Genomic DNA, 56,727 nt, shown 5'->3' on the forward strand with positions numbered 1-56,727 from the left:
CTCCGTGATGGAGACGGGGTATCAACTAATCTGGCGTTGATTTTTGGCACGCTGTTGAGTTCTCAAGGAACGGACGCTTCCTTCGTACTCACCCTCTCGGGCTTTCCTCCGGGCGCTTCCCTTCGGTTTTTCGTGTTTCCAGCTTAGCAGATCCGTTTTCCGTTTCCGCCACCCGCTGGAGCGGGCTGCCGGGCCGTTCTCCGCTTTCGCGTTTCCCTTTCCGGCGGTTCCGACTCTATCAGATCCTTTCGGGCCTGATTCCCAGTCAGAGGGGGTTGTCTTTCCGGCTGTTGGGCCGTTCCGACGAGTGAGACTTTAGCGGATTCCTCGGCTCCGACGCTAATCGGGGCCGCGTCACTCGAACGCGGATTCCTCATTTCGCAAAAGCGCACGGAAAGCGGCGCGACGCATCGTCGCTCGCTCGGAGTGGTTCTTGCGGAATGGCTGTCCGGGGACCGACCGGAGTCGGCGCTCACGTCGGACAACCCGGAGAACACTACGGACGGGGCAAAGCCATGTCAACCTCGGGCCTCTGCCGTAGCCTCGGGGCATGACAACGCATGCGTTCACCGCTCAGTGGTGGGCCGCCTGACGGCGGCCGGCGCACACGCATGCACTCAACGGCCGCCGCCTCGGCGGCCGTTCGCGTATCTCCCTCCGGGAGGGGTCGGCCGCCGGTGGCGGGGCCTCGGACAGGAGACGGAGGAGAACGGGATGACGCGGATCTTCAGTGGGGTCAAGCCGACGGGGCATCTGACGCTGGGGAACTACCTCGGGGCCGTACGCCGGTGGGTCGAGGTGGATCAGCACCGGGCGGACGCGCTGTTCAGCGTGGTGGATCTGCACGCCCTGACCGTCGAGCACGATCCGGCGCGGGTGCGGCGGCTGAGCCGGCAGGCGGCGACGCTGCTGCTGGCGGCCGGGCTGGACCCGGGACGCTGCACCCTCTTCGTACAGAGTCATGTGGACGAGCACGCGCGGCTCTCGTATCTGATGGAGTGCACGGCCACGGACGGGGAGCTGCGGCGCATGATCCAGTACAAGGAGAAGGCGGCGCGGGCGCGGGCGGGCGGGGAGAGCGTGCGGGTCTCGCTGCTGACGTACCCGGCGCTGATGGCGGCGGACATCCTGGCGTACGAGACGGACGAGGTGCCGGTCGGGGACGACCAGGCACAGCACGTCGAGCTCACGCGGGACCTGGCGGTGCGGTTCAACCAGCGGTACGGGCACACGTTCACCGTGCCGAGGGCGACGCGGCCGGAGGTGGCGGCGCGGGTGATGGATCTTCAGGACCCCACCGGAAAGATGGGGAAGTCGCACGAGAACGGGGCCGGGATCGTCTATCTGCTCGACGAGCCGGAGGTGGTGCGGCGGAAGGTCATGCGGGCGGTGACCGACAGCGGGCGGGAGGTCGTCTACGACCGGGAGGCGAGCCCGGGGGTGGCGAATCTGCTCGATGTGCTCGCGGCGTGCGGAGGTGGGAACCCGGAGGCGTTGGCCGGTGTATATCAGTCGTACGGCGCACTCAAAGGGGATGTGGCCGAGGCGGTGGTGGAGCGCCTGCGGCCCTTGCGGGAGCGGCATGCCGAGCTGGCGGCCGACCCCGGGTATGTGGACAAGGTGCTGAGGGAGGGGGCTGAGCGGGCGCGGGGGATCGCGCGGCCTGTGGTGGACAGGGCCTACCGGGCCGTGGGGCTGTTGCCGCCGGGGTGATGCGGTGGCGCCGCCGGCCCGTCGGCCCCGTGGTGGGCGGGGCCGACGGTGGCGTCGGGGCGGCGGGGTCAGTTGCCGGAGGCGAGCTCGCGGCTGCGGTCGCGGGCGGCCTCGATGGCGGCGATGAGGGCGGCTCGGACGCCGTGGTTCTCGAGTTCCCGGATGGCGCTGATGGTGGTGCCGGCCGGGGAGGTCACGGCTTCGCGGAGCTTGACGGGGTGCTCGCCGCTGTCGCGGAGCATCACGGCGGCGCCGATGGCGGCCTGGACGATCAGGTCGTGGGCCTGGGCGCGGGGCAGGCCGAGGAGGATGCCGGCGTCGGTCATCGCTTCGACGAGGAAGTAGAAGTAGGCCGGGCCGGAGCCGGAGAGGGCGGTGGCGGCGTCCTGCTGGGACTCGGGGACGCGGAGGGTCTTGCCGACGCCGCCGAAGATCTCTTCGGCGTGGGCTAGGTGGCCGCCGGTGGCGTGGCTGCCGGCCGAGATGACGGACATGCCCTCGTCGACCAGGACGGGGGTGTTGGGCATGACGCGGACGACGGGGGTGTCGGCGGTGAGGCGTTCTTCGATGAAGGCGGTGGTGATGCCGGCCGCCGCGCTGATGACGAGGCGGTCGGAGGAGACGTGGGGGGCCAGCTCGTCGAGGAGCTTGCCCATGTCCTGGGGCTTGACGGCCAGGATGAGGGTGTCGGCGCGCTTGGCGGCCTCGGCGTTGCTGACGGTGTCGATGCCGTACCGGGCGCGGAGTTCCTCGGCGCGGTCGGTGCGGCGCGCGGTGGCCAGGAGGTGGGCGGTGGGCCAGCCGGCCCGGATCATGCCGCTGAGCAGGGCTTCACCGATCTTGCCGGTACCGAGGACTGCGACTGTCTGGGTCATGGCTGCTGTTCACCTCGCCGGTGGGGGTACGTGTCGCCATCCTCGCACCGGTGGCGGGGCCCGGGCGGGAGTGTCCGATGGGCGGTACGTGTGGGGTCGAGTTCGGCGACGATCTCGTCGTCCTCGACGGTGCCGGTGGGGGTGAAGCCGAGCGACTCGTAGAGCGTGCGGGCGGGCGTGTTGGAGGGGTGGTACGAGAGGCGGACGGCGCGGCAGTCCTCCTTGTCCGTGAGCCAGGCCGCGAGGGTACGGACGGCGGCGCGGCCGATTCCCGTGCCCTGCTGGGCGGCGTCGATGAGCATGCCGCCGATCCAGTGGGTGCCGTCGTCCTCGCGGGCCCACATGACGTGGCCGGTCACGTCGTCGTCGGCGAGGACGGCGAGTGAGTGCCAGACGTCCTCGCGCTGGGAGAGGAGGAGATAGCGGGCGGCGAGTGCGGGGACGTAGGTCCGCTGGTCGTCGCGGGGCGCTATGTCGGCGACGGCGCGCCAGTTGTCGTCGTCCACTTCGCGGAGGGTGATGCGGCGGCCGGTGGTGTCGTGCAGTCCTTTGTCGATCATGAGTCGAGGTTAGGCGGTGCGGCGGCGGAGGGTGGCCGCGCCGAGGGTGAGGACGAGCAGGGCACAGGCGGCGACGACGAGGACGTCGCGGAGGAAGGCGGCGGTCATGTCGGTGTGCCGGAGGACCTCGTTCATTCCGTCGACGGCGTACGACATGGGAAGCACGTCGGAGACGGCTTCGAGGGCGGGCTGCATGGTGTCGCGCGGGGTGAACAGGCCGCAGAGCAGCAACTGGGGGAAGATCACGGCCGGCATGAACTGGACGGCCTGGAATTCGGAGGCGGCGAACGCGGAGACGAACAGGCCGAGGGCGGTGCCGAGCAGCGCGTCGAGGAGGGCGACGAGGAGCAGCAGCCAGGGCGAGCCGGTGACGTCGAGACCGAGGACCCACAGGGCCGCCGCGGTGGCGAGGGCGGACTGGACGACGGCGAGGGCTCCGAAGGCGAGGGCGTAGCCGGCGATCAGGTCGGACTTGCCGAGCGGCATGGCGAGGAGCCGCTCCAGGGTGCCGGAGGTGCGTTCGCGCAGGGTGGCGATCGAGGTCACCAGAAACATGGTGATCAGCGGGAAGATCCCGAGCAGTGAGGCGCCGATGGAGTCGAAGGTGCCCGGGCTGCCGTCGAACACGTACCGGAGGAGGGTGATCATCAGGATCGGGACGAGCAGCATCAGGGCGATGGTGCGCGGGTCGTGACGCAGTTGGCGGAGGACACGGGCGGCGGTGGCGAGGGTGCGGGAGCCGTTCATCGCTGGGCCTCCTGGAGGGCGTTGGCCGCGTCGACGAGGTGCAGGAAGGCGTCTTCGACGGTGGCCGTGTCGTTGCGGCGGCGCAGGGCCTCGGGGGTGTCGTCGGCCAGGATCTCGCCGTCGCGCATGAGGAGGAGGCGGTGGCAGCGTTCGGCCTCGTCCATGACGTGTGAGGACACGAGGATCGTGGCGCGGTGGTCGGTGGCGATGCGGTGGAAGAGGTTCCACAGGTCGCGGCGGAGGACGGGGTCGAGGCCGACGGTCGGTTCGTCGAGGACGAGCAGTTCGGGGGTGCCGAGCAGGGCGACGGCGAGGGAGACGCGGCTGCGCTGGCCGCCGGAGAGGTTTCCGGCGAGGGCGTCGGCGTGTGAGCTGAGGTCGACGTCGGTGATGGCGCGTGTGACGGCCTCGGCGCGGGCCTCCCGCTGTGCGCGGCCGGGGAGGAGGACGGAGGCGAAGTAGTCGAGGTTCTGCCGGACGGTGAGGTCGTCGTACACGGAGGGGGCCTGGGTGACGTAGCCGATGCGGGCGCGGAGGGAGGGGTCGCCGGCGGGGCGGCCCAGGACGTGAAGGGTGCCGGTGGCGTTGGCCTGGGTGCCGACGATGGTCCGCATCAGCGTCGACTTGCCGCAGCCGGAGGGGCCGAGGAGGCCGGTGACCTGCCCTCGCGGGACGGTGAAGTCGAGGCCGCGGAGGACGGTACGACGGCCCCGCACGACGGTGAGGCCATGGGCTTCGACGGCATGGCCGGTAAAATTCATCACGTGATGAATAGTGCGCCTGGCGGGAGGGCGCGTCAAGGTGTGGTGGGGCGATACGGGAACGGGTGTTGGGGGGATGGGGGCGGTCTGTGGGTGGGGTGGGCGGCTGTTGGGCACCGGCGGTTGTGGGTGAGGGGCTGCCCGGGCCCTCGGGCCCAGGAGCCGGGAGGCCTCCGGTCGGCGGGCCGGTGCTGTGGGTGACGGCACCAGGCCGGGGCGCCCGGGTGCCTGACAGGCGGGTGGCCCGGCGAGGGAGGGCGGGAACCGGAGAGCCGAACGGGCCGTGGACGGGGCCGGGTGCCTGACAGGCGGGTGTTGCGGCGAGGGCAGGCGGGGTCCCGAGGGCCGGGCAGGCCGGGTGGCCCGCACACGGGAAGGCGGCGGCCGGAGGAGTGGGGGCGCCGGCTGGGGCGGCGCTGAGGGGGGTGGGGGCTGGTCAGCGGGGGCGCTTGGCGCGGGCGGCCGGGTTGCCGGTGCGGGTGGAGCGGCGCTTCTCGTACTGGGCGCGGGCCGTCTCGTACTCGGAGCGCAGCAGCTTCTCGCCGGGCGCCTCGGTGAGGGAGCGGAGGAAGTACGCGAGGAGGGAGCCGATGAAGCCGATCGCCTTGAGGCTGCGCAGGGCGTCCTCGCGTGAGGGGTCGGCGGGGCGGCGGGTGAAGCCCTGCCACGTCCGGCTGAAGGCGATGGCGGTGCACACCGCGAACATGACGACGACCAGGGTGTTGACGAAGCCGCCGACCTCGGCGATGGCCAGACCCTGGTAGGCGAAGCGGAGGACGAACGCTCCCGCGACGGCGGCGGCGAGCGAGCCCGCCGCGACTCCGGCGCGCCGCAGCCCGTAACCGCCGTCGTGGCCGACCCAGGTCGTGCCGAAGAAGCGGATGGGCTCGGGCTGCGGCCCGGCCGGAGTGCTGGTGCCCGCGCTGCCGCTGGTGCTGCTGCTCTGCTCGCTCACGGGGTCGATTATCCCCGGGCGGGCGGTCCGGCGGTCAGGAGCAGCGCACGGCGACGTAACCGTCGCTGCCGGTGTTCACGTAGGCGTCGGAGACGTACTGGCCGTTGGCGATGTTGTCCCACAGGTTGGTCGTGCCGTAGGGACCGGTGACCGTGGTGCCGGGCTTCTGGCAGTTGATCGGGACGCGGACGCCCTCGGCCAGGACCTTCACGATGCTGTAGTTGGTGCCCGGGCCGCTGCGGACGTTGATCCGGTAGCCGGGCGCCACCGGGTAGCGCTTCACCGTGTAGGCCGTGCCCTCGACCGTGGTTCCGGCCGCTGCTTCCGTGACGTCTTCCATGGCCATGTGGCCCTCCCCCGTCGATGCGCGTACCCCGTGCACGCGCGCCGCGCGCAGGCTAACAAGCCCTGACGGCATCGCACGCATCATCGACTAGGCTCCGTGCGTCGCGCTGGACGCGGGACGCGCGCGGACGAAGACACACGGGGGTGGCGATGCCGCCGTTGCGCAGCACCGGACCGGTTCCGGAAGCGGAGCATCCGGAGTACGCAGGACGGTACCGGCTCGAGGAGTGCCTGGGCTCGGGCGGCATGGGTGTCGTCCATCTGGCCAGGTCCGGCTCCGGGCTGCGCCTCGCGGTGAAGGTGGTGCATGCCGAGCATGCGGCGGACCCCGAGTTCAGGGCGCGGTTCCGGCAGGAGGTCCAGGCTGCGAGGCGGGTGAGCGGGGCGTTCACCGCGCCGGTCGTGGACGCGGACCCGGAGGCCGGGCGGCCGTGGATGGCCACGCTGTTCATCGAGGGGCCGACCCTGTCGGAGCGGGTGAAGCGGAACGGCCCGCTGGGCTCCCTGGAGCTGCGGAGGGTGGGCGCCGGGCTCGCGGAGGCGCTGCGCGACATCCACCGGGCGGGCGTGGTGCACCGGGATCTGAAGCCCAGCAATGTGCTGCTGGCCGCCGACGGGCCGAAGGTCATCGACTTCGGGATCTCCCGGCCGGCCGACAGTGATCTGCGGACGGAGACGGGGAAGCTGATCGGGACCCCGCCGTTCATGGCGCCCGAGCAGTTCCAGCGGCCCCGGGACGTGGGGCCCGCCGCGGACGTGTTCGCGATGGGCGCCGTGCTGGTCCACGCGGCGACCGGGCGCGGCCCGTTCGACTCCAACTCCCCGTACATCGTGGCGTACCAGGTCGTCCACAACGAGCCCGACCTCGCCGGGGTGCCGGAGGACCTGGTGCCGCTGCTGAGGCGGTGCCTGGCCAAGGACCCGGCGGAGCGGCCGACGGCGGACGAACTGATGGGCGAGTTGCGGGCCGGTGAGCCGGAGGGTTCGGCCGCCGCGTTCATCCCGGCCCAGCGGCGGACGGAGCAGTCACTGCCGGCGCCTCCCGCCCCGGGCGCGGAGGCGGGCGCGGCCGGGAGGCGTGACCGTCGGCTCCGCCTGGCCGCCGGGCTCGCCCTCCTCGCGGCGCTGATCGCGGGCGGGGTCGTCGCGGTGCGCGGCCTCGCGGACGAGGCGCCCCCCGCCACCGCCCACGCCGGGCCCGCCCAGCCGTTCCGGCCCTGGTCCGCCACCCTGGGCGCCGGGGGCGAGAACCTCACGCCCCTGTGCACGGCCACCACCGCCCCCGACGCCCTGTACTGCACCGCCCCCGGCGTCAAGGCGGCCCGCCTCGGCCCCCGCGACGGCGGCACGGCCTGGCTGGTCCCGACCGGCGGAACGGCGACCGGCAAAGCCAAGAACACCGGAGCCGAAGCCGGGGCCGCACCCGTGCTGTGCGGTGGGCTGGTCCATGTGGTGACGCCCGGCCGGGCCCGGCTGGAGGCGCTCGACCCGGCCACCGGCAAGACCCGGTGGGGCAAGGACGTCTCCGCGTACGCGAACGTCCTGCACGCGGGCGACTCCGTGCTGCTCGTGGCGGCGGACGGCACCGTGCGCGCCCTGGACGGGGCGACCGGCGACGAGCGGTGGAGCGAGCGGATGGCGCCCGGCGCGCAGTGGGTGACCGGTCCCGACGGGGTGGCCTACGCGGCGGCCGCCACGGCGGACGCGGCGGCCACTGTGGTGCGGGCGGTCGACCCGGTGGACGGGCGGGTGCTGTGGACCGAACGGATGGGCGGCGCCCTCAGCCCCGTACAGGCGTCCGAGGACGCGCTGCTGCTGCTGTCGACCGACGCGGACCTCTACACCGACGCGGTCGTGCGGCTCGGTACCGCCGACCGCGACGCGCGGCGGGTGCCGCTCACCGTCCCCGTCGACCAGGCGCAGGCCGTGATGGCGGGGGACGTGGTGTACGTCGTCGGGGCGGGCGGTTCGCTGGCCGCCGTGGACACCGCGCGCGACGGCGCCCAGCGGGCGCAGCGCTGGCGGCTGGAGACGGGGGTGACGCGGGCGTCCCGCCCGGTCGTGGCGGACGGGCACGTCTATCTGACGGCGGCCGACGGGCGGCTGCTGGCCGTGGACGCCGGGCGCGGCGTGCTGCTGGGGGTGACGAAGCCCCGGATGGACGGCGGGCGGTACACGTTCGCGCCGCTGCTGCCGGCGCCCGCCGTCGCGAACGGCACGGTGTTCGCGACGGCGCCGGACGGGTCGGTCTTCGCCGTGGCGGCGAAGGATCCGGCCCGCTGGTGATCAGCCGAGCTTGGTGACGTCCCGGACGGCGCCCTTGTCGGCGCTCGTGGCCATCGCCGCGTACGCCCGCAGGGCGGCCGAGACCTTGCGCTCGCGGTTCTTCGGCGCGTACGCGCCGGCGAGGGCCTCGCGGCGGACGGCCAGCACGTCGTCCGAGACCAGCAGCTCGATGGAGCGGTTGGGGATGTCGATCCGGATGCGGTCGCCGTCCTCGACCAGCGCGATCGTGCCGCCGCTCGCCGCCTCGGGAGAGGCGTGGCCGATGGACAGGCCCGACGTGCCGCCCGAGAAACGGCCGTCCGTGATCAGGGCGCAGGTCTTGCCGAGGCCCCGGCCCTTGAGGAAGGACGTCGGGTAGAGCATCTCCTGCATGCCGGGGCCGCCCTTGGGGCCCTCGTAGCGGATGACGACGACGTCCCCGTCGGTGACCTGCTTGTTGAGGATCTTCTCGACGGCCTCCTCCTGCGACTCGCAGACGACCGCCGGGCCCTCGAAGGTCCAGATCGACTCGTCGACACCGGCGGTCTTCACGACACAGCCGTCGACGGCGAGGTTGCCCCTCAGCACGGCGAGGCCGCCGTCCTTGGAGTAGGCATGCTCGGCGGAGCGGATGCAGCCCTCGGCGGCGTCCGTGTCCAGCGCCTCCCAGCGCTCGGACTGCGAGAACGCCTCGGCGGAGCGGACGCAGCCGGGCGCCGCGTGCCACAGCTCGACGGCCTCGGCGGACGGCGAGCCACCGCGCACGTCCCAGGTCTTGAGCCAGTCGGCGAGGGTGGGGCTGTGCACGCTGTGCACGTCCTCGTTGAGCAGTCCGGCCCGGTGCAGCTCGCCGAGCAGGGCGGGGATGCCTCCGGCGCGGTGCACGTCCTCCATGTAGTACGTACGCGTCTTGGCGACGTTGGGCGCGACCTTGGCCAGGCACGGCACCCGGCGCGAGACGGCGTCGATCTCCTCCAGGCCGAAGGGGACGCCCGCCTCCTGGGCGGCGGCCAGCAGGTGCAGGATCGTGTTGGTGGAGCCGCCCATGGCGATGTCGAGCGCCATGGCGTTCTCGAAGGCCGCGAAGGTGGCGATGTTGCGCGGCAGGACGGACTCGTCGCCCTGGGCGTAGTAGCGGTCGGTCAGCTCGACGACCGTACGGGCGGCGTTCTCGTACAGGGCGCGGCGGGCCGTGTGCGTGGCGAGCGTGGAGCCGTTGCCGGGCAGGGAGAGGCCGATGGCCTCGGTCAGGCAGTTCATCGAGTTGGCGGTGAACATGCCGGAACACGAGCCGCAGGTCGGGCAGGCGTTCTCCTCGATACGGAGGATGTCCTCGTCCGAGATCTTGTCGTTCACGGCGTCGGAGATCGCGTCGACCAGGTCGAGGGTGCGGACCGTGCCGTCGACCAGGGTGGCGCGGCCGGACTCCATCGGGCCGCCGGAGACGAAGACCGTGGGGATGTTGAGCCGCAGCGCGGCGTTCAGCATGCCCGGGGTGATCTTGTCGCAGTTGGAGATGCAGATCAGGGCGTCGGCGCAGTGGGCCTCGACCATGTACTCCACGCTGTCGGCGATCAGGTCGCGGGAGGGCAGGCTGTAGAGCATGCCGCCGTGGCCCATCGCGATGCCGTCGTCGACGGCGATGGTGTTGAACTCGCGCGGGATGCCGCCCGCCTCCTTGATCGCCTCGCTGACGATCCGGCCGACCGGCTGGAGGTGGGTGTGGCCCGGGACGAACTCGGTGAAGGAGTTGGCGACGGCGATGATCGGCTTGCGGCCGATGTCCGCGCCCGGTACACCGGAGGCCCGCATAAGGGCGCGGGCGCCCGCCATGTTGCGGCCGTGGGTGACAGTGCGGGACCTCAGCTCGGGCATGATCCGTCGCTCCTTAACAGAGAGGTGTCTGTTTCGAGCGTACGCTTCGGCTCCAAGATCTGGACATGCTGTCCGGATTGCGGGACAGCGGGCTCAGTCCTCGGTCACGCCGCGTGCGGTACGGGGCGCGGTCACGCCGGTACATGTCCCAACGCACCCGCCCGTACGCGGTCACGCCTCGGTCAGGTACCGCTGGAGGGTCGGGGCGACCATGGCCACGATGTCCTCCGGGCGTGCCGACGCCATCGGCTCCACCTGGATGACGTAGCGCAGGATCGCGATGCCGATCATGTGCGAGGCCGCCAGTTCGGCGCGGAACTTCGGGTCCGGTACGTCGAGGTCGTCGGCCACCCGCTCCAGCACGCGCCGCAGCACGAACCCGCGCAGCACCTTCGCCGCCGCCTCGTGGGTGAGCGCGGAGCGGATGACGGCCAGCAGCGGGGTGCGCGTGACCGGGTTCTCCCACACACCGATGAAGGAGCGGGCCAGCCGCTCGCCGATGCCCTCGGGGCCGTGCCCGAGCACCGCCGGAAGGATCAGGTCGGGCTCGAAGGACAGCTCGATGGCGGCGGCGAAGACCTCGTCCTTCGTACCGAAGTAGTGGTGGACCAGTGCCGGGTCCACGCCCGCCGCCTTCGCGATGCCGCGCACGGACGTCTTGTCGTAGCCGCGCTCGGCGAACTCGGCGCGGGCGGCCTGGAGGATGCGGGTCCGCGCGTCCGGGCCCTCCGCCTCGACCTTGGGCGGCCGGCCGCGTCCTCTGCGTACTCCGGTCACCGGACGCGGGCCGAGGAGGCCAGGTGCAGGCGGGTGAAGGCGAGCGCCTCCGCCAGGTCGGCCTCGCGTTCGGCGGCCGACATGGCGCGCCGCGTGTTGACCTCGATGACGACGTGGCCGTCGAAGCCGGTGGCCGCCAGGTGCTCCAGCAGTTCGGCGCACGGCTGGGTGCCGCGCCCGGGCACCAGGTGCTCGTCCTTGGCGGAGCCGCGCCCGTCGGCGAGGTGGACGTGGCCCAGCCGGTCTCCCATGCGGCCGGCCATGTCCAGGGCGTCGACGCGGGCGGTCGCGGTGTGCGAGAGGTCGATCGTGTAGTGGCGGTAGTCGTCCTTGCTGACGTCCCACTCGGGCGCGTACGCGAGCATCTCGCGGTCGCGGTAGCGCCACGGGTACATGTTCTCGACGGCGAACCGTACGTCCGTCTCGTCGGCCATCCGCCAGATGCCGTCGATGAAGTCCCGGGCGTACTGGCGCTGCCAGCGGAACGGGGGGTGGACGACCACGGTCGACGCGCCGAGCTTCTCCGCCGCCGCCCGGGCCCGCTGGAGCTTCACCCACGGGTCGGTCGACCAGACCCGCTGGGTGATCAGCAGGCAGGGGGCGTGCACCGCGAGGACGGGGACCTGGTGGTAGTCGGAGAGGCGGCGCAGCGCCTCGATGTCCTGGCTGACGGGGTCGGTCCACACCATGACCTCGACGCCGTCGTAGCCCAGGCGGGCCGCGATCTCGAAGGCCGTCGCCGTCGACTCGGGATAGACCGAGGCCGTCGACAGGGCGACCTTCGCATCCGGGATGCGCACCACTGATTCCGACGTTTCAGCCACGAGGGACAGACTACGGGCACCCGCTAGGCGGCCGGGAGGTGGTCCAGCCGACGCAGGATGACTCCCTCGCGCAGCGCCCATGGGCAGATCTCCAGTTCCTCGACCCCGTACAGGTCCATCGCGCCCTCCGCGACCAGCGCTCCGGCCAGCAGTTGCGGCGCCCGGCCCTCGGACACTCCGGGCAGGGCGCAGCGCTGTTCGGCGGTCATGGCGGCGAGCTTGGGGACCCACTCCTCCAGTGATGTACGACTCAGAATCCGCTCCACGTACAGACCCTCGCCCGAGCCGGGCGCGCCGGCTATCCGGGCGAGCTGTTTGAACGTCTTGGAGGTGGCGACGACGTGGTCGGGCCTGCCGAAGCGGGCGAACTCGCCGACCTTGCGGGCGATCTCGGCCCGGACGTGGCGGCGCAGCGCCTTCACGTCGGCGGGGTCCGGCGGGTCGCCGGGCAGCCAGCCGGCGGTGAGCCGCCCGGCGCCGAGCGGCAGGGACACGGCCGCGTCGGGCTCCTCGTCCATCCCGTACGCGATCTCCAGCGAGCCGCCGCCGATGTCGAGGAGCAGCAGCTTTCCGGAGGACCAGCCGTACCAGCGGCGGGCGGCGAGGAAGGTGAGGCGGGCCTCCTCCTCGCCGGTGAGGACCTGGAGGTCGACGCCGGTCTCGTCCCGGACGCGCTTCAGTACGGCGTCGGCGTTGGCCGCGTCGCGGATGGCGGAGGTGGCGAAGGGCAGGACCTCCTCGCAGCCCTTGTCCTCGGCGGTGCGCACCGCGTCGTGGGTGATGCTGACGAGCCGCTCGACGCCGTGCTCGCCTATGGCGCCGTCCGCGTCGAGCAGCTCGGCGAGCCGCAGCTCCGCCTTGTGGGAGTGGGCGGGCAGCGGCCGGGCGCCGGGGTGGGCGTCCATCACCAGCAGGTGCACTGTGTTCGAACCGACGTCGAGGACTCCGAGTCTCATGCCCCGAACGCTACTGCGCCTGGCGCATACGCTTGGTGTGTGCCAAAGACGAAGAAGGCGAAGCCCGCCAAGAAGCACGATAAGTCCTCCGTACTGCCCGTAACGGGCGTTTCCGACGAAAAGGGACTGGACTTTCCCCGTGCGTGGGTGGAGTTCCCCGACCCGGCCGACGAGGAGCAGGTTTTCCGCTGCGACCTGACGTGGCTGACGTCACGCTGGACCTGCGTCTTCGGCAGCGGCTGCCAGGGCATCCAGGCGGGACGCGCGGACGACGGCTGCTGCACGCTGGGCGCGCACTTCTCGGACGAGGACGACGAGCAGCGCGTCGCGTCGCACGTGGAGCGGCTGACGCCGGAGCTGTGGCAGTTCCACGACGAGGGCACCTCGGCGGGCGGCTGGGTGCAGCTCGACGAGGACGGCGAGCGCCAGACCCGCCGCTGGGAGGGCTCCTGCATCTTCCAGAACCGCCCCGGGTTCGCGGGCGGGGCGGGCTGCGCGCTGCACATCCTGGCGCTGCGCGAGGGCCGCGAGCCGCTGGAGACGAAGCCGGACGTCTGCTGGCAGCTCCCGGTGCGGCGCACGTACGACTGGATCGACCGGCCCGACGACACACGGGTGCTCCAGATCTCGATCGGTGAGTACGACCGGCGCGGCTGGGGCCCGGGCGGCCACGACCTGCACTGGTGGTGCACGTCGGCGACCTCGGCGCACGGCGCGGGGGAGCCGGTGTACGTGACGTACCGCCCGGAGCTGACGGAGCTGATGGGCAAGGAGGCGTACGACGTGCTGGTGGAGCTGTGCGAGGCCCGCCTGGCGTCGCAGCTCCCGCTGGTGGCGCCGCACCCGGCGGACCCGGTGGGCTGACGTCCCGGGTGGGTCCGCGGCCGCGGTGGCCCGTGCCCGTGTGTTCCGGGTGTTCCTGGTGGGCCCGGCGGGGCCGGTGCGTCCTGAGCGGTGACGTTCGTCAGCCGGCCGGGGCGTCCGGCGACGGGGGCGCCGTGGGCGCGGGCGTGTCCGAGGGCGTCGGGTCCGGCGAGGGGGGCGGGGTCGACGGCGGCGTGGACGCCGGCGGCGTGGGCGTCGGGGTCGGCGTCGGGTCCTGGGACGGCGGCGGGGTGGTGGCCGGCGGGGCCGAGGGCCCGCCGTGGCCCGGGCGGGACGGGGGGCGCGGCGTGCCGTGGCCGTCGATCTCCACCACGGCGCCCGCCGGGTCGACGCCGACGCGGGCGGTCCAGGGGCCGACCGGTTCGCGGGCGCGGTCGACGGAGACGTACACCGTGACCGACCGGCCGGGGGCGAGGGTGCCGGAGGCGCGGCTGGCGTACAGCCATGGGGCGTCCGTCCACAGGGACCAGGTCACCGGCGCGCCGCCCGAGGCCGTGAGCGTGAGCATCGTGGTGTCGCCGGCCGCCGGCTGGGCCGTGACCGTGACCCGGCCCGGGGTGGGGCGTCCGGGGGCGGACGGCGGCGGGGGCGTGCCGGCGCTGAGGACCTCGACGGAGACGTGCGAGGAGCCGGGGGCGGCGGAGCGTCTGGTGTCGTTGCGGGCGCTGCCCGCGTTCTCGTAGTGGTCGGGCCGGTCCTCGGTGCCGTTCGCCCGGTCGTCGGCCCCGGCCGCGCTGACCGGGGAGCCGTCGTGTCCCTCGCCCGTCAGCGGAGCCCCCCGGTACGCCGCCCACAGGGCGAGCACCGGGGCCGCGACCACGGTGGCCACGACGGTCGTCGTCAGGGCCCGGGCCCGCATCCGTTCGCGGCGGGCCGCGTGGTCCCTGGGGTCCAGGGGAAAGCCGTCGCGCCCGAACCGGGGCCCGCCGGCCCGCGCACGCGGGACGTGCAGCATCGCGATGTACGCCGCCGCCCTCGGCGCCTCGACGAGCGGAAGCTGCGCGGGCGTGACGGACGAGCCGGGCCACGGGCCGCCCGCCTCGGCGCGCTCGGCGGCCCGGCGGCAGCGCGGGCAGTCGTCGACGTGCCGGACGAGCTCGCGGCGCAGGGCCGCGGAGAGCAGCACCCGGTTGTCCCCGGTGAGCCGGGCGACGGCCGGACAGGTGCCGGTCTCGACGACGGCGAGCGCGGCGCGGGTGCGCTCCACCTCGCAGGCGGCGGCGGACAGCAGCTCGCGGGCGGCGAGGGGCTCCATGCCGAGGACCGCGGCGACCTGGGGCGCGCCGAGCTGGTGCCGTACGGCCAGCTCCAGCGCCTCGCGCTGCTCGGGCGTGGTGCCGGCGGCCTCGGGCCAGGCCAGCAGGGACAGCTCGCGGCGGCGGCGCTCGGCGAGCTCGGGCGGAACGTGCGGGACGCCCTCCGCCGCGTCGGAGGCGGGCGGGGCGGGCAGGCGCCCGGCGTGCGCCCCCTGGCCGTGCCGCTGCCCGTGCCGGCGGCGGCGCTGCTCGCCGAGCTCCCGGAGGCAGGCCCAGCGGGCGAGGGCGTACAGCCAGGCGCGCCGCTCGGGGTCGGCGGCGGGACACCGCCCGAACTGCCGCTCGGAGATGGCCAGTACGTCACCCAGCACCGTGGTGGCCACGTCGTGGTCGCACAGCACGGACAGGCAGTATGTGAACAGCCCGTCCAGATACGGCTCGTAGCGCGCCGGTGGGCGCTGGGCCAGGGTGCGGGGCCCGGTCCGGGGCGCGCGGCGCCGCGCCCGGTGTGCGCCGGTGGTGTGCGTGGGGGGCTCCAGCCTGCTGCTCGTCACCCGGCGACCGTAGGCAGTGGAAGGCACACCCTTCGCACCCCTTCCGCACTTTTAATCCTTACGGGTGAACGTATCCCTCAAAAGGGGACAGGAAGCGCAGAATCCGCGCCGGTCACCCACCGGCGCCCCTGCGGTCCCGGTCGCCACGGAGGCCCCGCGCGGGAGGCGTTGTCAGTGCGGCCCGCTACGGTCGTGCGCATGGCTGCCCGTACGAAATCCGCCAAGGACAGGCCCTCCTACCGCTGCACCGAGTGCGGCTGGACGACCGCCAAATGGCTCGGCCGCTGCCCCGAGTGCCAGGCGTGGGGGACGGTGGAGGAGTACGGCGCGCCCGCCGTCCGTACCACCGCCGCGGGGCGCGTCTCCACCGCCGCGCTGCCGATCGGTCAGGTCGACGGCCGGCAGGCCACCGCCAGGACGACCGGCGTGGACGAGCTGGACCGCGTGCTGGGCGGCGGCCTTGTACCGGGCGCGGTGGTCCTCCTCGCGGGCGAGCCCGGCGTCGGCAAGTCCACCCTCCTGCTCGACGTCGCCTCGAAGGCGGCGTCCGACGACCACCGCACGCTCTACGTCACGGGTGAGGAGTCCGCGAGCCAGGTCCGGCTGCGCGCCGACCGGATCGGCGCGCTCAACGACCACCTGTACCTGGCGGCCGAGACCGACCTGTCCGCCGTTCTGGGCCACCTGGACGCCGTCAAGCCCTCGCTCCTCGTCCTCGACTCCGTGCAGACCGTCGCCTCCCCCGAGATCGACGGCGCGCCCGGCGGCATGGCCCAGGTCCGCGAGGTCGCCGGCGCGCTGATCCGCGCCTCCAAGGAGCGGGGCATGTCCACGCTGCTGGTGGGCCACGTCACCAAGGACGGCGCCATCGCCGGGCCGAGGCTGCTGGAGCACCTGGTGGACGTCGTCCTCCACTTCGAGGGCGACCGGCACGCGCGGCTGCGCCTGGTGCGGGGCGTGAAGAACCGGTACGGGGCCACGGACGAGGTGGGCTGCTTCGAGCTGCACGACGAGGGCATCACGGGCCTGGCCGACCCGTCGGGCCTCTTCCTCACCCGGCGCGCCGAGCCGGTGCCGGGTACGTGCCTGACGGTCACCCTGGAGGGGCGGCGCCCGCTGGTGGCCGAGGTCCAGGCGCTCACCGTCGACTCGCAGATCCCGTCTCCTCGCCGCACCACGTCCGGCCTGGAGACCTCCCGGGTCTCGATGATGCTGGCGGTGCTGGAGCAGCGCGGCCGGATCACCGCGCTCGGCAAGCGGGACATCTACTCGGCCACGGTCGGCGGGGTGAGGCTCTCCGAACCGGCCGCCGACCTCGCCGTGGCGCTGGCCCTGGCGTCGGCGGCGAGCGACACCCCGCTGCCGAAGAACCTGGTCGCCATCGGTGAGGTCGGCCTCGCGGGCGAGGTCCGGCGCGTCACGGGCGTCCAGCGCCGTCTCGCCGAGGCGCACCGGCTGGGCTTCACCCACGCGCTGGTCCCGGCCGATGCGGGGAAGGTCCCGCCCGGCATGACGGTCACGGAGGTCGCCGACATGGGCGACGCGCTGCGCGTTCTGCCCCGCGCCCGCCGCCGCGCACCGGCCCCGCGCGACGAGGCCCCCACGGGCTGACGCCCGGCCCCTGCCGGGCGGGTCCGGATCGGGGCGGGTGCCGTGCGGCGCGGGGTGCCATGCGGCGCGGCGGGGGTGACCGGGTGGTCGGTTGCGGCCGGTGGGTCCGGGTCGGGGCGGGTGCCGTGCGGCGCGGTCACCGGTGGGTCGGCTGATGCCGGTGGGCAAGGGTCGGGGCCCCTCCGGGCTCGCCTCCTCGCCGTTGGCGGGGTGCCGAGCCGGTCTCGGCGCCGTATCTCGCCGCCAATCGGCTGCGGGGGCGACCCTGCACGGCCCCTCCTCGCCGTCTCCTCACACCCACCGGCCCGCAGTCGGCGTACGACCGGGGCCCCGCCGTCCCCACACACCTACCGGCCCGCGGACGGCGTACGGCCGGGGGCTCGCCGTCTCCCCACACCCACCGGCCCGCGGTCGGCGTACAACAGGAGGACCGCCGTCCCCACACATCCCCCGGCCCGCGGACGGCGTACGGCCGGGGTGGGGCCGTGCAGGGTCGCCCCCGCAGAGGTTGGCGGCAACGGAAGGGCTCCCTTGTGTGAGAGCCAAGGCCGCCGGCCTCGAGGAGGCGAGCCCGGAGGGGCCACGCCCCCCACCCACCGGCACCGGCCGCACCACCGACCGGCCGGCGGGCAAGGCGCCCCAGAGGAAGGGCGGGGCGGCAGAGGGCCGGCCCAGTGGCTCCCGTACGCGTGACCCGGCGAGCCCGGAGGGGCCACGCCCCACCACCCACCGGCACCGGCCGCACCACCGGCCGGCCGGCCGGGCAAGGCGGGGGGCCACGGTCCGGCACCGCCCGGCGGCAGCCGTCCGCGGGCGGCCGTGGGGCGTGGACCGGCCGGGAGGCCCGACGGGCGCGGGCGGGGTCGCTAGACTTTGCCCAGGTCTCGCCCATCCGTACGAGCCGGAGGAGTGCAGTGGCAGCCAAGGACGGGGCAGCAGCTCCCGGAAAGTCCGGCGCGGGCTCCGGCAACGAGGCGCTCATGCGCGCCTCGCTCAGCGCCGTCGCGCCGGGTACGTCGCTGCGCGACGGACTGGAGCGCATCCTCCGGGGAAACACCGGTGGTCTCATCGTCCTCGGCATGGACAAGACCGTCGAGTCGATGTGCACCGGCGGGTTCGTGCTGGACGTGGAGTTCACCGCGACCCGGCTGCGTGAGCTGTGCAAGCTCGACGGCGCGCTGATCCTCGACAAGGACATCACCAAGATCCTCCGGGCCGGCGTCCAGCTCGTGCCGGACGCGTCGATCCCCACCGAGGAGACCGGCACGCGGCACCGCACGGCGGACCGGGTGAGCAAGCAGTGCGGTTTCCCCGTGGTGTCCGTGTCGCAGTCGATGCGGCTGATCGCCCTGTACGTGGACGGTGAGCGCCGGGTGCTGGAGGAGTCGGCGGCCATCCTGTCGCGCGCGAACCAGGCCCTCGCCACCCTGGAGCGGTACAAGCTCCGCCTGGACGAGGTCGCCGGCACGCTCTCCGCGCTGGAGATCGAGGACCTGGTCACCGTCCGGGACGTCACCGCCGTCGCCCAGCGTCTGGAGATGGTGCGCCGGATCGCCACCGAGATCGCGGAGTACGTCGTCGAGCTCGGCACCGACGGGCGGCTGCTCGCGCTCCAGCTCGACGAGCTGATCGCGGGCGTCGAGCCCGAGCGGGAGCTGGTGGTCCGCGACTACGTCCCGGAGCCCACGGCCAAGCGGTCCCGTACGGTTCCCGAGGCGCTCACCGAGCTGGACGCGCTCAGCCACGCCGAGCTGCTGGAGCTGCCGATCGTGGCCCGCGCCCTGGGCTACACCGGGTCGCCGGAGGCCCTCGACTCGGCGGTCTCGCCGCGCGGCTACCGCCTGCTGGCCAAGGTGCCGCGGCTGCCCGGTGCCATCATCGAGCGGCTCGTGGAGCACTTCGGCGGCCTGCAGAAGCTGCTCGCCGCGAGCGTGGACGACCTCCAGACCGTCGACGGGGTCGGCGAGGCGCGGGCCCGCAGCGTGCGCGAGGGCCTGTCGCGGCTCGCCGAGTCGTCGATCCTCGAGCGGTACGTCTGACCCGCCGGCCCCTGCCGGCCGGTCAGTCCTTGGTGAGCGTGAACGACGCGGGCATCACCTTCGCGCCCGGGACCGTGGCCTCGACCAGGTAGGTGCCCGGCCCGGCGGTCGCCCCGGCCGGCGTCGCGCAGCGCGGCGCGCTCGGGCGGCGGTCCCACTCCACGGCGTGGGTGACGCTGCCGCCGGCCGGGACGCGCAGCAGCAGGGGGCCGGAGCCGCGCGGGCAGTCCTTCGAGGACCAGACCTGGTCGGCCTCGTTGTTCTTGATGCTCAGCACGGCCGTCGTGGGGCCGAGGTCGGCCTTGCAGGTGGTGGCGGAGGTGTTGCGGGCGACGAGCTGGAAGCGGGGCTTCTCGCCGGGCGCGTAACTGACCTTGACGCTGCGCAGCGTCAACTGCAGGGAGCCCGGGGCGCAGTTGGGCAGGGGCGAGTTCGCCGGGACCTGCTGGCCGGAGCCCGCTCCCGTACCGGAACCGCCGCCGGAGCCGGAGCCGTTACCGGTGCCCGGGCCGCTGTCGCCGCCCGGTCCGCCTCCCGTGCCCCCGGTGCCGGAGTCCGCGCCGCCCGGTGACGTGGTGTCGCCGTTCTTGCCGCCGTCGTCCCCCTCGCCGGGCTCCGACTCGTCGCGTCCGCCCGGCTGTTCGCTGATCGCCGGTCCCGGCCGGGTGGGGCCCGGCGTGATGGAGGTCGCGGGAGCGGCGCCGTTGGAGTCGTCGCCGCCCTTGTCCCCGTCGCCGTCACCGGAGCTGACGAACCATACGATCAGCAGCGCGAGCAGCGCGATCAGGCTCGCCGCGACTGCCCTCCGACGCCAGTAGATGGAGGAGGGAAGCGGCCCGACCGGATTGCGCAGAGATCCCACGGCCCAAACTGTACGAGAGATCGGCACCAACTCCCGCCCCACCCGCCGCCTGTGCACCAAGTTTTGCCGATGATCACACTCGAACGCCCGGGCTCCGGTCGGGCGGGCCCCTGGCGCCAGGTACCGTCCGTAACCATGAGCCAGGACCTCTATCGCGACATCACCGACCTCGCCCACGACTCCCCGGGCTGGTTGCAGCTCGTCGCCGAGCTGTGGACGGAGGCCGGCCTGCTGCTGTTCGGCGTGCTGTTCGTCGCCGGCTGGTGGCGGGCCCGCCCCGCCGACTCCCGCGCCATGGCGCTCGCCGTTCTGGCGCCGCTGGGCACCGCGTTCGGGTACGTGGTCAGCGAGCTGCTGAAGTCGGTGGTGGACGAGGAGCGCCCGTGCCGTGCGGTGGCCGGGGCCGCCGCCTCGATCGTCGAGTGCCCGCCGCACGGCGACTGGTCCTTCCCGAGCAACCACTCCGCCATCGCCGGTGCCGCCGCCGTGGCCCTCGCCCTGGCGTGGCGCGGGATCGTCTGGCTGACGGTGCCGATGGCGGTGCTCATGGCGTTCTCGCGGGTGTTCGTCGGGGTGCACTACCCGCACGATGTGGCGGCGGGCCTGGTGCTGGGCGCGCTGGCCGCCGTGCTGTTCGTCAAGCTGCTGACCGGGCCGACCCGGTCGCTGGCCGACACGATGCGGATGAGCAGGTCGGCCCTGGCCACCTGGCTGGCCGGGCCGGGGCCCGCCGTTCCCGACCACGCCGTGTCCCGGCGGCGCCGGGAGCCGATGCACCGCCGCGTGTGAGGAACGTGCCAGGATCGGACGTGCCATGACTGCGATCCCCTCCACTCCCGGAACCAGGCCCGCCGCCGTCGAGCTGCACGCGCCCGTGCTCGCCTGGTTCGAGCAGAACGCCCGCGACCTCCCCTGGCGCCGCCCCGAGGCGGGCGCCTGGGGGGTGATGGTCAGCGAGTTCATGCTCCAGCAGACCCCGGTCAGCCGGGTGCTCCCGGTGTACGAACAGTGGCTGGCCCGCTGGCCCCGCCCCGCCGACCTGGCCGCCGAGGCCCCCGGTGAGGCCGTGCGCGCCTGGGGCCGGCTGGGCTACCCGCGCCGGGCGCTGCGGCTGCACGGCGCGGCGGTGGCGATAACGGAACGGCACGGCGGCGACGTACCGAGCGATCACGCGCAGTTGCTCGCCCTGCCCGGCATCGGCGATTACACGGCGGCGGCGGTGGCGTCGTTCGCGTACGGGCAGCGCCACGCCGTGCTGGACACCAATGTGCGGCGGGTGTTCGCCCGCTCGGTGACGGGTGTGCAGTACCCGCCGAACGCCACCACCGCCGCCGAGCGGAAGCTGGCGCGGGAACTGCTGCCGAAGGAGGAGGGCACGGCGGCCCGCTGGGCGGCGGCCTCCATGGAGCTGGGCGCCCTGGTGTGCACCGCCCGGAACGAGGACTGCGCCCGGTGCCCGATCGCCGCGCGGTGCGCGTGGCGTCTGGCGGGCAAGCCGGCCCATGACGGCCCGGCGCGGCGCGGCCAGACGTACGCGGGCACGGACCGCCAGGTGCGCGGCCGGCTGCTCGCCGTGCTGCGCGAGGCGCCGGGCCCGGTGGAGCAGGCCGCGCTGGACGCGGTCTGGCACGACCCGGTGCAGCGTGCCCGCGCCCTGGACGGCCTGGTCGCGGACGGCCTGGTCGAGCCCCTGGACGGCGGTCGCTACCGGCTTCCGGCCGGGTGAGCCGTGCGGAGCCGGGGCCGCCTCCGGCTTCGTAACACCATCGCTGTTACACAACCGATGGCCAGCCGTGCGTCCTCCGACGGGCTGTGCGGACAGCCCCGTGACACGAGCTCCGTAGCGTCTCCGGACGTAAGCAGCACACGGGGTTTCACGGGGATCGGAGGCGGTTCGGGATGTCGCACGGCGAGGTGCTCGAATTCGAGGAGTACGTACGCACACGGCAGGACGCCCTGCTGCGCAGCGCCCGACGTCTCGTTCCCGACCCGGTGGACGCGCAGGACCTGCTCCAGACGGCGCTGGCCCGCACGTACGGCCGCTGGGACGGCATAGCCGACAAGGGTCTCGCCGACGCGTACCTGCGCCGGGTGATGATCAATACGCGTACCGAGTGGTGGCGCGCCCGCAAGCTGGAGGAGGTGCCCACCGAGCAGCTCCCCGACGCGTCCGTCGACGACGCCACCGAGCAGCACGCCGACCGGGCCCTGCTGATGGACATCCTGAAGGTGCTGGCGCCCAAGCAGCGCAGCGTCGTGGTGCTGCGGCACTGGGAGCAGATGAGCACCGAGGAGACGGCCGCCGCGCTCGGCATGTCGACCGGTACGGTGAAGTCCACGCTCCACCGGGCGCTCGCCCGCCTCCGCCAGGAGCTGGAGAGCCGGGACATCGACGCCCGCGCCCTGGAGCGTGACGGCCGTGCGCAGCGCGCGGCCGGACGTGGCCACGAACGGGGGCGGGAGCGGTGCGCGGCCTGAGCGCCAGAGACCACACGAGCGGCACCGGCAGGGTCCGGGCGGCGGGCACCACGGCGATGGCGGTGGCCGCCGCCATCGGCCTGCTCACGGCCGGTTGCTCCACCGGTGGCACGGGGACGCGCGACGAGGGTGCCGCCCGGGCCGACCAAGGCACGCCGTCGAGCGCGCCGGCCCCCGCGTCGTCGGCGTCGTCGCCGGTGAAGAAGGTGGACGCGGTCCGGCTGATCATGAACGACCCGAAGGTCAGCGAGCGGGTCAAGGACGACCTGAAGCCGTGCGTGGCCGACGCCTACCCGGTCGACACCTCGTACGGGACCCTCACCGACTCCGGTACCCCGGACGTCGTGGTGAACGTTCTGACGTGCGGTGACGCGGTGGGCGTCGGGACGTACGTGTACCGTCTCGGCGACGCGAAGGACGACGCCAAGGGCACGGCGTACGCGAACGTGTTCGCGCTGGAGGAGCCCGCCGTCTACTCGACGATCGACCGCGGCGACCTGGTCGTCACCAAGCAGGTGTACGCGGAGGACGACCCGGTGTCGTACCCCTCCGGCGAGGACGTGATCACCTACCGGTGGGCGGGCAACAAGTTCACGGAGCACGACCGGGTGCACAACGAGTACAGCAAGACGGTGGGGGACGGCGGCATCGACGGCGCTGAGCCGACCGCGCCCGGCAAGGGCTGACGCAGCGGCCGGGGTGGCCCGGCGGCGCCCCGGCGGCGCCCCGGGCGGTGAACGAGCAGGAACCGAGAGAGCACGGAGAGAACACGTCGATGGCCGAGACCCATGTCCTGTTCGTGGAGGACGACGACGTCATCCGTGAGGCCACGCAGCTCGCCCTGGAGCGGGACGGCTTCGCGGTGACGGCCATGCCGGACGGGCTGTCCGGCCTGGAGTCCTTCCGGCAGCGGCAGCCGGACATCGCGCTGCTGGACGTCATGCTGCCCGGCATGGACGGCGTGAGCCTGTGCCGGCGCATCCGCGACGAGTCGACCGTGCCGGTGATCATGCTGTCGGCCCGCGCCGACTCGATCGACGTGGTGCTGGGCCTGGAGGCCGGTGCCGACGACTACGTCACCAAGCCCTTCGACGGCGCGGTGCTGGTCGCCCGCATCCGCGCGGTGCTGCGCCGGTTCGGTCACGCGGGCGGGTCCGCGGGCGGTCCCGGTGGCGCGGACGCGGACCGGGCGGGTCAGGCGCAGGGCGGTGTGCTGGTCTTCGGTGACCTGGAGGTCGACACCGACGGCATGGAGGTCCGCAAGGGCGGTGCCCCGGTGGCGCTGACCCCGACGGAGATGCGGCTGCTGCTGGAGTTCTCGTCGGCGCCGGGCACGGTCCTGTCGCGTGACAAGCTGCTGGAGCGCGTGTGGGACTACGGCTGGGGCGGCGACACGCGGGTCGTGGACGTCCATGTGCAGCGGCTGCGCACCAAGATCGGCCAGGACCGGATCGAGACGGTCCGCGGTTTCGGCTACAAGCTCAAGGGATGAAGCCGCCGGCACTGCGCACGGGTGTGCGGTGGAAGATCTCGATCGCCATCGCCGCCGTGGGCGCGCTGGTCGCGGTCGCGCTCAGCCTTGTCGTCCACAACGCCGCCCGGGTCTCGATGCTGGGGAACGCGCGGGACGTGCAGATGGAGCGGCTGCTGTTCGCGCAGCGGATGTACGAGTCGGCGAAGCCGAAGGGCGACCCCAAGTTCGGGGCGAAGCTCAACGACCCGAACCTGCCCCCGCAGCTCGACGAGCTGATGCGGGAGCGGCGGCGCGGGACGTACGTGCAGGAGCACGAGGAGGGCCCGCCGGACGTGTGGGCCGCCGTGCCGCTGGGCAACGGGGACGTGCTGTCGCTGCACAGCCAGTTCGCCAGCCGCAGCACGACGATCATGAAGGACCTGGACGAGGCGCTGATCGTCGGTTCGGTGTCGGTGGTCTTCGGTGGCTGCGCGCTGGGCGTGCTGATCGGCGGCCAGCTCTCGCGGCGGCTGCGAAAGGCCGCCACCGCGGCCGGGAAGGTCGCCCAGGGCAACACGGAGGTACGGGTCCGGGACGCGATCGGCGGTGTCGTACGCGACGAGACCGACGAGCTGGCGCGGGCGGTGGACGCCCTGACGGACGCGCTCAACGAGCGGATCGAGGCCGAGCGGCGGGTCACCGCGGACATCGCGCACGAGCTGCGTACGCCGGTGACCGGGCTGCTCACGGCCGCCGAGCTGCTGCCGCCGGGGCGGCCGACCGAGCTGGTGCGGGACCGGGCGCAGGCGATGCGCACGCTGGTCGAGGACGTGCTGGAGGTGGCCCGGCTGGACAGTGCCTCCGAGCGGGCCGAGCTCCAGGAGATCGCGCTCGGGGAGTTCGTCGAGCGGCGGGTCACCGCGCTGTACCCGGACGCCGAGGTGCGGGTGGTGCACGAGTCGTGGGTGAACACCGATCCGCGCCGGCTGGAGCGGATTCTGGGCAACCTGCTGGCGAACGCCAACAAGCACGGCGGGGGGCCGATCGAGGTCACGGTCGAGGGCCGGGTGCTGCGGGTGCGCGACCATGGGCCGGGGTTCCCGGAGGCGCTGCTGCGGGAGGGTCCGAGCCGGTTCCGTACCGGCGCCAGTGACCGCGCCGGGCACGGTCACGGGCTGGGCCTGACGATCGCGGCGGGCCAGGCCCGGGTGCTGGGCGCGCGGCTCACCTTCCGCAACGCGGCGCCCACGGGCACGGCGACCGGCAACGGCGGTGCGATCGCGGTGCTGTGGCTCCCGGAGCACGCGCCCACGACGACGGGCAGTTTCCCGATACTGCACCTGCCGGACACGCCCTGACGGCAGGGCCCGCGTGCCGTCGGGGCGCGTCCGGACGAGCGGTCAGGCCGCCGTGTCGGCGAGCCGCTCCTGCTGCTGGCCGGCCTTGGAGGGCGCGTCCTCGGGGCCCGCGCCCTTGAGCGGGACCTCCTTGACGAAGAACGCCGCCACGAAGCCGAGGACCGCGACTGCCGCGCCCACCAGGAAGGCGAGGTGGGTGCCGGACGACACGGCGAACTGGTACGCCTCGCGGACGTGTTCCGGCAGCCGCGCCAGGCTCGCCGCGTCGAGCTGCGCGGACGTCTGCGTGGCCGCGCCGCCGCCCCGGGCGGCCATCTCGTCCTGGACGCGGCCGGTGAACAGCGCGCCCATGATGGCCACGCCGAAGGATGCGCCGAGGGTGCGGAACAGGGTGGTCGCGGAGGAGGCGACGCCCATGTCCTTCATCTCGACGCTGTTCTGCGCGACGAGCATGGTGATCTGCATCAGGAAGCCCATGCCGGCGCCGAGGACGGCCATGTAGACGCCCGAGGTGAGGCGGGAGGTGCCGGTGTCCATCTGGGCGAGCAGGAAGAGGCCGGCGACCATCAGCGCGCCACCGGCGATCGGGAAGATCTTGTACTTGCCGGTGCTGGTGGTGACGCGTCCCGCGACGAGCGAGACGGCCATCATCGCGAGCAGCATCGGCAGGAGCAGCAGGCCGGAGTTGGTGGCGGACGCGCCCTGCACGGACTGCTGGTACAGCGGCAGGAAGAGCGTGGCGCCGAACATCACGAAGCCGGCGAGGAAGCCGATCACCGACATGAGGGTGAAGTTGCGGCTGCGGAAGATGTGCAGCGGCATGATCGGCTCGGGGGCGCGGGTCTCGACGTACAGGAAGCCGGCGAGCGCGACGGCGCCGAGGGCGATCAGCTCCATGATGACGGCGGAGTCCCAGGCGTACTCCGTACCGCCCCAGGTGGTGACCAGCACGATGGCGGTGATGCCGACGGTCAGCAGGGCCGCGCCGAGGTAGTCGATGCGGGGCCGGTGGTCGCGATGCCGCTTCGGGAGGTGGAGTACGGCGGTGACCATGGCGAGGGCGACCGCGCCGAGCGGCAGATTGATGTAGAAGGACCAGCGCCAGCCCCAGTGGTCGGTGATGGTGCCGCCGACCAGCGGTCCGCCGATCATGGCGAGGGCCATGACGCCGGCCATCATGCCCTGGTACTTGCCCCGCTCACGCGGCGGTATCAGGTCGCCGATGATCGCCATGACGCCGACCATCAGGCCGCCCGCGCCCAGGCCCTGGACCGCGCGGAAGCCGATGAGCTGGCCCATGTCCTGGGCCATGCCGCTGAGCGCCGAGCCGATCAGGAAGATCACGATCGAGGTGAGGAAGGTGCCCTTGCGGCCGTAGAGGTCACCGAGCTTGCCCCAGATGGGGGTGGAGGCGGCGGTGGCCAGGGTGTACGCGGTGACCACCCAGGACAGGTGGGCGAGGCCGCCCAGCTCTCCGACGATCGTCGGCATCGCCGTACCGATGATCATGTTGTCGAGCATGGCCAGCAGCATGGCGATCATGAGCGCCAGGAGGACCACGCGGACGCTGCGCGGCGGTCTTTCCTGGTCGGTCGCTGGTGTGCGCAGGGCCTCGGACATGATTCCCACTCCCGTTACTTACTTGCCGCCCGGCTAGTTACTACACTGGTGACGGTAGACCCGTCACTAGCCGGGCGTCAAGTAAGTTTGTGGGAGCGGACCATGGCCAGAGGCAACACCCGTCAGCGCATCCAGGACGTGGCCCTCGAACTCTTCGCCGAGCAGGGCTACGAGAAGACCTCGCTGCGCGAGATCGCCGAGCGCCTGGAGGTCACCAAGGCGGCGCTGTACTACCACTTCAAGACCAAGGAAGACATCGTCATCAGCCTGTTCAGGGATCTGACGCGGCCGATCGACGACCTGATCGCCTGGGCCGAGGAACAGCCGCGCACCCTGGAGACCAAGCGGGAGATCCTGCGCCGCTACCACGCGGCGCTCATCGGCGCGGCCCCGCTGTTCCGCTTCATGCAGGAGAACCAGGCGACCGTACGCGACCTGAGCATCGGCGAGACGTTCAAGGAGCGCATGGTCACGCTCACCGGGCTGGTCCAGGAGCCGGACTTCGCCATGGCCGACCGGGTGCGCTGCATCAGCGCCCTGTTCACCATGCACGCCGGGATGTTCTTCATGCAGCACGTCGACGGCGACCCCGAGGAGAAGCGCGCGGCCGTCCTCGAAGTCGCCGTCGATCTGGTGACCCGGGCCCACGGCGGGCCCGCACAGGGCTGAGCGTCAGATGACGACGCCCTCGGCGCGCAGGAACTTCGCCGGGTTGAGCGCGGAGCCGTAGTTCGGGGTCGTACGGATCTCGAAGTGCAGGTGGGGACCGGAGGAGTTGCCGGTGTTGCCGGAGCGGGCGATGGTCTCGCCGGTCTTCACGGTCTCGCCGATGGCGACGTTGACCTTCGACAGGTGGGCGTACTGCGAGTAACGGCCGTTGGCGTGCTTGATCACGACGGCGTTGCCGTACGCGGGGCCGTCGCCGCCGCCGTTCGGGCCGGCCTTGACGACGACACCGGAGTGGGCGGCCTTGACCGGGGTGCCGACCGGCACGGCGAAGTCCTGGCCGGAGTGCTTGTGGGACCACATGGCGCCGCCCTGGTTGAAGCTGGCGGTCAGGGTGTAGCCGTTGACCGGCTTGACCCAGGACGCGGCCTTCTTCGCGGCGGCCTTCTTGGCGAGGGCGGCCTTCTTCGCGGCGTTGGCGGCGGCGGCCTTCTTCGCGGCCACGGCCTTGGCGGCGGCGGCCTTCGCGGCAGCGGCCTTCTTCGCGGCGGCGACCTGGGCGGCCTTGGCCTGGGCGGCCTGGGCGTCGGCCTGGGCGGCGACGGCGGCGGCCGGGCCGAGGGCGGGGGCCGTCTTGCTGTCGGCGGCGACGGCGGCACCGCCTCCGAACACCATCGACGCTCCCATGCCGGCGGCGGCGAGGGCGACGACGGCGTTACGGGCGGGGTGCTGAGCGCGCTTCGACATGCGGGAAAGTCCTCCGGACAAGAGCGGACCCGACGCGATGACCGCGCCGGGTGGTCGGGCTCATCCTTGGTAACCCGCCCACCCATCCCGCCTCAAACCGCCCATCTACGACATCTGGTCGTAGGCCGTCCGGTGTGACCTGGACGCTTGACGCGCCGCCTCACCGCAGGGCAACAGCCCGAAATGTCCGAAGAAAACAAGGTTTATCCCTCTTGGGGCCCCGACTGCCTGGCCCTTTCCGCCTCGGTCACCGCCCCCTCGGCCACCGCGCCCGCTCCGGCCCCCCGCCCGCGCCCGCCGGGCCACCCCTCCTACCCGGCCGAACGCACTATTCCACGTAGTACCGCCCAAAACGCCTGTGCGCCTTGTCACGGCCACCGGCCCGGAAGTCCACCGGAATCGTGACGGGGGCCACGCGACCCGGGCTAGTCTCGACGCGTCGACGATCACGCCGTGGCTCCGGGGGGACGCACGTGGATCCAGCACTCATCGGCACCCGCCTCGCGTCGAGCGCGATCGCGCCCCTGATCAGGAAGCTCCTGGTCCAGGACGGCCCCGGCGCCGGGCTGGCCGAGCAGCGCGTCCGCCTGACCCGGCTCGTCTCCTTCCGGGGCGAGAAGCGGACGCTCACCGAACGGGACGTCCGCAGGCTGGCCGCACGGCTCGTCGCCGATGCGCTCGCCACCCCCGGCGAGCCGCCCTTCCCGCACGACGAGGCCGAAGCCGTCACCGACGCCCTCGCCCGCACCCTGCTCGCGCTCGGCGACCTGGACATGGACGACGTCCAGGCGGTCCGCCTCGGCCACCGCGAGCTCGCGGGCAGGCTGCGCGGCGCCGCCCCCGCCCCCGCGGGGCTCTCGACCGACGCGTCGCTCTTCCTGGACTCGATCACCGAGTGGGCCTGCCTGCACGTCCTGCACTTCTTCACCCAGCGCTCCACCTTCGTCGCCCGCACCCTCGTGGAGCAGGCCCACACCCAGGCGGAGCTGATCGCCAAGGTCGACGCCCTCATCGCCCGTACGCCCCGGCCCTTCGCCCGGGACGCGGCGTTCGAGCTCCGCTACCGCGCGTACGTCGCGAAGAAGCACGGCAGCCTGACCATCTACGGCATCGACCTGCACACCACCCCGGACGCCTGGCCACTGGACGCGGCGTACCTCTCCCTGGAGGCGAGCACCCCGGACACGCGGCCGGCGCCCCGGCCGGGCTTCTCCTGCACGGTGACGGTGTGCGACGAGGAGGCCGCACCCGCCCCGCGCCGCCCCGCCGACCAGGCGCTGGCCCAGCACGACCGGGTCCTGCTGCGCGGGGTCGCCGGTTCCGGCAAGACCACCCTGGTCCAGTGGCTGGCGGTCTCGGCCTCGAAGGGCGACCCGGACGCGCGCATGGCCTACCTGCGGGACCGCGTGCCCTTCGTCCTGCCCCTGCGCACCCTCACCCGGCACGGCGAGCGGCTGCCCGCCCCCGACCGCTTCCTGCCGGCCGTCGGCTGCCCCCTCGCCCCGCCCGACGGCTGGGCCGACCGCGTGCTGTCGGCCGGGCGCGGGCTGATCCTCGTCGACGGCATCGACGAGGTGCCCGAACCGGAGCGCGACCGCACCCGCCGCTGGCTGCGCGACCTGCTCGCCGCGTACGGCACCGGCAACCGGTGGCTCGTCACCTCCCGCCCGTCCGCCGTACGCGACGACTGGCTGGCCCCGGACGGCTTCACCGAGCTGGCGCTGACCCCGATGAGCCGCACGGAAGCGACCGCGTTCGTCCGCCGCTGGCACGCGGCCGCCGGCCCGGACGCCACGTCGTACGAGCAGCCCCTGCTCGACGCCCTGCGCACCAAGCAGGACCTCGCCCGCCTCGCCACCAACCCCCTGATGTGCGGCCTGATCTGCGCCCTGCACCGCGACCGGCGCGGCTTCCTCCCGCGCGGCCGCAAGGGCCTGTACGACGCCGCGCTCGACATGCTGCTCGCCCGCCGCGACCGCGAGCGCGACATGGGCGACCCGACCGGCGTCGACCTCGGCGAGGCCCCGCAGATCCGGCTGATCCAGCGGCTCGCCTACTGGCTCACGATCAACGGCCGCACCGAGATGGACCGGTCCCGCGCCCGGACGATCGTGCTCGACGCGATCCCGGCCATCCCGGACGCGGCCGCCGCCGGCGAACCGGAGGCCGTCTTCCAGCACCTGCTCCAGCGCAGCGGCCTGCTGCGGGAGCCCGGCCCCGACGCCGTGGACTTCGTCCACCGGACCTTCCAGGACTACCTCGCCGCCAAGGCCATCGTCGACGACTGGCACATCGGGGTCCTGACCGACCACGCGGGCGACGACCAGTGGGAGGACGTCATCCGCATGGCGGTCGCCCACGCCCGCCCGCGCGAATGCGCCGAGATCCTCACCGAGCTGCTGGCCGCCGCCGACCGCGCCACCGACCGCCGCACCCGGCTCCGGATCCTCTTCGTCGCGGCGGCCGCCCTCGAACACGCCACGGAACTGGCCCCCGGCCTCCAGCGCACCCTGCTGGACCGCACGGCGGAGGTCGTCCCGCCCCGCAGCCCGGAGGAGGCCCGCGAACTGGCCTCGGTCGGCCCCCTCGTCCTGGACCTGCTCCCGGGCCCGGAGGACCTCGACGACGAACAGGCCCGGATGGTGGTCATCACCGCCACCCACATCGCGTCGGACGCCGCCCTGCCCTACCTGGCCCGGTTCGCCGGCCACCCGTACCTGCCGGTGCGGTCGCAGCTCATCTGGGCGTGGTCCCGGTTCGACACCGCCGCCTACGCCGAGGAGATCGTCTCCCGGGTCGACCCGGACGGGCTCGACTTCACGATCGCCTCCGACGACCAGGCCGACGCCCTGCTGCGCCTCGGCCTGCGGATGCCCCGGCTCGACGTACGGGAGGGCGTCTCCGCCACCCGACTGGCCGCCGTGCTGCGGCACGTCTCCCCCGAGGGGCTCCGGGTGGCCAGGCCCAGGGCGCACCCGGACCTGGACTGCCTGGCCTCACTCGACCGGCTGCGGACGCTGCGCGTGTACGTCTCCGAGGACACCGCGTGGAGCCTCGCCTGCCTGCCGCCGAAGGCCCCGCTCGAGCACCTGGAGATGCCGGCGCCGCCCCGGGAGGGGCTGGGCGGGCTGCGCCGCTACCCCGGGCTCCGGTTCGCCGCCTATCTGGGCCGGCTGTCCGCGGACGACTGGCAGGACGTGGCCGAGCTGCCGAGCCTGGCGTACCTGGCCTGCGCGTCCGCCTCCCTGGCGTCCTGCCCCGCGTCCCTCGCGCTTCCGGGCGTCACGGGGATCGGCCTCGTGATCGCCGACGGCGACCGGGCGCTCCACCGACTGGCCGGCGTGTTCCCCCACCTGCGCAACCTCAGCCTGATCAGCCCCGGACCGGGCCCGGCGGGCTCGGTCGACCTCTCCCCCCTCGCCGGCGCGCGCTCGCTGCGGCGGATCGAGACGCGACGGCTTCAGGTCACCGGCGCCGACCGCCTCCCCGCCGAGGTGTACGTCGAGGTGCACCCGCCCGCCTGACACGCCTCCTTCCCAGCCCGGGCACGCTCCGCCATCCTCCTCCTCATGAGCAGACATGTGACGCGCGTCACCACCCTCGTCTTAGTGCTCGCCGGACTCCTCACGGCGAGCACCCTCACCGCCGGGGCGGGACCTTCCGACACCGGGCTCAAGGGGGCCATCGACACGATCCTCACCGACCCACGGCTGGACGGCGGCGCGGCGGGGGTCGTCGTCGCGGACGCCCGGACCGGCGACACCCTGTACCAGCGCGACGGGGGCGACCGGCTCATGCCCGCCTCCAACACGAAGATCGCCACCTCGGTCGCCGCCATGGCGCTGCTCGGCCCGGAGTACCGGTTCCGTACGGAGGTCCTTGCGACCGCCCGCCCCAGGGGCGGCGTCCTCCTCGGCGACCTGTACCTGCGCGGCACGGGCGACCCGACCACTCTCGCCAGGGACTACGAGGCGCTGGCCGCCCAGGTCGCCGCCGCCGGCGTCCGGCGGGTGACCGGCCGGCTGGTCGCCGACGACACCCGCTTCGACGCGAACCGGCTGGGACGCTCCTGGGCCGCCGACGACGAGTCGTCGTACTACTCGGCGCAGACCTCCCCGCTCACGGTCGCCCCCGACACCGACTACGACTCCGGCACGGTCGTCGTCGAGGCGGCCCCGGCGGCCGGGGCGGGCGCGCGGCCGCGGGTGACCGTGACGCCGGCGACCGACTACGTACGCGTCGACAACCGCGCCGTCACCGTCCCCGCCGGCCGCCCGGACACGCTCACGATCGCGCGCGAGCACGGCACGAACACCCTCACCGTGACCGGCGAGATCCCCCTCCAGGGCGCCCCGGCCAAGGAGTGGATCACCGTCTGGGAGCCGACCGGGTACGCGGCGGCCGTCTTCGCCGACGCCCTCGCCGCCCGGGGCGTACGGGTGGGCGGGCCGCCCCGGCTCGGGGTGGCCACTCCCCCGGCCGCGAGGATCCTCGCCACGCACAGCTCCATGCCGCTCAAGGACCTCGTGCGCCCGTTCATGAAGCTGTCGAACAACATGCACGCCGAGGCCCTCACCAAGACGATCGGGTACGAGACGGCCGGCCGCGGCACCTGGGGCGCGGGGCTCGCCGCCGTCGACGCGTACCTGCGGAAGGAGGGCGTCCGGACGTCCACCGTCCGGCAGGTCGACGGCTCGGGCCTCTCCCGGATGAACCTGTTCCCGGCCACCGAGCTCACGCGCCTGCTCCTCGCCGTCCAGGACGCCCCCTGGTTCGCCGACTGGTACGCGTCCCTGCCCGTCGCCTGCGCCCCCGACCGGGCCACGGGCGGCACGCTCCGCACCCGGATGTGCGGCACGGCCGCCGCCCTCAACACCCGGGCCAAAACGGGGACGCTGACCGGCGCCTCCGCCCTCTCCGGGTACGTCACGGACGCCGGTGGCCGCCTGCTGGTCTACAGCGTCGTGCTCAACAACCACCTGGCCCCGTCCGTGAAGAGCGTCGAGGACGCCATCGTGGTGACCCTGGCGGCGTCCGACACCGCCCAGGGCACGATCGCCCCCGTCCGCCCGGACCGCGCGCGGTCCGCCGGGGCCCCCGGCGGGCTGGAGTGCTCCTGGGCGAAGCCGGTGCGCTGCTAGGGAGCGGAAAAAGGGTCTGCCCCGGGCGTTCTCGCCCGGGGCAGACCCTTCAGTCAGCGGCGGTTGCCGCTCACGCGTCCTTCGAGAGGTTCGGACCGGCGCCGCCGGCGGCCTGCTCGATCGGGGGGACGTCCGGCAGGGCGGACTTCTCCTCGCCGCGGAAGGTGAACTTCTTCTCCTCACCCTCGCCCTCGGTGTCCACGACCACGATGTGACCGGGGCGCAGCTCGCCGAAGAGGATCTTCTCCGACAGCACGTCCTCGATCTCGCGCTGGATCGTCCGGCGCAGCGGCCGGGCGCCCATCACGGGGTCGTAGCCGTGCTTGGCCAGGAGCTCCTTGGCGGTACCGCTGAGCTCGATGCCCATGTCGCGGTCCTTCAGGCGCTCGTCCACCTTGGCGATCATCAGGTCGACGATCTGGATGATGTCTTCCTGGCTGAGCTGGTGGAAGACGACCGTGTCGTCGACGCGGTTGAGGAACTCGGGCCGGAAGTGCTGCTTCAGCTCTTCGTTGACCTTCGCCTTCATCCGGTCGTAACCGGTCTTGACGTCGCCCTGGGCCGCGAAGCCGAGGTTGAAGCCCTTCGAGATGTCCCGGGTCCCGAGGTTGGTCGTCATGATGATGACCGTGTTCTTGAAGTCCACGACCCGGCCCTGGGAGTCGGTCAGGCGACCGTCCTCCAGGATCTGGAGAAGGGAATTGAAGATATCGGGGTGGGCCTTCTCGACCTCGTCGAAGAGGACGACGGAGAACGGCTTGCGGCGCACCTTCTCGGTGAGCTGGCCGCCCTCTTCGTAACCCACGTATCCGGGCGGGGAACCGAAGAGGCGCGAAACCGTGTGCTTCTCGCTGAACTCCGACATGTCGAGCGAGATCATCGCGTCCTCGTCGCCGAAGAGGAATTCGGCGAGCGTCTTGGACAGCTCAGTCTTACCGACACCGGACGGGCCGGCGAAGATGAACGAGCCACCCGGGCGCTTCGGGTCCTTCAGGCCGGCGCGCGTACGGCGGATCGCCTGCGACAGGGCCTTGATGGCGTCCTTCTGACCGATGACGCGCTTGTGGAGCTCGTCCTCCATGCGGAGCAGACGCGAGGACTCCTCCTCGGTCAGCTTGAAGACCGGGATGCCGGTGGCGGTCGCGAGGACCTCGGCGATCAGCTCGCCGTCGACCTCGGCGACGACGTCCATGTCGCCGGCCTTCCACTCCTTCTCCCGCTTGGCCTTCGCCGCCAGGAGCTGCTTCTCCTTGTCGCGGAGAGAGGCGGCCTTCTCGAAGTCCTGGGAGTCGATCGCGGACTCCTTGTCCCGGCGGACGGCCGCGATCTTCTCGTCGAACTCGCGGAGGTCCGGCGGCGCGGTCATCCGGCGGATGCGCATCCGGGAGCCGGCCTCGTCGATCAGGTCGATCGCCTTGTCCGGCAGGAAGCGGTCCGAGATGTACCGGTCGGCCAGGGTGGCGGCCTGGACCAGCGCCTCGTCCGTGATGGAGACCCGGTGGTGGGCCTCGTAGCGGTCGCGCAGGCCCTTGAGGATCTCGATGGTGTGCGGCAGCGACGGCTCCGCGACCTGGATGGGCTGGAAGCGGCGCTCGAGGGCCGCGTCCTTCTCCAGGTACTTGCGGTACTCGTCCAGCGTGGTGGCACCGATGGTCTGGAGCTCACCGCGGGCCAGCATCGGCTTGAGGATGCTGGCGGCGTCGATCGCGCCCTCGGCGGCACCCGCACCCACCAGGGTGTGGAGCTCGTCGATGAACAGGATGATGTCGCCGCGGGTGCGGATCTCCTTGAGGACCTTCTTCAGGCGCTCCTCGAAGTCACCGCGGTACCGGGAGCCGGCGACCAGCGCGCCCAGGTCGAGGGTGTAGAGGTGCTTGTCCTTGAGGGTCTCGGGCACCTCGCCCTTGACGATGGCCTGCGCCAGGCCCTCGACGACGGCGGTCTTGCCGACGCCGGGCTCGCCGATGAGGACCGGGTTGTTCTTGGTCCGGCGGGACAGCACCTGCATGACCCGCTCGATCTCCTTCTCGCGCCCGATGACCGGGTCGAGCTTGGACTCACGAGCGGCCTGGGTGAGGTTCCGGCCGAACTGGTCGAGGACCAGGGACGTCGAGGGGGTGCCCTCGGCAGGGCCACCGGCGGTGGCGGCTTCCTTGCCCTGGTAGCCGGAGAGCAGCTGGATGACCTGCTGCCGCACCCGGTTGAGATCGGCGCCCAGCTTCACGAGGACCTGGGCGGCGACGCCCTCGCCCTCGCGGATCAGGCCGAGCAGGATGTGCTCGGTGCCGATGTAGTTGTGGCCGAGCTGAAGGGCCTCGCGGAGCGACAGCTCCAGGACCTTCTTGGCACGGGGCGTGAAGGGGATGTGCCCGGACGGGGCCTGCTGGCCCTGGCCGATGATCTCCTCCACCTGCTGGCGGACCGCCTCGAGCGAAATCCCGAGGCTCTCCAGGGCCTTAGCGGCGACACCCTCACCCTCGTGGATAAGGCCCAGGAGGATGTGCTCGGTGCCGATGTAGTTGTGGTTGAGCATCCGGGCTTCTTCCTGAGCCAGGACGACAACCCGCCGCGCGCGGTCGGTGAACCTCTCGAACATCGTTAATCGCTCCTCAGAGCGGTCAGGCAGTAAGGGGTCGGTCCCCTCCCTGTCCTTCCGCAGCTTAGTCCCGCAAGCGGGGACCGCTCATTCCAACTGCCGACACCCGTCTCTGGCCTCCTGACCCGAACGCCGACAAATGCTCCAACCCAATGGTCCGAGACGATGTTCCCGCAGGCCAGGCACTTACCCTCACCGGCAGTACGCCGATGGCGAACGTGAGACGCCAGATCCTGCGTGTCGCCCCTCCCCACTAGGAATGTCTTACCCGTAAGCACGGACACTCCATGCGGCGCACCCCGGTTCCCTCAGCTACGGGCGAACACCCTTGCGTTCCCCCCTACCTTCGCGCGCCCCCATTTCCGACACGCACAGTATCCACACGGCGACGATGCGTAACCTCGCGGAGTCGGAGCGAGTTCCCCGGACATGGCCTTCACCGTTCCCCTCCCGCTGCCTCGTTCACCGTTCAACCGCGAGGGCGTCGCGGAGTGGTACGAGCACGAGCTCGGCTGGGCGACGGCCCGGGGGAACGGCGTGGAGCTGCTCACCGGACTGCGCTTCGACGTCCTGGAGCTGCCGGCCGCCGCGGGGTACCCCGTGCTGCGGCGGCTGGGCGGCCGGTGGCCGGCCGCCCTCGCGGGGCGGCGGATGCGGCTGCTGGTGGCCGCCGGGGCGGCGGAGGAGCTGCCGGGGCTCCTCGACTGGCTGGAGTGGGGCGGGATCGCCCTGGACCTCGTGGCCCTGGGCGCCGGTGACCGGATGCCCGCTCCGATTCCCCCAGGATGGAGCGGTTCCGGCTCGCCCGGCGCCGCCTCGTGGCTGCGCCCCCCCGAACCCGGGCGCGAGGTGGAGCCGACGCTGCCGGCCATGCCGGCCGTAGGGGGCGGTGTCGGCGCCCCCTGCCTCGTGCGACTCGTGGACGCGGCGGCATCGGAATGCCACCGGGTCCGATTGCTGGGTGCGGGCCGCACTCAGCGGTTGGCGTCCTCGTAAGCCTGCTTGATATCGGCGGGCACACGGCCGCGGTCGTTCACGTTGTAGCCATTCTCCTTGGCCCACGCGCGAATCTTCGCGGTGTCCGGGCTGCCCCCCGTGGCGGCGCGGCCCTTGCCGCGGCCCGCGGAAGCACGGCCACCGGTACGACGGCCGCTCTTCGTGTACGGCTCGAGCAGGCCACGGAGCTTGTCCGCATTGGCGGTGGTGAGGTCGATCTCGTAGGTCTTGCCGTCCAGAGCGAACGTCACCGTCTCGTCCGCCTCGCCACCGTCGAGGTCGTCGACAAGAAGGACCTGAACCTTCTGTGCCACCGGATTTCCTTTCATCGAAAATGCAGTACGCGGAAAGGAAACCGCTTTTGCCTGGAAAACACAAACCCCTGGGAGAGGTTCAGATCCTCGAGAACGCGGGAAACGTGCGCGATTCGGACATAGGGATCGCCCGGGATGCCGTTCGGTCGCCCCGATCGGCAGATCACAGGTGCAGAAGCATCCGGCTGTTGCCCAAGGTGTTCGGCTTCACTCGTTCGAGACCGAGGAACTCGGCGACGCCCTCGTCATAGGAACGGAGGAGCTCGGTGTAGACATCTCCCTCGATGGGGGTCTCACCGATCTCGACGAAGCCGTGCTTCGCGAAGAAGTCGACTTCGAAGGTCAGGCAGAAAACCCGGCGCACCCCGAGCCAGCGGGCGGTGTGCAGCAACTTGTCGAGCACTTGATGACCGATCCCGGCTCCCTTGAAGTCGGGATCGACGGCGAGAGTGCGCACTTCGGCGAGGTCTTCCCACATCACGTGGAGCGCGCCGCAGCCGACGACGGTGCCGTCCTCGTCGCGTTCCGCGACCCAGAACTCCTGGATGTCCTCGTAAAGCGTCACGGTCGCTTTGTCGAGCAGGATGCCTTCGGTGACGTACGGATCGACGAGCCGGCGGACCGCCTGCACATCACCGGTCCGGGCCCGGCGTACGGTCACCGCTTTCGGCGCGGGAGAGGAGGACGACATGGCTGGACGCTATCGCTCCGCACCCGTCTCCCCCTCGGCGCCCCGGTCCGGTTCCGCGGGCCCGCGCTCCTCCGGGTCCTCCGGATCCTCGGGGATGTCCCGCTGCACGACGCGGACGGCGTCGTTCAGTGCCTCGCGCTGCTCCGGCGACATCATGCCGAAGAAGGCGACGAGCGCGGCGGCGGGGTTGTCGCTCTTGGACCACGCCTCGTTCATCAGTGCGGCCGAGTAGGCGGCACGGGTCGAGACCGCCGTATATCGATAGGCGCGGCCCGAGACTTCCCTGCGCACCCAGCCCTTCTGGTGGAGATTGTCCATTACGGTCATCACGGTCGTGTAGGCGATGGACCGTTCCTGCTGGAGATCCTCCAGGACTTCCCGGACGGTGACGGGCCGGTTCCATTGCCAGACGCGAGTCATGACGGCGTCTTCGAGCTCTCCCAATTGACGGGGCACACTGCCACCATAGTGGGAGATGTCAGAATAACTGGCTATTGACGGAACAAAAAGGGCGTACGACGGATCGGTCGTACGCCCTCGGTGTGGGTGGCGGCGCTCAGGCCCGGCCGGGCTCCGCGGTCCCGTCCGCCTGGCGGGCGGCCTCGGCGCGGGCGAGCGCCGCGTCCACGGCCGCGTCCTCCTTGGCCTTGTTGGGGCCGCCCTGGCTCTTGACGATGGTCACGACGAGGCCGATGAAGAAGGCGGCCATCACCACGGGGGGCAGGAGCGCGGATACGTAGTCCATGGCTCCAGGGTAGCTAGCCGACGGCCCGCTCCTCGGGCGGGGGCGCGGCGGGGCGCCGGCGGGGCGGGAACACCTCGGACGGCTTGGGCACCGGCCGGCCGGGCGGGGGCGGGGGCGACGGGCGGGGCTTGGGCTCCTCCTGCCCGCCACGGCCGCCGGGCAGGGCGAGCAGGCGCGTGCGGGGGGCGGGAGTGACGTGCCGCCCGGCCAGGCGGACCCGCACGGAGTGCTCGGCCAGCGTCTGGCAGCGCGCCAGCAGGGCGGCGCCGACGGGCGTCCCGCGCAGCGTCCGCAGCGCGGCGAGGTCCTCGGGGCGGGGGTCGTAACCGGCGGCCAGGGCGTCCTGGAGCAGCTCCAGGTACCCGGCCGCCGAGCCGGGCAGCGCGTCGCGGTAGCGGGCGAGGTCGGCGAGGAGGAAGGCCCGCATCCGGCCGGCCTCGCGGACCGCCTCGTCCACGGAGCCGGCGAGTCGCAGGCAGTCCTGCACGTCTTCGTCGTCGAGCGGCGTCGGGTGGAGGGCATGGGCGAGGGCGCGTCGGAGCACACGCAGCTCGTCTGCGCCGAACGCCAGGCCGCCGCGGGATCCGTATGGCGTGGGCATGGCCCGACGATACGTGCTAATCGGACAAACTTCGTTTACCACGCATTCCTGGCGCGTTGCCTCACGGGTTGTGGGCGGATTCCGAGCTTCCGTGGACGGGCTCCTGGGCTCGGTGCCCTCGCGGGTGGTGCCGTTCCGGCGGGCAACGCCGGTGGGTGGGGGCGTGGCCCCTCCGGGCTCGCCTCCTCGCGGTCGGCGGGGTGCCCCACCGGCTCGGTGCCCGTGCGTCGCCGCCGATCCGCTGCGGGGGCGACCCTGCACGGCCCCGCCCCGGCCGGATGCCGACTGCGGGGCCGGGGTGCGGGGCGGCAACGGAGAAGGGCAGCCGGCCGACCAGCCGGGCCACCCCTGCCGGACCCGCCCGGGGCTACATGCGGGAGACGTTGCGTTCGTAGACCAGGCGGAGGCCGATCAGGGTCAGCCAGGGCTCGTGTTCGTCGATCTGGGTGGCCTCGCCCAGGACCATCGGCGCCAGACCCCCCGTGGCGATGACCGTGACGTCCGACGGGTCGCCGTCGCGGCCGACCAGCTCGCGCTTCATGCGGCTGACGATGCCGTCCACCTGGCCGGCGAAGCCGTAGACGATGCCCGCCTGCATGGCCTCGACGGTGTTCTTGCCGATCACGCTGCGCGGGCGGGCCAGTTCGATCTTGCGGAGCTGGGCGCCCTTGACGCCGAGCGCCTCGACCGAGATCTCGATGCCCGGGGCGATCACCCCGCCGATGTACTCGCCGCGCACGCTGATCGGGTCGAACGTCGTCGCCGTACCGAAGTCGACGACGATCGCCGGGCCGCCGTACAGCTCGTTCGCCGCGACCGCGTTGACGATCCGGTCCGCGCCGACCTCCTTGGGGTTGTCGGTCAGGATCGGCACGCCGGTCTTGATGCCGGGCTCGACGAGGACGGCCGGGACGTCGCCGTAGTACCGCCGCGTGACCTCCCGCAGCTCGTGCAGCACGGACGGGACCGTCGAGCAGATCGCGATGCCCTCGATGCCGTCGCCCAGTTCGTCGCCGAGCAGCGGGTGCATGCCCATCAGGCCCTGGAGGAGCACCGCGAGCTCGTCCGCGGTGCGGCGGGCGTCGGTGGAGATGCGCCAGTGCTCGACGATCTCCGCGCCGTCGAACAGGCCCAGGACGGTGTGGGTGTTGCCCGCGTCGATCGTGAGCAGCATCAGCCCTGGTCCGCCTCTCGCAGGTCGAGGCCGATGTCGAGGATCGGGGAGGAGTGGGTGAGCGCGCCCACCGCGAGGTAGTCGACGCCGGTCGCGGCGTACGCGGCGGCGTTGTCCAGGGTCAGCCGGCCGGAGGACTCCAGCATCGCGCGGCCCGCGACGAGGGTGACGGCCTCCTCGGTCTCCGCCGGGGTGAAGTTGTCCAGCAGGATCAGGTCGGCGCCCGCCTCGATGACCTCGCGGACCTGGTGGAGGGTGTCGACCTCGACCTCGATCGGCAGGTCGGGGAACCGCTCCCGTACGGCCTTGAAGGCCGCGGCGACCCCGCCGGCCGCCACCACGTGGTTGTCCTTGACGAGGGCCGCGTCGGAGAGCGACATGCGGTGGTTGACGCCGCCGCCGCAGCGCACCGCGTACTTCTCCAGGGCGCGCAGTCCGGGCGTGGTCTTGCGGGTGTCGCGGACCTGGGCCTTGTAGCCCTCCAGGGCGTCCGCCCACGCGCGCGTGGCGGTGGCGATCCCCGACAGGCGGCACATGACGTTCAGCGCGCTGCGCTCACCGGTGAGCAGGTCGCGGGTGCGGGTGGTGACCGACAGCAGCTTCTGGCCCGCCTCGACGCGGTCGCCGTCCGCCACGTGCCGCTCGACGGCGAACTCCTCGGTGCAGACGACCGACAGGATCGCCTCGGCGACGTGGATGCCGGCGACGACCCCCGCCTCCCTGGCGGTGAAGTCGCCGGTCGCGACCGCGTCGTCGGGGATGGTGGCGACGCTCGTCACGTCCTCGCCGCCGTCCAGGTCCTCCTCGATCGCGCGGTACGCCACGTCCTCGACGAGTACGGGGTCGAGGCCGGCGTTGACCAGCAGCGCGGCGAGCGCCGGGTCGAGGCCGCACTCGTACACCTCGTCGTCGCCACCGCAGCCGCAGCCGTCACCGCAGCCGCCCCCGGCCTGCTCGGCCGGGGCGCTGATGTTGATCAGGGGTACGTCCACGGGCTGCGGACGTTCTTCGGGCGTGCTCACGGTTACGGCTCCCTGGGGGCGTCGGCGTCGGTCGGGGGGAAGTCTTGGGTGTCGGTGGCGCGGACGTCCAGGGTCCGGTCCGGCGCCAGGCGGACCACCAGGTGGCGGCGCCAGGCGTTGTCGTCGCGGTCGGGGCGGTCCTCGCGCCAGTGGCAGCCCCGGGTCTCCTCGCGGCGGCGGGCGGCGGCGACCAGGACGCGGGCCACGCACAGCAGGTTCGTGGTCTCCCAGGACTCCACGCCCGGTTCGGCGGCCTTGTGCCCGTCCGGCCCGTCGTGGAGCGCCTCGGCGTGCACGGCGTCCAGCGCCTCGGCCGCCTCCGCGAGGCTGGTGGCGGAGCGCAGCACTCCGGCGCCGTGGGTCATCACGTGCTGGATGCGGGAGCGGGCCCCGGGGTCCAGCAGCGGCAGGACGCGGGGCGCGGGGTGCGGTACGGGGTCGCCGGAGCGGGCCGGGGAGGCGGCGATGTCGTCGGCGATGCGCTCGGCGAAGACCAGGCCTTCCAGGAGGGAGTTCGACGCGAGCCGGTTGGCGCCGTGGACCCCGGTGCAGGCGACCTCTCCGCACGCGTACAGGCCGGGCACCGTCGTCCGGCCGTGGAGGTCGGTGCGGACGCCGCCGGAGGCGTAGTGGGCCGCCGGGGCTACGGGGATCGGGTCGGTGACCGGGTCGATGCCGTGGGCGCGGCAGGCGGCGAGGATGGTGGGGAAGCGGGACTCCCACATGGCGGCGCCGAAGTGCCGGGCGTCCAGGTACATGTGGCGGGCGCCCTGCTCGCGCATGCGGCGCATGATGCCCTTGGCGACGATGTCGCGGGGTGCGAGCTCGGCCAGTTCGTGCTGCCCGACCATGAAGCGGACGCCGTCGGCGTCGACGAGGTGGGCGCCCTCGCCCCGTACCGCCTCCGACACCAGCGGCTGCTGGCCCTCGGCGTCCGGGCCGAGGAAGAGCACGGTGGGGTGGAACTGGACGAACTCCAGGTCGCTCACCTCGGCGCCCGCCCGCAGTGCGAGCGCGACGCCGTCGCCGGTGGAGACGGCCGGGTTGGTGGTGGCGGAGAAGACCTGGCCCATGCCGCCCGTGGCGAGGACCACGGCGGGGGCGTGGACGGCGCCGACGCCGTCGTGCTGGCCCTCGCCCATGACGTGCAGGGTGACGCCCGCCGCACGGCCACCGGCGTCGGTGAGGAGGTCCAGTACGAGCGCGTTCTCGATGAAGCGCACGGCCCGCTCGCAGACGGCGTCGACGAGGGCGCGGGAGATCTCGGCGCCGGTGGCGTCGCCGCCCGCGTGCGCGATGCGGCGGCGGTGGTGGCCGCCCTCGCGGGTGAGCTCGATGGTGCCGGCCTCGTCGGTGTCGAAGCGGGCGCCGGTGGCGATCAGGCGGCGTACGGCGTCGGGGCCCTCGGTGACCAGGGTGCGGACGGCCTCCTCGTCGCACAGGCCCGCGCCCGCGACGAGCGTGTCGTCCAGGTGCTGCTCGGGCGTGTCGCCCTCGCCGAGGGCCGCCGCGATGCCGCCCTGCGCCCAGCGTGTGGAGCCGTCGTCCAGGCGGGCCTTGGTGACGACGACGGTACGCAGTCCGGCGGCCGTGCAGCGCAGTGCGGCGGTCAGACCCGCGACGCCGGAGCCGACCACGACGACGTCGGCGTCGATCGCCCAGCCGGGGGCGGGGGCCTGGAGGCGTATGCCGGTCATGCGGGGGCTCCGAAGGTGAGGGGGAGGTTGTCGATCAGCCGCGTGGTGCCGACGCGCGCGGCGACGGCGAGGATCGCCTCGCCGGTGTGGTCGTCGGGGACGTCGGTGAAGTCGGCGGGGTCGACCAGCGCCAGGTAGTCCAGGCGCAGCGGGGGGTCGGCCTTGGCCGCGTCGTCGAGGACCGCGCGGGCGGCCGCCAGCACCGCGTGGGCGCCGCCGCCCGGGACGGCCGCGGCCACCGCGTGGGCGTCGGCCGCCGCGCGGGACTCGCCGAGCCGGGACAGGGCCTCGGCGCGGCTCTCGGAGGCGGGCAGCGTCTCGGCGCGGGCCAGCAGCGCGGTCTGCGCGGCCAGCCGGTCGCGGGCGGCGAACAGCGCGGCGGACAGGGCGAGGGCGGTACGGCGCTCGCGGGGCGACAGGTAGCGGTTGCGGCTGGACAGGGCCAGGCCGTCGGGCTCGCGGACGGTCGGTACGCCGACGATCTCCACGGGGAAGTTCAGGTCGCGCGCCATGCGGCGGATCAGGGCGAGCTGCTGGGCGTCCTTCTGGCCGAAGAACGCCACGTCGGGGCGGGTGAGGTGGAGCAGCTTGGCGACGACGGTGAGCATGCCGTCGAAGTGGCCGGGGCGGGAGGCGCCCTCCAGCCGCTCGCCCATGGGGCCCGCCGTGATCCGGACCTGGGGCTCGCCGCCCGGGTAGACCTCGTCGGCCGGCGGCGCGAACACGGCGTTGGCGCCGGCCTGCTCGGCGGTCTTGAGGTCGGCCTCCAGGGTGCGGGGGTAGCGGTCGAGGTCCTCGCCCGCGCCGAACTGGAGCGGGTTCACGAAGACGGTGACCAGGACGTACCCCTTGGGGCCGACGTGCTCGCGCGCGGCCCGCACCAGGGTGGCGTGTCCCTCGTGGAGGGCTCCCATGGTCATGACGACGGCGGTACGGCCCCGGGGCGCGAAGTGCTCCAGGACGTACCCGAGGTCGTCGCGCGTCGGGATCAGTTCGAAGTCCGGGGTCATCGGCCGCTGTCTCCTTCTGCTCCGGCGGGTCCGCCCTCGGCTCCCGCCGAGCCGTCCGCGAGGACGCCGAGCAGGTCCTCGGCGAGCTCGGGCTTGAGGACGCCGTGGGCGAGGGCGCGGTCGGCGGTCGTACGGGCCATGGCGAGGTATCCGGCGACGGTGGCGGGCGCGTGCTTGCGCAGCTCGGCCACGTGCGCGGCGACCGTGCCGGCGTCACCGCGTGCGACGGGGCCGGTGAGGGCGGCGTCGCCGGAGCGCAGGGCGTTGTCGAGGGCGGCGCCCAGCAGGGGGCCGAGCATCCGGTCGGGGGCGGCGACGCCGGCCTGGCGCAGCAGCTCCATGGACTGGGCGACCAGGGTGACCAGGTGGTTGGCGCCCAGGGCGAGGGCCGCGTGGTAGAGCGGGCGGGCCGCCTCCTCGATCCACTCCGGTTCGCCGCCCATCTCGATGACCAGGGCCTCGGCGGCCAGGCGCAGCTCGTCGGGGGCGGTGACGCCGAACGAGCACCCGGCCAGCCGCTGGACGTCCACGCTCGTGCCGGTGAACGTCATGGCGGGGTGCAGGGCGAGCGGGAGGGCGCCGGCGCGGCGGGCGGGGTCCAGCACGGCCGTGCCGTACCGCCCGGAGGTGTGCACCAGGAGCTGCCCGGGCCGTACGGCACCGGTGTCGGCGAGGCCCTGCACCAGGCCGGGCAGGGCGTCGTCGGGGACGGTGAGCAGGACGAGGTCGGCGCGCTCCAGGACCTGGGCGGGCGGCACGAGCGGCACGCCCGGCAGCAGCTCGGCGGCGCGGCGCCGGGACGCGTCCGACACGCCCGAGACGGCGACGGGGCGGTGCCCGGCGAGCCGCAGCGAGGCGGCGAGGGCGGGTCCGACCCGGCCGGCGCCGACGACGCCGACGGTGAGCCGGGCGGGGCGGGGTTGTGAGGGTGCGTTCACGCGTCGACGGCCTTCCGTTCCAGTCCGCCAGGGGTACCGGACGATTTCTCGTCATGCTACGCCAGCGTTACGCGGGGCTACGTCACTGTCCACAGCCTGTGGACTCCTCACCGTCACCGGAGCGGCGGAGGTGGTGGTCCCGGGCGGCGCGCAGGGCGGCCAGGTCGCCCCGGCCCGGGGGCGGCGGGGGCGCCTCGCCGTGCCGGAGGGCGCGGTAGGCGTCGATCATGTGCTGCTGGATGGCGTCCATGTACGCCACCCTCCGCCCGTTCGCGCCGGGGCGGCCCGTGGATTGACGAGCCCCGTCAAATGGCGCGTGGCCCGGCACCGTACCCCGCACCATGGGGGCGTGAGCGTGACCATCGACATCACGGGCCTGCCGCCCGAGCGCATCGTCTTCGAGCCGTCGCCCCTCGCCGAGCTGGGCGTGGCGCTGCACGCCCTGTCCGAACCGGGCCACCACCCGGGGCTGCACGGCTGGGCGACCGCCACGGCCGCCGCGCTCAAGCCGGACCTGGCCGACCGGCTGCACGAGGCGAACTTCCTCTGGACGACCACCTTCTCGGACATCTTCCTGCCGTACGCGGGCATCCGCGGCGGCGACGGCCGCACCGGCGCCACGCTCGGCGAGGAGCTGGACATGCTGGACCGACTGGACGACGACCGGTTCGTCGCCGCCGCGCTGGAGTTCACCTGCTCCGCGCAGTACGCCACCGGCGGCCCGGCGCGCCCCGAGCGGGCCCTGGAGCTGGCCGCCAACCGGGGGCCCAAGCCGCTGGACTTCACGCGCCGCCTGCTCGCCGACCCGGCCGGCGTACGCGCCTGGCTGCGCAGGCTCTTCGAGGACTGCGACCAGGCGTTCTTCGCGGACACCTGGCGCCGGGTCGCGCCCGGGCTCGCCGCCGACGCCCGCCACAAGACGGAGCTGCTGCGCCGCAAGGGCCTGCCCGAGACGCTGCGCGCGGTGTCGCCCGCCGTGACGCTGGGCTTCTCCGAGGACGGCGCCCGCCAGTGCGTCGAGGTGGACAAGCTGGCCGACGGCCGGACCACGGCCGTCGACCCGGACGTCGGCGCGGGCGTGTCGTTCCTGCCGTCCAGCTTCGGCTGGCCGCACCTGATGGTGCTGCACGCCCCGGGGTGGCGCCCGGTGGTCCACTACCCCGTCGGCGCCCCCGAGCTGCCGAGCCCCGCCTCGGTGGAGCTGCTCCAGCTCCGGATGGAGGCCCTGGCCCACCCCCTGCGGATGCGGCTGTGCCGGCAGCTCGCGAGGGCCGCGTACACGACGGGCGAGCTGGCGGACACCCACGGCATCACCCCGCCGGAGGTCTCCCGCCACCTGGCCGTGCTGAAGAGGGCGGCCCTGGTCACCACCCGCCGCCGCGGCCGTTACGTCCTGCACCAGCTCGACGTGGCCGCCGTGGCCCGCATCGGCAGCGACTTCCTGGAGACGGTGCTGCGCTAGCCGAGCCCCCCGCCGCCCGCCCGCACCAGGCCCGTCTCGTAGGCGAGGACGACGACCTGGACGCGGTCCCGCAGCGCCAGTTTGGTGAGGATGCGGCCCACGTGGGTCTTGACCGTGGCCTCGGAGAGCACCAGCCGGCCCGCGATCTCGCCGTTCGACAGGCCCTGGGCGACCAGCATCATGACCTCGCGCTCCCGCTCGGTCAGCTTCTCCAGGGTCTTGTCCCCCGGCTCCTTGCCGGTGGCGGGGAGCATCGGGGAGAAGCGGTCCAGGAGCCGCCGGGTCGTGGAGGGGGCGACGACCGCGTCGCCGCTGTGCACCGAGCGGATCGCGCTGAGCAGCTCGCCCGGCGGCACGTCCTTGAGCATGAAGCCGCTGGCGCCCGCCTTGAGGCCCGAGAAGGCGTACTCGTCCAGGTCGAAGGTGGTGAGGATGAGGACCTTGGGGGCGTTCGGCCCCGCGCAGATGCGGCGGGTCGCCTCGACGCCGTCCAGCCTCGGCATCCGCACGTCCATCAGGACCACGTCCACGGCGGTGGCGCGCAGGATGTCGATGGCCTCGGCCCCGTCGCCCGCCTCCGCCACGACCTCCATGTCCGGCTGGGCGGCGAGCACCATGCGGAAGCCGGTGCGCAGCAGCACCTGGTCGTCGACGAGCATCACACGGATGGACATGTAATCGGCGTCCTTAAGGGTCGTCAGTGGGCGGGCTTGAGGGGGAGCAGGGCACTGATCCGGAAACCGCCGCCCGGGCGCGGCCCGGCGTCCAGGGTGCCGCCGACCATACCGACCCGCTCCCGCATGCCGATCAGGCCGTGGCCCCGGCCGTCGGCGCCCCCGTCCTCGTACAGCTCGTGGGCCGCGCCCCGGCCGTCGTCCTCCACCAGCAGGCCCAGTCCGTCGTCGAAGTACACCAGCCGCACGCTCGCCCCGGCGTCCGGGCCGCCGTGCTTGCGGGTGTTGGTCAGCGCCTCCTGGACGATGCGGTACGCGGTCAGCTCGACGCCGCTGGGCAGCGGGCGCGGGGTGCCCTCGACCCGGAAGTCGACGGTCAGGCCGGCGTTGCGGACCTGTTCGACGAGCTCCTCGATCTGCTGGACGTCGGGCTGCGGCACGTAGTCCTCGGAGTCCTGCGGCTCGCCGGTGCGGAGGATGCCCAGCAGCCGGCGCATCTCGGCGAGGGCCTGGCGGCCGGTGGTCGAGATGGTCTCCAGGGCCTGTTTGGCCTGGTCGGGCGAGGCGTCGAGGACGTACGCCGCCCCGTCGGCCTGGACCACCATGACGGAGACGTTGTGGGCGACGACGTCGTGCAGCTCGCGGGCGATACGGGCGCGTTCGGCGGCGACGGCGACCTTGGCCTGCGCCTCGCGCTCCTTCTCCAGGCGGGTGGCGCGCTCCTCGAGCTGCGCGAAGTAGGCGCGCCGGGTGCGCATGGAGTCGCCGAGCACCCATGCCAGGACGAACGGCACGGTCAGCACGACGGTGAAGAAGATCTTGCCGGCGGTCGAGACGTTCGCCTCCGGCCAGCGCACCTGCGCGAGCGGCGCCGCGCACACCCCGCCGATCAGCGCGAGGCGGGACGCCCACCGGGGGCCGTCGCTCTGGGCGGCCACGGTGTAGATGACGACGAGCATCGCGAAGTCGGCCGGGTTGACCCCGATGTCCAGGACGAGCTGGGCGACGCCGAGGGCCGCGACGAGCAGCAGCATCTTCTCGGGCGCCCGGCGGCGCAGCGCGAGCGCGAGGCAGAGCGCGGCGACGATCCCGGCGGCCAGGAAGCGGGGGTCGGCACCGTCCGGGGCCTGCGCCACCCACAGGGAGGAGAACCCCAGGAGCATCACGGCCCAGAAACTGTCGACGCCCGTGGGGTGCCTGCGGATGAAGTCATAGAGACGCTGCACGTAACCCAGCGTAGGGAAGGGGGAAAGGTGCGGGGGTCAACCGGAGGTCCCATCCGTGTGACCGGGGCCTACTCCACAAGGTGGAGACTGGGGCCCGTGAATGATGAGACGTGTCAATGGCGTGGTTGGCGCGCGGCCGGCGAAGCGGCGCTGTACGGGCCCGGCGGCTTCTACCTGCGCCCCGAGGGGCCGGCGGGGCACTTCCGCACGTCCGTGCACGCCTCGCCGCTCTTCGCGGGCGCGGTGGCCCGGCTGCTGGCCTCGGTGGCGGAGGAGCTGGGCACGGACGAGGTCGCGCTGGTCGACATGGGCGCGGGGCGCGGCGAGCTGATGACGGGGGTGCTGGCGGCCGCCCCGGCGGGTCTGCGGGTACGGGCGTACGCCGTCGAGCGCGCCGCCCGGCCCGAGGGGCTCGACCCGCGCGTCACCTGGTCGGCCGAGCCGCCGTGCGGGGTGCGCGGGCTGCTGTTCGCCAACGAGTGGCTGGACAACGTTCCGGTGGACGTGGCGCAGGCGGACGAGTCGGGCACGCCCCGGTACGTGGAGGTGGCGCCGGACGGCTCGGAACGGCTGGGCGCCCCGGTGGCGGGCGCGGACGCGGCGTGGCTGGCCCGCTGGTGGCCGCTGCGGGAGCCGGGTGAGCGCGCGGAGATCGGCCGGCCGCGCGACGAGGCGTGGGCGGGGGCGGTGTCGTCCCTGTCGGCCGGCCTGGCGGTGGCGGTGGACTACGCCCACGGGGCGGGCGCCCGGCCGCCGTTCGGCACGCTGACCGGCTTCCGTGGCGGGCGGGAGGTGCCCCCGGTGCCGGACGGCACGTGCGACATCACGGCCCACGTCGCCCTGGACGCCTGCGCGGCGGCGGGGGCGGGGGCGGCCGGCGCGGGGGGCGCGGGTTGCGGTGGGGGTGCGGGCGCCGGGGGCGCGGCGGAGGCGGGCGGCGCGGGTGCGTGGGGTGCGGGCGCCGGGGGCGCGGCGGAGGCGGGCGGCGCGGGGGGCACCGAGCTGGTCACGCAGCGGGAGGCGCTGGCGCGGCTCGGGGTGAGCGGCGGGCGGGCGCCCCTGGAGACGGCCCGGACGGACCCCGCCGGATACGTCCGGGCCCTCGCCCGTGCCGGGGAGGCCGCCGAGCTGACCGCGCGCGGGGGGCTCGGGGACTTCACCTGGCTGCTCCAGCGGGTGCCCGGCGAGGGATACTGTCCGGCATGACGGAGACCACGGTCGGCATCGGCGGTGCCGCGGAAAGCACCGACATGGTGCTGAACATCGGGCCCCAGCACCCCTCCACGCACGGCGTGCTGCGCCTCCGCCTCGTCCTGGACGGTGAGGTGATCCGGCACGCCGAGCCGGTCGTCGGCTACATGCACCGGGGCGCGGAGAAGCTGTTCGAGGCGCGTGACTACCGCCAGATCATCATGCTGGCCAACCGCCACGACTGGCTGTCGGCGTTCTCCAACGAGCTGGGCGTCGTCATGGCCGTCGAGCGGATGCTCGGCATGGAGGTCCCGGAGCGTGCCGTCTGGACGCGCACCCTGCTCGCCGAGCTGAACCGGGTCCTGAACCACCTGATGTTCCTGGGGTCCTACCCCCTCGAACTGGGCGGTATCACCCCGATCTTCCACGCCTTCCGCGAGCGGGAGGACCTCCAGCACGTCATGGAGGAGGTCTCCGGCGGCCGGATGCACTACATGTTCAACCGGGTCGGCGGCCTCAAGGAGGACCTGCCGGCCGGCTGGCTCGGCCGGGCCCGGGAGGCGGTCGCCGAGGTCCGCTCCCGCATGGACGTGTACGACCGGCTCGTCCTCGGCAACGAGATCTTCCGCGGCCGGACCCGTGGCGTCGGCGTCCTGTCGCCGGAGATCGTGCACGCCTACGGGGTCAGCGGCCCGATCGCCCGCGCCTCGGGCGTCGACTTCGACCTGCGCCGCGACGAGCCGTACCTGGCGTACGGCGACCTCCAGGACGCCCTGGAGGTCGTCACCCGTTCCGAGGGCGACTGCCTGGCCCGCTTCGAGTGCCTGCTGGGGCAGACGCACAACTCGCTGGACCTGGCGGACGCCTGCCTGGACCGGATCGCCGAGCTGCCGCCCGGTCCGATCAACCAGCGCCTGCCGAAGGTCCTCAAGGCGCCCGAGGGCCACACGTACGCCTGGACCGAGAACCCGCTCGGCCTCAACGGCTACTACCTGGTCTCCAAGGGCGACAAGACCCCCTACCGCCTCAAGCTCCGCTCGGCGTCGTACAACAACATCCAGGCGCTGGTCGAGCTGCTGCCCGGCACGCTGGTGGCGGACATGGTGGCGATCCTGGGGTCGTTCTTCTTCGTCGTCGGCGACATCGACAAGTAGACGGGCGGCAGGCCCGGCCGCGGATCCGGCGGCCGGTCAGGACACCGCGCCGCGCCGCAGCTCCACCACGTCGAGCTGCTCGGTCTCGTCGTGCGCGGTCAGGTCGATGACCTTGCCGACCGCGCGGTCCTCCCGGCGCCGTACGGCGAGGGCCTCCTCGCCCACGACGTCCGCGAGGTCCTCGTGCTGCACGGCCTCGATGGCGGCGGGGGCCTTCTTGCCGGTGCCGAAGAAGTCGAAGCCGCCCTGGAGGCGCGGCGCCGGGCGGCGCGGTTCGGTGTACGGGACGACCGCGGCGGCCGGCGGGACCGGGCGCATCGCGGAGGCGCCGTGGACGGAGGGGGCGGCGGCCGACGGGCGGTCGTGCCGCCGGTCGGCGGCCGCCGTGTCCTTCCCCCGCGGCTCGTCCGCCTCCGCCCCGGCCTCGCCGGCCGGCCCGGCCGGTGCGGCCGGATCGGGGCGCCGGGCCTGCTCGGTGGCGCGGCGGGCCTGCTGGGCCGCGGCGTTGCGCGTGAGGTTCTCCAGTGCCCGGGCGGCCTGGAGGTACGCGGCCGGGGTGGGCGTGGAGCTCGCGGCGGGCAGCGCCCGGGCGGGGGCGGCCGCTTCCAGGGCGAGCTGCCGGCGGCCCTCCAGGGCGCTGGCGCGCTCGGTCTCGGCGGTGGCGTACCGCCGCAGCAGCTCGGCGTGCTCGCCCCGCAGCGCGGCCAGTTCGACCCGCTTGGCGCGGAGTTTGGCGTCGAGCTTGGCGCGCAGCTCGCGGGACTCCTCCAGGTCGGTCTCGAGCTCGGCGATGCGCTCCTCGGTGCGCCACTGGTCGCCGGCCCGCGCCCGGGTCAGTTCGGCGACGCGGCGGCCGGCCGCGCGGTCCCAGTTGCGCATCAGGACCGCGCCGGTGACGGCGGTGGCCGCCGCGGCGGCCACCAGCAGGCGCAGGAGCAGCGGATCGGCGAGGAGCCAGGCGCCGCCGGCGCACACAACGGCCGCTCCGGCTACCGCGGAAGGGGGCAGAAGCCGGTGCAGGGGTGGGGAATGGCGGTGGCGTCCACGTGGCATGGCCTGAAATTTACCGTGCGTAGGTGCCGTATGGGGGGTCGGCCCGGCAATGTTTCGGCCCTGTGATCCGGCCGGCGCGGAAACCGACTTCCGGCCCGCCCGTTCTCCCCGACTTCCCGCCCACGCGCCTTCCCCGGCCCCTTACTTACCGATCAGCCCCTTGCTCTCCAGGTAAGCCTTCGCCACGTCGGCCGGCTTTGCCCGCTCGGCGTCGACCTTCCTGTTCAACTCCACCAGATCAGCGGTGGTGAGCACCTTGGTGATCTTGTTGAGAGCCGTGGCTATCTCCGGCGAACCGGCGTCCTTCGCATTGACCACCGGCAGCACATTGTCGGCGTTCTGCAACTTCTTGTCGTCCTCCAGCAGGACCAGCCCGAAGCTCTCCAGCGTCGCGTCGGTCGTCGTGGTCAGGACGAGCTGGTCCACGCCGTCCTTCACGGCCTGCTTGGCCTGGGGCGTGCCCACGCCCTTGGGGTCGATGCCCGTCACGTCGATGCCGTACGTCTTCTTCAGCCCGGGTGCGCAGAACGGCCGTACCGCGCACTCGTCACCGGCCGCGATCTTGACCTCGATCTTGGCGGCACCGAGATCCGAAAGCGTGGTGAGCTTGTTCTTCGCGGCGAATTCCCTGGTGACGGCGAAGGCGTTCTGATCGACCGCCGAACCGGCCGGGAGGACCTTCAGCCCGCGCGGTCCGGCGAGCTTCTCCAGCGCCGTCACGGTGGCGGCGGCATCGCTGGAGGCGACCGGCTTCTCCTCGACCGCCTTCGGTCCGTTCACCTTCGCGTTCAGGAATTCCGCAAGCGTAGCCGCGTATTCCGGTACGACGTCGATCTCGCCCTTCTCCAAGGACGGCTCGTACAGCTCGCGGTTCTCCACCGTCTTGACGGACGTGCGGTATCCGGCGTCCTTCAGCACCTGTGCGTACATCTCCGCCAGGACGGCGGACTCGGTGAAGCCCGCCGAGCCGACGACCAGGGTGCCCTTGTCACCGCCGCCGGACGGCGAGCCCTCCGCCGCGCCCCGCTCCTCCAGGCTCTGGCCGCCACCGCACGCGGCCAGCCCGCCGGTGAGGGCCACCACGCCCAGTACCGCACCCGCCATCGCCGACATCCTGCTCATCACGTTCTCCGTCCGGTCCAGCCGTCTTGCCGTTCAGCTTCGGTCAGGGGGTGGCGCGCCGGGTCGCCCGCGTGGGGTCCAGTGCCCGGCCCGCCACCGCCAGCAGGCCCTCGGCCAGCAGGGCGAGCGCGCCGACCACCAGCGCCCCGGCGACCACCTGCGGGGTGTTGCTGGTGTTGAACCCGGCGGTGATGATCCGGCCCAGGCCGCCCCCGCCCGCCATCGCGGCGAGCGTCGCGGTGGCGATCACCTGCACGGTCGCCGAGCGCAGACCCGTCATCACCATCGGGTAGGCCAGCGGCAGTTCGACCCGGCGGAACACCTGGCCGCCCGACATCCCCATGCCGCGTGCCGCCTCGACCACCGCCCGGTCCACCTCGCGCATCCCGACGTACGCGTTGGTGAGCAGCGGAGGCACGGCGAACAGCACGAGCGCGACGATCGTCGGAAGGTCGCCGATCCGGCCCAGCGGGGTGATCGTCAGCAGCACCAGCACCGCCAGCGTGGGCACCGCGCGCCCCACGTTGGAGACGTTGACGGCCAGCGCGCCGCCCCGGCCGACGTGCCCGAGCCACAGGGCGAGCGGCAGGGCGATCAGGCAGGCGAGCGCCAGGCACACACCGCTGAACCACAGGTGCTCACCGAGCCGGTTCCACACCCCGCTCTCGCCCTGCCAGTTGGCCCCGGTCGTCAGCCACTCCCAGGCACCGGTCACCGCGTCCACCGCTCACCCCGTCCCGCGCGCGCGGGCGCCCGGTACACGGGTCCACGGGGTCAGCAGCCGCTGCACACCGAGGAGCAGCAGGTCGGCCGTGACGGCCAGCACCACGCACAGCACGGAGGCGGTCAGCACCTGCGCCTTGAAGAAGCTCTTGAGCCCCGCGGTGATGAGCGTGCCCAGGCCGCCGTAATCCACCAGGGCGCCGACCGTCGTCAGGGCGACCGTGGACACCGTCGCCATCCGCACGCCCGCCATCACCGCGGGCAGCGCCAGCGGCAGTTCGACCTCCCACAGCAGCCGCAGCGGCCCGTACCCCATCCCGCGGGCCGCCTCCCGCGCCTCCTGAGGCACGGCGACGAGCCCGGCCAGGATGTTCCGCACGAGGATAGTCAGCGAGTAGAGCACCAGGCCGGTCACCACCAGCGCGGCGGACAGCCCGAAGAACGGCAGCAGCAGCGAGAACATCGCCAGCGACGGGATCGCGTACAGCACGGTCGTCAGCCCCAGCACCGGCCCCGCGAACCCCGGCCGGGCGCGCACCAGCAGGGCCAGCGGGAAGGCCACGGCCAGCCCGACGAGCACCGACACGGCCGTGATCCACACGTGCTGGACCGTGGCGTCGGTCAACTCCTGGGCGCGGGAGCGGACGTACTCGCCGCAGATCCAGTCGTTGGCCGCCAGGCATCCGGCAGCAGCCACCGCCCCCACCTCCCCCCTCGGTCCCGGTCCGGTGTTCGATCCGACAACGACCCTAACCCCCGCCACCGACAATCACCGGCCGTCACCACAGCCTGGCAACACGGCCTTCACACGCCGGACGGCCGCGGCGGCCCGCCGGCGGCCACAATGGGGCCATGATCCGATTCGAGCACGTCACGAAGCGGTACGCGGACGGAACGACCGCCGTCGACGACCTGTCGTTCGAGGTGGCCGAGGGCGAACTGGTCACGCTCGTCGGGCCGTCCGGCTGCGGCAAGACCACCACCATGAAGATGGTCAACCGGCTGATCGAGCCGACCGAGGGCCGCATATGGGTGGACGGCCAGGACATCGCGGACACCGACCCCGTACGGCTGCGCCGCCGGATCGGCTACGTCATCCAGCAGGTCGGCCTGTTCCCGCACAAGACGGTCCTGGAAAACACGGCAACCGTGCCCCACCTGCTCGGCGTCAAACGCGCCGCGGCACGCGCCCGCGCCGCCGAGCTCCTCGAACTCGTCGGCCTCGACCCCGCCGTCCACGGCGACCGCTACCCCGAGCAGCTCTCCGGCGGCCAGCGCCAGCGCGTCGGCGTCGCCCGCGCCCTGGCCGCCGACCCGCCCGTCCTGCTGATGGACGAGCCGTTCGGGGCGGTCGACCCGGTCGTGCGCGAACGGCTCCAGAGCGAGTTCCTCAAGCTCCAGTCGGAGGTGCGCAAGACGGTCCTGTTCGTCACCCACGACATCGAGGAGGCCGTCCGCCTCGGCGACCGCATCGCCGTCTACGGGCAGGGCAGGATCGAGCAGTTCGACGCCCCGGCCACCGTGCTGGGCGCCCCCGCCACCCCGTACGTCGCCGACTTCGTCGGCGCGGACCGGGGCCTGAAGCGGCTGTCGGTCACACCCATCGAGGCGAGCGACCTGGAACAGCCGCCGGTGGTCCACCTCGACGACCCGCTGCCCCGCGAGCTGGGCGCGCGCTGGGCCGTCGTGCTGGACCGCGACGACAACCTGCACGGCTGGATCGCCGCCGACCGGGCGGCCGGCGGCACCGGGACCGTACGGGACCACGCCCGACGCATGGAGGCCCGGCTGCCGGTGGGCGCCTCCCTCAAGCGGGCGTTCGCGACCATGCTCCAGCACGACGCGGGCTGGATCGCCGTCACCGACCCTGACGAGGAGGGGCGTTTCCTCGGGGTCCTGACCCCCGCCAAGCTGCACGAGGCGCTGCGCCGCTCGATCGACGCGGACGCCCAGGCCGTCCGCCGCCGGGACGTCGACCTGGAGAACGTCGGCTGATCAGGCCGCGCTGAGCCGGCCGCTCAGCCACACCAGCGCGGGCGGGATCTCCCGGTTCCAGGTGGTGAAGTTGTGCCCGCCGCTGTTGAGCGTGATCGACGACACGCGCGCGGGTGCCTTCACCTTCTTGATGAAGGAGCGCGTTCCCGCGAGGTTCCCCTCGCCCCTGGCCGAGGTGGTGACGAGGAAGGACGACCGCCCCTGCGGCAGGTTGTCCAGGCTCCACAGCAGGTCGGCCCGGTTGCGCCGGTCCTGGTCACCGTGGAAGAGGTCACCGGTCGTGAGGTCCTCGGCGGCCTTGTAGTACGCCGACAGCCCCGCACCGGCCGCGTACCGCTCCGGGTGGTGCATCGCGATCTTCAAGGCGCAGTAGCCGCCGGTCGAGTTGCCGATGAAGCCCCAGTTCCGGGGCGCGGTGCCGACGCGGTACGTCTCCGAGACGGCCTCGGGCAGGTCCTGGGCGAAGAAGGTCTCCGTCTGCGGGCCGCCCGGGACGTCGACGCACTCCGTGTCGCGCGGCGGGGCCACGGTCGGCCGCAGCATCACCAGGATCATGGGCTGCATCCGGCGGTCCTTGGCCTGCTCGAAGGCGGTGCGCGGGTACTTCAGCCCCTTCAGCAGGTTCTCGGCCGTGCCCGGGTAGCCGGTCAGCACGACGGCGGCGGGGAAGGTCTTCCCCGCGTACGCCGGCTGGAAGTACTCCGGCGGCAGGTAGACGTACGCCGGGCTGTCGATCCCGGACCTCTCCCCCGCGATCACCACCTTCTGGATCTGGCCGCCCACCGCCGGGCGCCCGCCGCCGGGCACGCCCTCCAGCTTCTGCCGGCCCACGACCTTGATGTCCCTGCCGCCCGCCGAGTGGTCGACGACCACCCCCATCTCCTGTTCCCGCCCCAGGAGATCGGCCCAGGAGCCGTAGAAGAGGAAGTAGTTGTTGGCGGCCAGGCCGACGGACGCGAACAACGCCACCTGGGTCGCCAGCAGCAGACCGATCCTGCCGAGCACGGGCCGCCAGCCGCC

General features: G+C 73.1%; 52 protein-coding genes (1 of these 52 only partly in view). 19 read left to right on the plus strand and 33 right to left on the minus strand.

Annotated elements, in window-relative coordinates:
• Window positions 1-714: 714 nt before the first annotated feature.
• Window positions 715-1,713: a tryptophan--tRNA ligase gene (gene trpS, locus E2B92_RS25785; protein ID WP_126889425.1), complete on the plus strand. Its 999-nt coding sequence runs from the start codon at window positions 715-717 to the stop codon at window positions 1,711-1,713.
• A 68-nt stretch (window positions 1,714-1,781) separates the two neighbouring features.
• On the opposite strand, the gene proC is transcribed toward trpS, so the two are convergent.
• The 6 genes from proC to E2B92_RS25815 all read right to left on the minus strand — a co-directional run bounded on the left by proC (window position 1,782) and on the right by E2B92_RS25815 (window position 5,957).
• Window positions 1,782-2,588 carry a pyrroline-5-carboxylate reductase gene (gene proC / locus E2B92_RS25790; RefSeq protein ID WP_126889424.1) on the minus strand — a complete coding sequence of 269 codons (807 nt, stop codon included), beginning with the start codon at window positions 2,586-2,588 and terminating at the stop codon, window positions 1,782-1,784.
• Window positions 2,585-3,148 carry a GNAT family N-acetyltransferase gene (locus tag E2B92_RS25795; protein ID WP_126889423.1) on the minus strand — a complete coding sequence of 188 codons (564 nt, stop codon included), beginning with the start codon at window positions 3,146-3,148 and terminating at the stop codon, window positions 2,585-2,587. Before E2B92_RS25795 ends, proC begins: the two co-directional genes overlap by 4 nt.
• Window positions 3,149-3,157: 9 nt before the next feature.
• Entirely contained in the window at window positions 3,158-3,895 is a 738-nt protein-coding gene (locus E2B92_RS25800; RefSeq protein ID WP_126889422.1) for an ABC transporter permease, read from the minus strand.
• Window positions 3,892-4,656, minus strand: a complete 765-nt coding sequence (locus E2B92_RS25805) for an ABC transporter ATP-binding protein (protein ID WP_126889426.1) — start codon at window positions 4,654-4,656, stop codon at window positions 3,892-3,894. Before E2B92_RS25805 ends, E2B92_RS25800 begins: the two co-directional genes overlap by 4 nt.
• A 436-nt stretch (window positions 4,657-5,092) precedes the next feature.
• Window positions 5,093-5,611 carry a hypothetical protein gene (locus tag E2B92_RS25810; protein WP_126888903.1) on the minus strand — a complete coding sequence of 173 codons (519 nt, stop codon included), beginning with the start codon at window positions 5,609-5,611 and terminating at the stop codon, window positions 5,093-5,095.
• A 34-nt stretch (window positions 5,612-5,645) separates the two neighbouring features.
• The gene (locus E2B92_RS25815; RefSeq protein WP_126888904.1) at window positions 5,646-5,957 is read right to left on the minus strand and encodes a peptidase; all 312 of its coding nucleotides are present in this window, start codon (window positions 5,955-5,957) and stop codon (window positions 5,646-5,648) included.
• 149 nt (window positions 5,958-6,106) lie between these two features.
• On the opposite strand from E2B92_RS25815, the gene E2B92_RS25820 reads away from it, so the two are divergent.
• Window positions 6,107-8,242 (plus strand): protein kinase domain-containing protein, encoded by a 2,136-nt coding sequence (locus E2B92_RS25820; RefSeq protein WP_126888905.1) that lies wholly within the window; start codon window positions 6,107-6,109, stop codon window positions 8,240-8,242.
• Here E2B92_RS25820 and ilvD read toward each other — a convergent pair whose 3' ends face one another.
• The 4 genes from ilvD to E2B92_RS25840 form a co-directional block, all read right to left on the minus strand.
• On the minus strand, window positions 8,243-10,096 hold the full coding sequence (gene ilvD / locus E2B92_RS25825; RefSeq protein ID WP_126888906.1) for a dihydroxy-acid dehydratase: 1,854 nt from the start codon (window positions 10,094-10,096) through the stop codon (window positions 8,243-8,245).
• A gap of 171 nt (window positions 10,097-10,267) precedes the next feature.
• Window positions 10,268-10,873, minus strand: a complete 606-nt coding sequence (locus tag E2B92_RS25830) for a TetR/AcrR family transcriptional regulator (protein ID WP_126888907.1) — start codon at window positions 10,871-10,873, stop codon at window positions 10,268-10,270.
• Complete coding sequence (locus E2B92_RS25835) at window positions 10,870-11,697, minus strand: sugar phosphate isomerase/epimerase family protein (RefSeq protein ID WP_126888908.1); 828 nt, start codon at window positions 11,695-11,697, stop codon at window positions 10,870-10,872. The genes E2B92_RS25830 and E2B92_RS25835 overlap by 4 nt, the downstream gene beginning before the upstream one ends.
• Before the next feature lie 23 nt (window positions 11,698-11,720).
• Window positions 11,721-12,653 (minus strand): Ppx/GppA phosphatase family protein, encoded by a 933-nt coding sequence (locus tag E2B92_RS25840; RefSeq protein ID WP_126888909.1) that lies wholly within the window; start codon window positions 12,651-12,653, stop codon window positions 11,721-11,723.
• 39 nt (window positions 12,654-12,692) lie between these two features.
• Here E2B92_RS25840 and E2B92_RS25845 point away from each other — a divergent pair, with 39 nt between their 5' ends.
• Window positions 12,693-13,517, plus strand: coding sequence for a hypothetical protein (locus E2B92_RS25845; RefSeq protein WP_382668025.1), 825 nt, complete (start codon window positions 12,693-12,695; stop codon window positions 13,515-13,517).
• Window positions 13,518-13,617: 100 nt separating this feature from the next.
• Here the strand turns inward: E2B92_RS25845 and E2B92_RS25850 are convergent, their stop codons facing one another.
• Entirely contained in the window at window positions 13,618-15,348 is a 1,731-nt protein-coding gene (locus tag E2B92_RS25850) for a BACON domain-containing protein (protein ID WP_235023982.1), read from the minus strand.
• A gap of 198 nt (window positions 15,349-15,546) precedes the next feature.
• Between E2B92_RS25850 and radA the strand changes: the two genes are divergently transcribed.
• Window positions 15,547-16,959, plus strand: a complete 1,413-nt coding sequence (gene radA, locus E2B92_RS25855; protein WP_126888087.1) for a DNA repair protein RadA — start codon at window positions 15,547-15,549, stop codon at window positions 16,957-16,959.
• A 914-nt stretch (window positions 16,960-17,873) separates the two neighbouring features.
• Complete coding sequence (gene disA, locus E2B92_RS25860; protein ID WP_126888088.1) at window positions 17,874-18,998, plus strand: DNA integrity scanning diadenylate cyclase DisA; 1,125 nt, start codon at window positions 17,874-17,876, stop codon at window positions 18,996-18,998.
• Between the two features lie 22 nt (window positions 18,999-19,020).
• Here the strand turns inward: disA and E2B92_RS25865 are convergent, their stop codons facing one another.
• Window positions 19,021-19,860, minus strand: a complete 840-nt coding sequence (locus E2B92_RS25865; RefSeq protein ID WP_126888089.1) for a hypothetical protein — start codon at window positions 19,858-19,860, stop codon at window positions 19,021-19,023.
• 135 nt (window positions 19,861-19,995) lie between these two features.
• Here E2B92_RS25865 and E2B92_RS25870 point away from each other — a divergent pair, with 135 nt between their 5' ends.
• The 6 genes from E2B92_RS25870 to cseC all read left to right on the plus strand — a co-directional run bounded on the left by E2B92_RS25870 (window position 19,996) and on the right by cseC (window position 25,149).
• Window positions 19,996-20,649: a phosphatase PAP2 family protein gene (locus tag E2B92_RS25870; RefSeq protein ID WP_126888090.1), complete on the plus strand. Its 654-nt coding sequence runs from the start codon at window positions 19,996-19,998 to the stop codon at window positions 20,647-20,649.
• Window positions 20,650-20,674: 25 nt separating this feature from the next.
• Complete coding sequence (locus tag E2B92_RS25875; protein ID WP_126888091.1) at window positions 20,675-21,586, plus strand: A/G-specific adenine glycosylase; 912 nt, start codon at window positions 20,675-20,677, stop codon at window positions 21,584-21,586.
• A gap of 173 nt (window positions 21,587-21,759) precedes the next feature.
• Window positions 21,760-22,338 (plus strand): SigE family RNA polymerase sigma factor, encoded by a 579-nt coding sequence (locus E2B92_RS25880; RefSeq protein WP_126888092.1) that lies wholly within the window; start codon window positions 21,760-21,762, stop codon window positions 22,336-22,338.
• On the plus strand, window positions 22,326-23,024 hold the full coding sequence (locus E2B92_RS25885; RefSeq protein ID WP_399432222.1) for a hypothetical protein: 699 nt from the start codon (window positions 22,326-22,328) through the stop codon (window positions 23,022-23,024). Before E2B92_RS25880 ends, E2B92_RS25885 begins: the two co-directional genes overlap by 13 nt.
• A gap of 89 nt (window positions 23,025-23,113) precedes the next feature.
• Window positions 23,114-23,830: a two-component system response regulator CseB gene (gene cseB / locus E2B92_RS25890; protein WP_126888093.1), complete on the plus strand. Its 717-nt coding sequence runs from the start codon at window positions 23,114-23,116 to the stop codon at window positions 23,828-23,830.
• Window positions 23,827-25,149: a two-component system sensor histidine kinase CseC gene (gene cseC, locus E2B92_RS25895; RefSeq protein WP_126888094.1), complete on the plus strand. Its 1,323-nt coding sequence runs from the start codon at window positions 23,827-23,829 to the stop codon at window positions 25,147-25,149. The genes cseB and cseC overlap by 4 nt, the downstream gene beginning before the upstream one ends.
• A gap of 42 nt (window positions 25,150-25,191) precedes the next feature.
• Here cseC and E2B92_RS25900 read toward each other — a convergent pair whose 3' ends face one another.
• Window positions 25,192-26,769 (minus strand): MDR family MFS transporter, encoded by a 1,578-nt coding sequence (locus E2B92_RS25900; protein ID WP_126888095.1) that lies wholly within the window; start codon window positions 26,767-26,769, stop codon window positions 25,192-25,194.
• 102 nt (window positions 26,770-26,871) lie between these two features.
• Here E2B92_RS25900 and E2B92_RS25905 point away from each other — a divergent pair, with 102 nt between their 5' ends.
• A complete protein-coding gene (locus E2B92_RS25905) occupies window positions 26,872-27,438 on the plus strand; it encodes a TetR/AcrR family transcriptional regulator (protein ID WP_126888096.1) in 567 nt (188 codons plus the stop codon).
• Window positions 27,439-27,441: 3 nt separating this feature from the next.
• Here the strand turns inward: E2B92_RS25905 and E2B92_RS25910 are convergent, their stop codons facing one another.
• On the minus strand, window positions 27,442-28,182 hold the full coding sequence (locus E2B92_RS25910) for a M23 family metallopeptidase (RefSeq protein WP_126888097.1): 741 nt from the start codon (window positions 28,180-28,182) through the stop codon (window positions 27,442-27,444).
• 473 nt (window positions 28,183-28,655) lie between these two features.
• Between E2B92_RS25910 and E2B92_RS25915 the strand changes: the two genes are divergently transcribed.
• Window positions 28,656-31,706, plus strand: a complete 3,051-nt coding sequence (locus E2B92_RS25915; RefSeq protein ID WP_126888665.1) for an NACHT domain-containing protein — start codon at window positions 28,656-28,658, stop codon at window positions 31,704-31,706.
• A gap of 45 nt (window positions 31,707-31,751) precedes the next feature.
• Complete coding sequence (dacB, locus tag E2B92_RS25920; RefSeq protein ID WP_126888664.1) at window positions 31,752-33,323, plus strand: D-alanyl-D-alanine carboxypeptidase/D-alanyl-D-alanine endopeptidase; 1,572 nt, start codon at window positions 31,752-31,754, stop codon at window positions 33,321-33,323.
• Window positions 33,324-33,393: 70 nt separating this feature from the next.
• On the opposite strand, the gene E2B92_RS33855 is transcribed toward dacB, so the two are convergent.
• Window positions 33,394-35,919 (minus strand): ATP-dependent Clp protease ATP-binding subunit, encoded by a 2,526-nt coding sequence (locus tag E2B92_RS33855; protein ID WP_126888663.1) that lies wholly within the window; start codon window positions 35,917-35,919, stop codon window positions 33,394-33,396.
• 429 nt (window positions 35,920-36,348) lie between these two features.
• Here E2B92_RS33855 and E2B92_RS25935 point away from each other — a divergent pair, with 429 nt between their 5' ends.
• A complete protein-coding gene (locus E2B92_RS25935) occupies window positions 36,349-36,915 on the plus strand; it encodes an SCO3374 family protein (RefSeq protein ID WP_126888662.1) in 567 nt (188 codons plus the stop codon).
• Here E2B92_RS25935 and E2B92_RS25940 read toward each other — a convergent pair.
• From E2B92_RS25940 to E2B92_RS32750, 11 genes are all read right to left on the minus strand, one after another.
• Window positions 36,894-37,229: a histone-like nucleoid-structuring protein Lsr2 gene (locus tag E2B92_RS25940; protein ID WP_126888661.1), complete on the minus strand. Its 336-nt coding sequence runs from the start codon at window positions 37,227-37,229 to the stop codon at window positions 36,894-36,896. The genes E2B92_RS25935 and E2B92_RS25940 overlap by 22 nt on opposite strands.
• A 163-nt stretch (window positions 37,230-37,392) precedes the next feature.
• Window positions 37,393-37,920 (minus strand): amino-acid N-acetyltransferase, encoded by a 528-nt coding sequence (locus E2B92_RS25945; RefSeq protein WP_126888660.1) that lies wholly within the window; start codon window positions 37,918-37,920, stop codon window positions 37,393-37,395.
• Window positions 37,921-37,929: 9 nt separating this feature from the next.
• Window positions 37,930-38,376 carry a BlaI/MecI/CopY family transcriptional regulator gene (locus E2B92_RS25950; RefSeq protein ID WP_126888659.1) on the minus strand — a complete coding sequence of 149 codons (447 nt, stop codon included), beginning with the start codon at window positions 38,374-38,376 and terminating at the stop codon, window positions 37,930-37,932.
• A 100-nt stretch (window positions 38,377-38,476) separates the two neighbouring features.
• The gene (locus E2B92_RS25955) at window positions 38,477-38,665 is read right to left on the minus strand and encodes a hypothetical protein (RefSeq protein ID WP_126888658.1); all 189 of its coding nucleotides are present in this window, start codon (window positions 38,663-38,665) and stop codon (window positions 38,477-38,479) included.
• Between the two features lie 13 nt (window positions 38,666-38,678).
• Window positions 38,679-39,236, minus strand: a complete 558-nt coding sequence (locus tag E2B92_RS25960; protein ID WP_133087712.1) for a hypothetical protein — start codon at window positions 39,234-39,236, stop codon at window positions 38,679-38,681.
• 397 nt (window positions 39,237-39,633) lie between these two features.
• Window positions 39,634-40,440 (minus strand): type III pantothenate kinase, encoded by an 807-nt coding sequence (locus E2B92_RS25965; RefSeq protein ID WP_126888620.1) that lies wholly within the window; start codon window positions 40,438-40,440, stop codon window positions 39,634-39,636.
• A complete protein-coding gene (nadC, locus tag E2B92_RS25970) occupies window positions 40,440-41,462 on the minus strand; it encodes a carboxylating nicotinate-nucleotide diphosphorylase (protein ID WP_126888621.1) in 1,023 nt (340 codons plus the stop codon). The genes E2B92_RS25965 and nadC overlap by 1 nt, the downstream gene beginning before the upstream one ends.
• Before the next feature lie 2 nt (window positions 41,463-41,464).
• Entirely contained in the window at window positions 41,465-43,159 is a 1,695-nt protein-coding gene (locus E2B92_RS25975; protein ID WP_126888622.1) for an L-aspartate oxidase, read from the minus strand.
• Window positions 43,156-44,169 carry a pantoate--beta-alanine ligase gene (panC, locus tag E2B92_RS25980; RefSeq protein ID WP_126888623.1) on the minus strand — a complete coding sequence of 338 codons (1,014 nt, stop codon included), beginning with the start codon at window positions 44,167-44,169 and terminating at the stop codon, window positions 43,156-43,158. Before panC ends, E2B92_RS25975 begins: the two co-directional genes overlap by 4 nt.
• Window positions 44,166-45,107, minus strand: a complete 942-nt coding sequence (locus E2B92_RS25985) for a Rossmann-like and DUF2520 domain-containing protein (RefSeq protein ID WP_126888624.1) — start codon at window positions 45,105-45,107, stop codon at window positions 44,166-44,168. The genes panC and E2B92_RS25985 overlap by 4 nt, the downstream gene beginning before the upstream one ends.
• A gap of 82 nt (window positions 45,108-45,189) precedes the next feature.
• Window positions 45,190-45,357, minus strand: a complete 168-nt coding sequence (locus E2B92_RS32750) for a hypothetical protein (RefSeq protein WP_160159786.1) — start codon at window positions 45,355-45,357, stop codon at window positions 45,190-45,192.
• Window positions 45,358-45,462: 105 nt separating this feature from the next.
• On the opposite strand from E2B92_RS32750, the gene E2B92_RS25990 reads away from it, so the two are divergent.
• Complete coding sequence (locus E2B92_RS25990; protein WP_126888628.1) at window positions 45,463-46,569, plus strand: DUF5937 family protein; 1,107 nt, start codon at window positions 45,463-45,465, stop codon at window positions 46,567-46,569.
• Here E2B92_RS25990 and E2B92_RS25995 read toward each other — a convergent pair.
• Both E2B92_RS25995 and E2B92_RS26000 read right to left on the minus strand, forming a co-directional pair.
• Window positions 46,566-47,243, minus strand: a complete 678-nt coding sequence (locus E2B92_RS25995) for a response regulator transcription factor (protein ID WP_126888625.1) — start codon at window positions 47,241-47,243, stop codon at window positions 46,566-46,568. The two genes, E2B92_RS25990 and E2B92_RS25995, sit on opposite strands and share 4 nt — an antisense overlap.
• Window positions 47,244-47,266: 23 nt before the next feature.
• Window positions 47,267-48,469, minus strand: a complete 1,203-nt coding sequence (locus E2B92_RS26000) for a sensor histidine kinase (protein WP_126888626.1) — start codon at window positions 48,467-48,469, stop codon at window positions 47,267-47,269.
• A 96-nt stretch (window positions 48,470-48,565) separates the two neighbouring features.
• Here E2B92_RS26000 and E2B92_RS26005 point away from each other — a divergent pair, with 96 nt between their 5' ends.
• Together E2B92_RS26005 and E2B92_RS26010 are read left to right on the plus strand one after the other, a co-directional pair.
• The gene (locus tag E2B92_RS26005; protein WP_235023983.1) at window positions 48,566-49,675 is read left to right on the plus strand and encodes an SAM-dependent methyltransferase; all 1,110 of its coding nucleotides are present in this window, start codon (window positions 48,566-48,568) and stop codon (window positions 49,673-49,675) included.
• Window positions 49,672-50,814, plus strand: coding sequence for an NADH-quinone oxidoreductase subunit D (locus tag E2B92_RS26010; protein ID WP_126885599.1), 1,143 nt, complete (start codon window positions 49,672-49,674; stop codon window positions 50,812-50,814). The genes E2B92_RS26005 and E2B92_RS26010 overlap by 4 nt, the downstream gene beginning before the upstream one ends.
• Before the next feature lie 36 nt (window positions 50,815-50,850).
• On the opposite strand, the gene E2B92_RS26015 is transcribed toward E2B92_RS26010, so the two are convergent.
• From E2B92_RS26015 to E2B92_RS26030, 4 genes are all read right to left on the minus strand, one after another.
• Window positions 50,851-51,867: a hypothetical protein gene (locus E2B92_RS26015; RefSeq protein ID WP_126885600.1), complete on the minus strand. Its 1,017-nt coding sequence runs from the start codon at window positions 51,865-51,867 to the stop codon at window positions 50,851-50,853.
• A gap of 141 nt (window positions 51,868-52,008) precedes the next feature.
• Window positions 52,009-52,989, minus strand: a complete 981-nt coding sequence (locus E2B92_RS26020) for an ABC transporter substrate-binding protein (RefSeq protein ID WP_126885601.1) — start codon at window positions 52,987-52,989, stop codon at window positions 52,009-52,011.
• 43 nt (window positions 52,990-53,032) lie between these two features.
• Complete coding sequence (locus tag E2B92_RS26025) at window positions 53,033-53,713, minus strand: ABC transporter permease (RefSeq protein WP_126885602.1); 681 nt, start codon at window positions 53,711-53,713, stop codon at window positions 53,033-53,035.
• Between the two features lie 3 nt (window positions 53,714-53,716).
• Window positions 53,717-54,409, minus strand: coding sequence for an ABC transporter permease (locus E2B92_RS26030; protein ID WP_126885603.1), 693 nt, complete (start codon window positions 54,407-54,409; stop codon window positions 53,717-53,719).
• Window positions 54,410-54,564: 155 nt separating this feature from the next.
• On the opposite strand from E2B92_RS26030, the gene E2B92_RS26035 reads away from it, so the two are divergent.
• Complete coding sequence (locus E2B92_RS26035; protein ID WP_126885604.1) at window positions 54,565-55,707, plus strand: ABC transporter ATP-binding protein; 1,143 nt, start codon at window positions 54,565-54,567, stop codon at window positions 55,705-55,707.
• Here the strand turns inward: E2B92_RS26035 and E2B92_RS26040 are convergent, their stop codons facing one another.
• Window positions 55,708-56,727: the 3' portion of an alpha/beta hydrolase gene (locus E2B92_RS26040; protein WP_126885605.1), read on the minus strand. The gene runs 96 nt beyond the window's last position; 1,020 of the gene's 1,116 nt are visible here — the last part of the coding sequence; the start codon falls outside the window, past its right edge — the gene reads right to left on this strand; the stop codon is at window positions 55,708-55,710.

Origin of the sequence: Streptomyces sp. WAC05374 (genome assembly GCF_004353505.1) — a bacterium.
In the GTDB taxonomy this organism is placed as follows: Bacteria; Actinomycetota; Actinomycetes; order Streptomycetales; family Streptomycetaceae; genus Streptomyces.

Bases quoted from the DNA above. Each gene is read 5' to 3' on its own strand.
- trpS (WP_126889425.1), top strand. From the start codon at position 715: ATGACGCGGATCTTCAGTGGGGTCAAGCCGACGGGGCATCTGACGCTG.
- proC (WP_126889424.1), bottom strand. From the start codon at position 2,588: ATGACCCAGACAGTCGCAGTCCTCGGTACCGGCAAGATCGGTGAAGCC.
- E2B92_RS25795 (WP_126889423.1), bottom strand. From the start codon at position 3,148: ATGATCGACAAAGGACTGCACGACACCACCGGCCGCCGCATCACCCTC.
- E2B92_RS25800 (WP_126889422.1), bottom strand. From the start codon at position 3,895: ATGAACGGCTCCCGCACCCTCGCCACCGCCGCCCGTGTCCTCCGCCAA.
- E2B92_RS25805 (WP_126889426.1), bottom strand. From the start codon at position 4,656: ATGAATTTTACCGGCCATGCCGTCGAAGCCCATGGCCTCACCGTCGTG.
- E2B92_RS25815 (WP_126888904.1), bottom strand. From the start codon at position 5,957: ATGGCCATGGAAGACGTCACGGAAGCAGCGGCCGGAACCACGGTCGAG.
- E2B92_RS25820 (WP_126888905.1), top strand. From the start codon at position 6,107: ATGCCGCCGTTGCGCAGCACCGGACCGGTTCCGGAAGCGGAGCATCCG.
- ilvD (WP_126888906.1), bottom strand. From the start codon at position 10,096: ATGCCCGAGCTGAGGTCCCGCACTGTCACCCACGGCCGCAACATGGCG.
- E2B92_RS25840 (WP_126888909.1), bottom strand. From the start codon at position 12,653: ATGAGACTCGGAGTCCTCGACGTCGGTTCGAACACAGTGCACCTGCTG.
- radA (WP_126888087.1), top strand. From the start codon at position 15,547: ATGGCTGCCCGTACGAAATCCGCCAAGGACAGGCCCTCCTACCGCTGC.
- E2B92_RS25870 (WP_126888090.1), top strand. From the start codon at position 19,996: ATGAGCCAGGACCTCTATCGCGACATCACCGACCTCGCCCACGACTCC.
- E2B92_RS25875 (WP_126888091.1), top strand. From the start codon at position 20,675: ATGACTGCGATCCCCTCCACTCCCGGAACCAGGCCCGCCGCCGTCGAG.
- E2B92_RS25880 (WP_126888092.1), top strand. From the start codon at position 21,760: ATGTCGCACGGCGAGGTGCTCGAATTCGAGGAGTACGTACGCACACGG.
- cseB (WP_126888093.1), top strand. From the start codon at position 23,114: ATGGCCGAGACCCATGTCCTGTTCGTGGAGGACGACGACGTCATCCGT.
- cseC (WP_126888094.1), top strand. From the start codon at position 23,827: ATGAAGCCGCCGGCACTGCGCACGGGTGTGCGGTGGAAGATCTCGATC.
- E2B92_RS25900 (WP_126888095.1), bottom strand. From the start codon at position 26,769: ATGTCCGAGGCCCTGCGCACACCAGCGACCGACCAGGAAAGACCGCCG.
- E2B92_RS25905 (WP_126888096.1), top strand. From the start codon at position 26,872: ATGGCCAGAGGCAACACCCGTCAGCGCATCCAGGACGTGGCCCTCGAA.
- E2B92_RS25910 (WP_126888097.1), bottom strand. From the start codon at position 28,182: ATGTCGAAGCGCGCTCAGCACCCCGCCCGTAACGCCGTCGTCGCCCTC.
- dacB (WP_126888664.1), top strand. From the start codon at position 31,752: ATGAGCAGACATGTGACGCGCGTCACCACCCTCGTCTTAGTGCTCGCC.
- E2B92_RS33855 (WP_126888663.1), bottom strand. From the start codon at position 35,919: ATGTTCGAGAGGTTCACCGACCGCGCGCGGCGGGTTGTCGTCCTGGCT.
- E2B92_RS25935 (WP_126888662.1), top strand. From the start codon at position 36,349: ATGGCCTTCACCGTTCCCCTCCCGCTGCCTCGTTCACCGTTCAACCGC.
- E2B92_RS25945 (WP_126888660.1), bottom strand. From the start codon at position 37,920: ATGTCGTCCTCCTCTCCCGCGCCGAAAGCGGTGACCGTACGCCGGGCC.
- E2B92_RS25955 (WP_126888658.1), bottom strand. From the start codon at position 38,665: ATGGACTACGTATCCGCGCTCCTGCCCCCCGTGGTGATGGCCGCCTTC.
- E2B92_RS25965 (WP_126888620.1), bottom strand. From the start codon at position 40,440: ATGCTGCTCACGATCGACGCGGGCAACACCCACACCGTCCTGGGCCTG.
- E2B92_RS25975 (WP_126888622.1), bottom strand. From the start codon at position 43,159: ATGACCGGCATACGCCTCCAGGCCCCCGCCCCCGGCTGGGCGATCGAC.
- panC (WP_126888623.1), bottom strand. From the start codon at position 44,169: ATGACCCCGGACTTCGAACTGATCCCGACGCGCGACGACCTCGGGTAC.
- E2B92_RS32750 (WP_160159786.1), bottom strand. From the start codon at position 45,357: ATGGACGCCATCCAGCAGCACATGATCGACGCCTACCGCGCCCTCCGG.
- E2B92_RS25995 (WP_126888625.1), bottom strand. From the start codon at position 47,243: ATGTCCATCCGTGTGATGCTCGTCGACGACCAGGTGCTGCTGCGCACC.
- E2B92_RS26010 (WP_126885599.1), top strand. From the start codon at position 49,672: ATGACGGAGACCACGGTCGGCATCGGCGGTGCCGCGGAAAGCACCGAC.
- E2B92_RS26015 (WP_126885600.1), bottom strand. From the start codon at position 51,867: ATGCCACGTGGACGCCACCGCCATTCCCCACCCCTGCACCGGCTTCTG.
- E2B92_RS26020 (WP_126885601.1), bottom strand. From the start codon at position 52,989: ATGAGCAGGATGTCGGCGATGGCGGGTGCGGTACTGGGCGTGGTGGCC.
- E2B92_RS26035 (WP_126885604.1), top strand. From the start codon at position 54,565: ATGATCCGATTCGAGCACGTCACGAAGCGGTACGCGGACGGAACGACC.